Raw genomic sequence first — 55,184 nt, 5'->3', positions numbered from 1 at the left:
CCGATGATGCAGTACCGCGGGTAGTCGGTGTGCTCGATGGCCAGGCTGTACGGAATCGATCCGCGGCCGGGGACTAGGTACCGCTTCTGCAGCTGCAGCTCTGCGTTCGTTGGCTTCGTCATGCTGCCTGTCCTCTCAGCTGCCGCTCGATATGTCCGCTTGCCCAGTCGGCCGGCCGGAGTACTTCCACCTCGATGCCAATGGCGGCGAATGCTGCGATCCATGCGCGCTGCTCGATGGTTGTCTTGCCCTTCTCGCTCTTGAGTTCCCAGACCAGGAACCGCTTCTGCCTGACGTGAATCATGAACAGGTCCGGCCAACCCTTACGTGAACGCCGACTGTCATGGGTGTGGTAGCTCAGCCAGTGCAACTCGTCGGCCAGCTGGAGGATCTTGCCCTGCAGCTGGGACTCAGTCCACTGGTTGCACAACCACAGCCGGTACTCCTCGCTGGTCATGCTGGGGAAGCGGGTCATGAACTGTTGCCTCTCCTGCGGGGTCTCGATCTGTTTCGTTTGCGCTTCGGAGATTCGGAGGATGGGTCAGGTTTGGAGGGTGGCTGGTCTGGGAGACCAGACCTAACCTCACCTACCCGTCCCGTCCCGTCCCTACCCGACCCGGATATTCCAGATCCTGTAGACCTCCGACCTGCTGGATCTGCTGGAATCTGCGGATATTCAGCAGGTCGCGGCGGAGGGGTCTTCTCTTCGGCTTGTTCTCGGGGTCTTGCGTCGTCTTGTGGGCCGGTGTTTCCCTTGCCCTGCGAAGAGCCGGGGTGTCCGTTGCCCTTCGTCCGTGGTGCCTCTGATGCCTTCTGGCCGGTGGTTCCGTTGCCTGATGGCTGTCCTGGCGGGATGCTGCGAGCCGGAGGCCGTGGTGGCCTGTAACCGTTGCTCTGCGCCCACTCGTGACCCGCAAACCATTCGATGGTCTTCGGGGAGTAGTACGGCTTCGATGGTGCTGGGAGGAGGGGGCATATGCGGTCAGCGTCCGGGTTGTCGGACCTGATGCCGTTGCACTTGCCGCACGCGACGACGAGGTCGTCCACAGTGGTGTCGCGTGCCCTTGGCTTCCGATGGTCGTACGTGCCCGCTAGGCGTCCCTTGCGTGCGTTCCAGTTCACAACCATGCCGCAGTAACGGCAGGCGTCGCCGTCGCGGAACCGGACCGGGATGATCAGCGCGGGGTTCGAGTTGTCGTTCTTGCGCTGCCTCTCCCACTCAATCTCTTCCTTCGTCCGCATATGGATGAAGTCAGGGTCCTCAACCAACTTGTAGACCGTGCGCTCCGCCCCGTCGATCATCACGCGCTGCTCCACCCAATAGCCGGCGAACGTGGCCACGTCCGTCAGCATGCCCACCCTCGAGGCTCCAGCCATCTGGATGGCAGTGCCTCGGGACACGACATAGTCGGTCAGGTGAGCGGTCGACTGCAGTGCGCAGCGCATCACGAACCCGAAGACCTCGTTCAAGAGGCGGTCGTCGAAGTCGTCGTGCTCCAGCGCGGCGAGCGCGATGGGGTGGTTGGCGGCGGTGTCGCCGGAGCGGAGCCATGGCATTGGGTTAGCGGTTCAGCTTTCGGTCGTGGATGGCCTGCACAAGTGCTTGGCCTTCCGGATCTGCGAGCGCAGCGGTGAGCGTTTCATCGTCCAGGTCGTGGCGGCAAAGGCCTTGACCCTGGCGGGCGCCGGCATACCACCGGGCGCCGGGTATGCCGCACGCACCGCCGAGTCGGTGATAGTCCCAGAGCCGTTTCGGGTCAAGGATCGGCCAGTGAGCATCGCAGGCGTACACGTCGAAGGGCTCTCGGGTCTCGGGGGGCGTGCCAGGCCAGGCATGCCAAGTGGCGGGCTTGCCGCATATCGGACCTTCAGTAAACTTCGCGTCGTAGGTGCAGATTGCCGCAGCGTGGGACAGAGGCTTCGAGCCGTAAAACTCTTCGCGTCGCTTGCTCACGTCGTACTCGTATCCGAAGGGCCGGCGAGCGCGAAGTCGGCTTGTGTCTGATTACGGGCGTCGTCGACGATGCCGAGCGCTTCCCGCATCGCGAGGTACAACAGTGCGGCGATCACTGGGCATCCCCGCTGATGGCAGTCTGACCCGGAATCAGTCCGGGGTCCGCTGGTTTGTCGCAGTCCTCGCATCCGCCATCGTTATCGAGCGTCGCTTTGCACTCATCGCATTTCGGCGCGCAGGACCAGCAGTAGTGGTTGGTTTCGTCCGCGCTGATCCACCAGTCGTCATTCACTATTTGGTCGTGGGCGTGTCCGTGGTCGGACCAGGCGGAGTAGTCGCTGTCCTCACCCGAGGACACGCCGCACTTGTCGCACTCGAACCAGTAATAGGGAGCCTGCTTTAGCGCCATCATGCCTTCACGTCCTCTCGCATCATCGGGGGCATCGCGGCCGCCAGCTCGGGCAGACGGTGAGCCCAACCCATCCGCCACGCTTCGATCTGTCGATAGACTTCTGTCTCGTCGCTGGCCCGGACGGGCATGAGCAGGCCGAGGAAGCTCTCGCCGCACGAGATGAGGATGCTGCTGCCCTCTGTCGGTTCGATGACGAGTGGCTCGCCGTAGGCGGCCGCGGCCGAGGAAAAGAGGCGCAGGTACTTGCCCGACGTCGCGAGGCGCTCCGGCAGGACCTTGTTCGCCCGCAAGCTGTTGAGGAAGACGCTCGCCCACTTCACCGGGAAAGGCTCAGACTCCTCGCGCGGGATCTGCAGGAGCTTGCCAGGGAAGAGGCCAGCGACGTCGAGGAAGCGCAGATTCTCGTCGTCGACGGTGATCCGCATGGCCTCACCGACGCCGACCTCGTCGTCGCTCTTCTTACCCGACGACTTGAACAGCGCGAGGATCTCCTTCGCAGTCTCGATCGAGATGAAGAACGTGTCGTCCGCCGGGTTGCCGGTTAGCCGTCGGGCATCCCATACCGACGCGATCGCGTGCCCGATGGTGTACCGGTTCGTGGCTGTCAGGTACAGGTTGTCCACGGTGGCCGTGATGCTGACGCCGGCGATCGCCGGGACATCGTCGGCCGCGTGGGGCAGCACCGACTGCAGCGCCTTCCTCAGGTCGAGGGTGTTCACGTCGAGGATCATCAGAGGCCCTTCTGAGCTGCAGCCTGCTGAGCCGGCGTGCAATGGCCGTCGTCTTGGCAGTCGGAACCGCACCCGAAACCAATGACAGGGCAGGGGTCGTACGGGTCCAGAAGCCGGCAGTGGCTGCATTCGTTTTCGTCGCGATCTTCAGGACAGAAGCTGGTACAGGTGCACGTTCTCAGGCCCCTGATACGTGTTGACCAGCGGTCAAGCACGTCCGCGAGCGCCTCTGCCAGATAGACGAGACATATGCCGGGGTTGGACACCAGGTGCTCGACCAGTGCGTGCTCTCCATACTGCTGGGGCTCGTCCTGTGGGATGAGGCTTCTGACCCGCCGGCTTTGCGCGATCCACTCAGCGACCACCCGTGCGTCAGTGGTCTCAATCGGAGGAGCAGAGATTTCGACCTTCGCTCGGAAGGGGAACTCGTTTGGTAGGTCCTCGGTCTCGGCCAGGCTGTCGGCGACGGCGTTCCAATCAATCAGGCGGATGCCATCCTCGGTCAGCGAGTTCAGTGCCTGTATGCCCGTCTCGAAGTGCCGGAAGACGGGGATGAGCGTCTCTGCGACCAAGTCGGTCTGTCGCTCGTTCAACGCTTCTCCAGCTGCGAGCATGCGGAAGGCGCGACGCACGCCGTCCTTCCTCGATTCGAAGCCGGGGAACTCGTCCTTGGTCACGGCGTCGCGAAGGATGTCGGCTTCGCGCTGCGCTGCTTGCTCGAACAGCCCGGAGGCGGCCTGTGCCTGCTCCTGCGGGGTGAGGTTGTCGCTCATAGGTGCTCCTTGGTGATGTGGTCAGTGACGAGCGTGGTCACCGGGTGGACGAACGGGCAGTAGGGGCAGCGATTTGGCTCGGGGTTGATTAGCTCAGCCACGGCAGCTCCCATCAGTAGTTGAGGATGATGTCCGCAGGATGGTCGGTGCCGCCCCAGTCCATGTTCGAGTCGCACACCGGGCACTCAATGAAGAACGTCGAGTTTTCCCACTCGTCCTCGTCGGGTAAGTCGGTCTGCCGGTCGGCCTGCGGGTAGATGACCATGCTCGTAAGGCAGTCCTGGTTCGAGCAGGTCCCCCACGTCGCGGTGCGGTCCTCGCGCTCGTTTCGGATCTCGGCCTGACGCGCCCGCTCCGTTGATTGCCCTTTAGGAAGGGTGCGGAGCAGCCCCGCCTCGCTCAGTAGCCTCACTATGTGTGCTGCCTGCCCTCCGACAGCGGTGTCATCCTCGGCCCAGTCGTCGCGCTTACTCAAGCGCGAGAGCTGACCAGTGACGATCTTCTCTGCCTTTTCGTTCTGGGTCACCGGTTCCTCTTCTTGGTAGTAGCTTCTGGGTTGCTGGTTCATCGGCGCACCTGGCGTTCCCAGCCGACGATGCGAGTGGCCCACTCGACGGCGTCTGCCTGCAGGAGCATGGTGACAGCGCCGGCATGGACGTGGTCGCTCATGATCACGCCGGGTTCCTCCCAGAGGACCGCCCGCCACCTCCCGTCGCCCGTGGGTTTCACGGTTGCGCGCGGGTGTGGGAGGTCCCATGTCACGAAGTAGGGGGCGCGGGAGTACTGCTCAGCGTCGATCAGCCGGATGCTGTCCTCTCGGAGGTCCGTGTCATCCAGCTTCTGCGAGGGGCTCATGCCCTATTCCTTCCGGTGGGACGCCGCGGCGTCGACGAGCGGCCCAGTAGGCCTCGAGTGATTGCTGTGCCTGGCGCAGCGCCGGCGTCAAACCATCCGGGCCGGGCATCGGCCGATCGCCGCTCTGATTGCGGCGGAACGCCCGATAGTGCTTCGAGCAGAGGCCTCGCGTGAGCGCTTCTGTTGTGCAGCCGTGCTCGGAACAGTCCGGGCGCTTCCGCTCGACCAGTGCAGCCGCGGCTTCCTCGGCCTGGCGCAACGACTCCACTTCCTGTGCCTTCCGAGCTGCTTCCGCTGCCAGTCGCTCGCGCTCCTCCGCTTCAGCGAGCGCCTCTTCTTGCGCGGCGGCGAGCGCGAGCCGATCGGACTCGATTAGGGCTGTCTGGCGGGCCCGTTTGCAGGGTGCGCAGTGGCCGTCGCGGGTCGTCATGGCGACTGTGCCGGGCCACTCCCACGCTTTCTCGCTGACCTTGCGGACTCGACGCATGCAGTCCGGGCACCTGGTTGGCGATGGCTTCGGCAGGGCGGCGAGCGCAGCTGGATCAGGCCGCGTCGGCATCGTCCGCCTCCTCGTCGCCTTCGGCCTGCTTTGCGGCCTCTGCCGCCTTCTCACGCTCGATCCGTGCGCGCCGTTCCTCTGCCTTGAGGCGCAGCCTCTCCATGGCCTCCTTCTCAATGTCGCTCCACTGGTAGCCGAAGAGGTTCGCCAGCCGATCGCGCTGCCCCTTTGTGAAGTCGTTGCCGTATCGGCCCTCGCCCCAGTAGTCGGGGTTGAGGAGATCCGCGCTGTTATAGACCCCGGCCATGCCGTCGACTACGACGAGCTGCTCAAGCGATAGCTTGGCGAGCGTTGCTTCGATGTCGGCCGGTTTCGCCTCCTCGGACAGTCCGATGAGGCCGCGAGCGCTCTTGAGTTGGGTGAAGGTGCTGACTACGCGCGGCAAGAAGAGGCGTGCGGCGAGGCCAGCGGGTGGGGTGGCAAAGATGTCTTCGAGGTGTTGCCGGCGGACGTGGTCGGCGACGTCGAGGCCAGCCTTGATCCGCTCGTACTCCTCCGCTTCCGCGATTTCTTCTGGGGTGGGCTCGCGAGGGGCCTCGGCGTCGGGCAGTTCGCTGCGCAGGATGGCCCACTCGGCATGACCTGTGCCGTCAATCAAGGGCTTGTGGCCAGCTGCGACATGCTCGGCCGGGGTGAGCCCACCGGCGGGCACGGGGGCGTACTCGCTCCGCCAAGGCCATCCTTCCGGGCGAGCCATGGGTTCGACTCCGAGTGCGGCGAGCGCCTTCCTCGTGCGGACGGCCTCTGCGGCGGCCTTTTTCTCCTGGCGGAGGGAGCGCACCCGATAGTCCCAGTTATAGGAGCCGACGTCATCAAGTAGCTTCTTCGTCGCCTTCGAGTCGTCCGCAAATTCAGCGAAGACGAGAGCCTGCTCGAGCGTGATCTGTCCGCTGTCGAGCTTTGCGGCGATCGGGTCCGTCACCTTCGCGAGCTTGATGCGGTCCTGCACCAGGCGAGGCTTGCGGCCCGTGTTCTCCGAGATCTTCTTCGCGTTATAGCCGGGCAGCTCGAGTAGCTGCTGGTATGCCCGGGCTTCCTCCATGGGCGAGAGGTCGTTGCGCTGCGTGTTCTCGACGATCATGAACTCGGTTTGGGCTTCTGGGGTGGCGAGGTCCTCGCGGATCATGCACGGTGCGGTCTTGACCTTGGCGAGCTTCGCGGCCGCCAGTCGGCGATGACCACCGAGGACGACGTACTTTGTCTTCGCCGTCGGGTGTGGCACCACGGTGAGGGCCTGGACGATGCCTTTCGCCTTGATCGAGGCGGACAGGTCGTCGAGGTCCTGCAGCTGCCGGCGCACGTTGTGTGGGTGTGGTTCCAGCTTCGCCAGGGGAATGTCCTGCATGTCGGTGCTCATAGCAGCGCGATCCTTTCGAGGTGCTTTAGGTGGGTGAATCGGGAAAGAGCGGTGGTCAGCAGGTCGATTGCTTGATCGCGTTCCCCGGACTCGAGGGCAACGACGCCGACGATCGCTGCGTCCTGCGCGGAGACTTCGAGGTCGCGGCGCATGAGCTCCTCGAAGACGGGGGACTCGTCAGCGATCGACCCGAGTCGGCGTTCCGTTCCGCGGAGGAATCCCTGCTCGATGACGTCTATCGGATTGAGCGTCATGGCTTCCGCTCCGACTCGAACACCAGACCGAGTGCCGCGAATACGGCGAGGATGTGACGGCCGTCGGCGGACGGTGTCAGCCAGTCGCTGGAGAGGACGATGAGTGCGACGGCGAGCGCGAAGAGTGCGAGCCAGGCGAAGAATCGGCGGCGGTGCTTCACCTCGGGGGAAGTGCGGCTCATGAGGTGGCCGATGGTTTGAGTACCGCTCGGAAGCCGGTCTTGCTGGGGTACTCCGGATGCGGCACTTCCTCGTGCGTCACCAGGTAGTCGAGGGATCCGAGGCTGCGGCTCGACCCGAGCTCCCGCATGCGGAGTTGCGAGCGGCGCCGCTGCTCCCACTGCGAGCGCGTGAACCATTGGCCGTGCAGTGGCCCCTTGCCGCACACGACGAGGTCCTCGCGAGCCCAATCGGGGAGTTTGCTCTCGGCTTCGACTTGCAGTCCCGGCTGCCTCGTGTTCCGTGCGAGTCTGCGCGCCATCGTGGATCACCGCGCTCACTTGCCGTGCCTGATGCTCTGGAGGACCTCTGCCGGGGTCGGGTATGGGCGTGCGACTGGCAGATCCTCGCCGGCGCCCTGGTCGGCCGCGTCGTCGAGCTCAGCCATTGCCGCCTGCCCGTTGACAATCCAGCCAGCGGCGTCCGCCCGCATGTTGCCGATGACCTGCTTCGCCTCGTTGACGAGGTTCTGCAGGGCTACCTCGAGGTGGCCAGCGGCCGCCTCGGTGAAGCCAGTTGCGTCGAGTGCGACGAGTGAATCAGCAGCGTGCTTCGCTTGATGGACCTTCTCGTGTAGCCGGCGGACCTCGCGCATGCGGCGGTCCCTCTCGACGGAACGCACCGACGCCGCGTCGCGCCGAGCCTTCGGATCGTTGTCGTTGTAGCTGGACCAGTGCGGGCAGTTGAGCGCTCCGAAGTACAGGCCGAACGGCAGGGAGATCTCCTGCGACTCTGACTCGTGACCTGATTCGGGCAATGCTGTAGCTGACATCGGGTGTCCTCAGGGGAAGAAGTGATGGTGGGTGAAGGGCTGGGAGCGCGGGTCTCAGGCACGCTCCCAGCCCGTCGAACTCCGGCGGCGATGGGGGACGCCGCCGGAGGGTCTAGTGGTAGCTCAGGAAGTGGATCAGGGTATGCGGGCCTACCCGCTTCGAAGCCCCGCAGGTGATGCACCGCGCTTGATAGAGACCAGCCGCCAGTGGGTCGCCAGTCACCTGGACGTGGTGGTCCCGAACGGACGACTGATGGAGGGGCGGCGCGTCAGCGGTGGAGTCCGGCGCGCCGCCCTCTTCTGCTCCTACAGTTGGGGTTCCAACACCCGCACCAGACGGTGCACCAACCGAAGGAGAAGCGCTGTGTCTACCTCGCTGTACTACAACGGGCAGGTTTACGTCATGGATGACTCGTCTGCGGACCTGACTCGGTTGCTCATTCAGCGAGTCGTGGAAGGCGGTGGCAGCGAGTGGATAAGCGTCAATTCCACCCTCCCCGGCGGGGTCCAAGGGAGCGTCCAGATCTTGATCACCGCAGGAGTGCCCATGACCTTCATCGCGGACAGCGCCAAGACGTCGACGGAGGCACTCAACCTCGAGGCAGCCAAACGGTGGCTCAGCGATGAAGAGATCCTCAATTGGGCGACCCTCGCCAGCGGCAACAAATAGCATCAGCGGGCTCATGCCGACGCCGCCTGCGAACGCGAGCTGACGAGCTCTGAGTCCAGGTGGCGGAACCAAAGGCGGAGCGTTTCGCTCGATACCTCGATCTCCGTCTCGGCTTCGATCGCTTTCGTGATTCGGTGCCAGGACTTTCCCTCACTGCGGCCGGAGCGCACCAGCTCTTCCAGCGAACGTCCCTGGAGCTTGATTTCGATCAGCGATCGAGTTGCGGTAGCCATGAGGTACAAGTTAGTCACTGACAAACTTGTTTGCAAGAGGGTTGCGTAACTGTCTGTCAACAGACTTCGTGTCGAATGACAAAAGTATTGGCAAAAGGATGGTCAGGTGATTCAATGACTTCATGAGCATCGAGACATCATCCGAGCCCTGGAAGCCCGTCGACAGCTTGGCGAACCGCTTCCTTCTGGTTCGAAACACCACGGGTATGAGTCAGCGCGAGTTCGCTTTGCGAGCCGGCGTGACGTTCGGTGTCATCCAGGGCATCGAGAAAGGTCGATCGCCACGCGGCGAGACCGATGTGATCAAGCGGGTCGCCGCAGCCTTCAGCGTCGATCGCGAATGGCTGATGTGGGGCGGAGCTCTGAACGAGGAAAGCCCCTCGGGAGATGGCCCGGAGGGGCAAGGTATGCCTGGTGCTGGGGCCGGGCAGAAGTCTCCCTCTAACCTTTAGGAGAGGGACGCTCTATCCTACTGAGCTACAGAGGCTCGGATGCGGCTGATCCACCGATCCGGCGGTCCCAGCTTACCCGTTCTTCGCGACTGTTTCCGCGCGTGGCGTCGATACACGCAGGCGTCGGGGCAGGACGACGCACGCAGCTCCTGCCAGGAGGCTCGCGGCCAGCAGAAGCCAGCGCAGCACGGTCAGCGTCGATGCGAGCGCCACGCTGCCGGCATCGGGAGCGGCCTGTGCGAGTGCGGCATCGATGGCGATGTTCTCCCACAGGTCCACCACGACGAACAGGATGACGGGAGACCACAGCACCCAGCGCAGCCATCGCCGTCCCGCGCCCAGCTGGATCAGCAACAACCAGGCGAACGCGAAGATCAGGGGAAACAGCGTGCCTGCCGTCTTGTGCACATAGCTGAGCTGGCCGCGGGCGTCGTCGTCCATCGCTTCGCGGAGCCGTTCGATGTAGCTCTGGTCGTAGCCGCCGATCATCATGTCCGGCATGGTGAGGCCGCCGGAGAGCTGGGTCATCTGACCGAGGGTGAGCAGATGGAGGTACCAGAAGAGGAAGAGCGATGCGACGGTGGCGGCGATCAGGACCAGGCTGCCGTTGCTCTTCTGGTTCGTGCGGGTTCCGGTCACCGAGGGTTCCTCCGGCAGCGCTCCCGTCGTGTGCTTGCGTGCGATCTGCGCCCTTGTCTTTGCCACGCTCCCAGTATGCGGGGCCGGGGAGGTCGGCGGGCTCACCGCTTTAGGAGCCTCGATCGCGTTCCGTCGAAGCGCAGCCATCCCACCGAGACCGATCTGTGATTGCGTTCACAGGAGAAGCAGGGTTCATTAGTGAGATGAATCTTTCTTCCGCACTACCCAGAGCTGTCACCGAGGACGTCGGGTGGCTCGCCGCCATCGACGAAGCGATCAATAACGCGTTCGCCAAACCGACCGAGATCTTCTCGACCATCGTGTTCTTCCCGATCACCATCGGAGACGTCAGCTTTCCGGCTGTCGTCGCCTGGCTGATCCTGGCCGGCATCATCTGCACCATCTACTTCGGGTTCCCGCAGCTCCGGGGCCTGAAGGTCGGGTACGAAGTGGTCCGTGGGCGCTACTCCTCAAAGGATGACCCGGGCGAGGTCCCCCACTTCCAGGCACTCACCTCGGCGCTTTCCGGAACTGTCGGGCTCGGCAACATCGCCGGTGTCGGTGCAGCGATGGCCCTCGGGGGTCCCGGCGCCACCTTCTGGATGATCTGCGCCGGCCTCATCGGCATGGCCACGAAGTTCGCCGAGTGCACGCTCGGCGTGAAGTACCGCGAGGTGCATGCCGACGGCTCCGTCAGCGGCGGACCGTTCAAGTACCTGCCCATCGCGTTCCAGAAGCTCGGTCGCATCCCCGCCAAGATCCTGACCGGCATCTTCGCCGTCGCGATCCTCATCTTCGGCGTCGCCGGCGGCAATATGTTCCAGGCCAACCAGACTTTCGCGCAGGTGCAGAACGTCACGGGCGGTGAAGACGGTTTCCTCGGCAGCGCCGGAGCGGCCTTCATCTTCGGCATCATCCTCGCGTTCCTCGTGGCCGTCGTCATCCTGGGCGGCATCAAGTCCATCGGCGCCACTACCTCCCGCCTCGTCCCTGCAATGGGCGGGGTGTATGTCCTCGCCTGCCTCTTCGTCATCATCGTGAACATCGGCCAGGTCCCTGCTGCCTTCGGAGCGATCATCAGCGGCGCGTTCAACCCGCAGGGGATAGCCGGTGGCATCCTCGGTGTCCTGATCGTCGGCTTCCAGCGGGCATCCTTCTCGAACGAGGCCGGCGTCGGCTCGGCAGCCATTGCACACTCGGCCGTCAAGACGCGCCGACCGGTCAGCGAGGGTTTCGTGGCTCTCTACGAGCCCCTCGTCGACACGGTCTTGATCTGCACCATGACCGCGCTGGCCATTATCATCGCCGGCGCACCGAGCTTGCAGTCCGGCATCGACCAGGTGCAGGGCGGCGGCGACACTCCCGACGGCGTGATCCTGACCTCCGACGCCTTCGCAACGGTCCTTCCCTGGTTCCCGGTGGTGCTGGCGATCGCAGTGATCCTCTTCGCCTACTCGACGCTCATCACCTGGTCCTATTACGGCTTGAAGGCCTGGGAGTACCTCTTCGGGCGCGGTAAGACATCGGAGGTCATCTACAAGGTCATCTTCCTCTTCTTCACCGTGGCCGGCTGCGTGCTGACCTTCAGCCAGGTCATCAGCTTCGCCGATGCGGCCCTGTTCGTGTGCGCTTTCATCAACCTGCTCGGCGTCTACTTCCTGCTGCCCGTCATCAAGCGGGAGATGCGTGAGTACCTGGCCGACCGCAAGAGCGGCAAGCTGCTGATACTCGGTATCGAGAAGGACGAGCTCCGGACCGAGAAGTAGCCTCACCACGCTTCGACGGAACTGCCTCCACCCGTTCACGGGTGGAGGCAGTTCCGTTTCCCCCTGTCAGCGGGGTCACGCGTGCGGCGGAGCCGAGTGTCGGGGGCAACGCCTAGACTTGAGGAATCATGGACATGCTCTTCGATCCCTACGTCTCCGCCCCCACGGCCGCCGAGAAGAAGCGCGCCCGAGGGGCCGCGATGGCGGGGACGAAGGGGTCGGCGGACCCGGCGACCGAGCACGTACCGTCCCGTGTGGGCGTGGACGAGCACCGCGCGCAGGAACTCCTCGTGGGCCTCAACCCTCAGCAGGAAGAGGCGGTCAGGCACGGCGGATCGCCACTGCTCATCGTCGCCGGCGCCGGGTCGGGCAAGACGCGCGTGCTGAGCCACCGGATCGCGTACCTGCTGGCCACCGGGCGGTCGCATCCCGGGCAGATCCTCGCCATCACCTTCACCAACAAGGCCGCAGCGGAGATGCGCGAGCGCATCGAGGCGCTGATCGGCGATGTCGCCAAGCGCATGTGGATCTCGACCTTCCACTCGTCCTGCGTGCGGATCCTGCGCCGGGAGGCGGCCTCCGTCGGGCTCAACTCGAACTTCTCAATATACGACTCCGCGGACACGCTGCGCCTCATCACGCTGGTCGCCAAGGGACTCGACCTCGACCCGAAGAAGTTCGCGCCGAAGGCGATCCAGCACAAGATCTCCGCTCTCAAGAACGAACTGATCGACGAGGAGGCCTTCGCCTCGGACGCCAACCTCTCCGATCCGTTCGAGCAGGCCGTCGCGGAGGTGTACACGGGCTATGCCCAGAGGATGCGCCAGGCGAACGCCATGGACTTCGACGACCTCATCGCGCAGACGGTCTTCATGTTCCGGGCCTTCCCGGGCGTGGCCGACTACTACCGGCGGCGTTTCCGCCACGTCCTCGTCGATGAGTACCAGGACACCAACCACGCGCAGTACGCACTGGTCCGTGAGATCGTCGGAGTACCGGGGGAGTCGTCCGAGGACCCCGCCGAACTCACCGTCGTGGGTGACTCGGACCAGTCCATCTACGCATTCCGGGGTGCCGACGTCCGCAACATCGTCGAGTTCGAGAACGACTACCCCAGCGCGCGTACCATCCTGCTCGAGCAGAACTACCGGTCGACGCAGAACATCCTGAGTGCGGCGAACGCAGTGATCTCGCGCAACCCCAACCGGCCCGAGAAGCGCCTGTGGACAGCCGAAGGCAGCGGAGAGAAGATCGTCGGCTATGTGGGCGAGAACGAGCACGAGGAGGCCCGCTTCATAGCGGAGGAGATCGACCGCCTCCAGGACGAGGAGAACATCCGTCCCGGCGACGTCGCCATCTTCTACCGCACCAACGCCCAGTCACGGTCCATCGAGGAGATCCTGCTGCGTGTAGGCCTGCCCTACAAGGTGGTCGGCGGTACGCGGTTCTACGAGCGCAAGGAGATCAAGGACGCCCTGGCGTACCTGCGCGTGCTCGTGAACCAGGACGACGTCGTCAACCTGCGTCGCGTCCTCAACGAGCCCAAGCGAGGCATCGGTGACCGCGCCGAGTTCGCCATTGCGGCCCTGAGCGAGCGTGAGCGCATCAGCTTCATGGAGGCCCTCCGGCGTGCGGACCAGGCGCCGGGCATGGCGACGCGCTCGGTCAACTCCGTGGCCGGATTCGTCAAGCTGATCGACGACCTCGCGGAGGTGGCCAACGGATCAGGAGCGTCGGCGGCACTCGAGGCCGTCCTGGAGCAGACCGGCTACCTCGAGCAGCTGCGCACCAGCAACGATCCCCAGGACGAGTCCCGCGTCGAGAACCTCGCCGAGCTCGTCGCCGTGGTCCGAGAGTTCGAGCGCGACAATCCCGAGGGGACACTGGGCGATTTCCTCGAGCAGGTGTCGCTCGTGGCGGATGCGGACCAGATCCCGGACGCGCCCGATGGTTCCGCCGCCGATGTCCAGCGCGCGGTCGAGGAGGCGCGCCGTCAGGGCGTCGTCACCCTCATGACACTCCACACCGCCAAGGGGCTCGAGTTCCCCGTCGTCTTCCTGACCGGCATGGAGCAGGGGATCTTCCCGCACCAGCGCTCGGCCACCGATCCCAAGGAGCTCGCGGAGGAACGGCGCCTTGCCTACGTGGGCCTGACCCGCGCGCGGCAGCGCCTCTACATCACGCGCTCCGAGGTGCGCAGCATGTGGGGCCAGAGCCAGTACAACCCGGCGAGCCAGTTCGTCAGCGAGATCCCCGAGGAGCTGATCCACTGGAAGCGCGAGGGGGCTGCGAAGCTGGCCTGGAGCTCCAGCGGAAGCATCAGCGGGCCGCGGTTCAGTGGGTCCTACTGGGGTGCGAGCGGTGGTGGCTTCAACGGCAGCGGCGCAGCGCCATCGAAGGCCATCGGGCGGGTGCAGCCCCAGAAGGAGGTCGTCTCCGTGGCCGTCGGTGATTCGGTCAACCACGCCAGCTTCGGCAACGGCACGGTAGTGTCCGTCGAGGGCGCGGGAGACAAGACCGTCGCCAAGGTCCGGTTCGACGTCGGCGAGAAGCGCCTGCTGCTGCGCTACGCACCGCTGACCAAGGTGGCCTGACGGAGCGCCAACCGCACGGGGGAGGGCGCTGATGAGGACCGGAGGAAGCGGAAGGCCCGAGGGGCGCATGGTGCGACGACGCGCAGGCGCAGCAAGCTTCATGATCGCGCTGGCGGTCTACCCCGCACCGGTGGAAGCCACGGATGACTGCAACGGCACGAACCTCGGCTTCAAGGGTGGAACCGTCATGCTCACGGCCCATTCCTTCTCCTATGGAAGCTGCCGGATCGGTATGACGGTGATGGAATCGGAGTTCGCGCCCGGCGCCGATACCCGAGGGGGCCCTGTCCCGGAGCTTCCTCTCCTCCAACGGGGGGAAGCTGTCGAACTGCGGGGGTTCCGGTGCGGCTTCGGCGAGGACGGCATGATCTGCGGCAGTCCGGAGAGCGCGACGGGGTTCGTCACCGGCCGCGATTCTGGGGCTTCGTTCGGCTGAAAACCCTCAACGAACGGGGCCCGGTTTCTACGATTGATAGAACTGTGGCCTTACTCACTAAAGGGCTAGTCTGGGAAAGGCCTCAGGCCCGAGGGGCTAAAGTTCCCTCTTGTAAACCTACTTCGACGTAGAAGGACTCTAGCCCGTGGACCTGTTTGAATATCAGGCGCGCGATCTCTTTGAGGCACACGGAGTTCCCGTGCTCGCCGGCATCGTGGCGCACACCCCAGAAGAAGCAAAGGCAGCAGCCGAGAAGATCGGCGGCGTCGTCGTCGTCAAGGCTCAGGTCAAGGTGGGTGGCCGCGGCAAGGCCGGTGGCGTGAAGGTCGCGAAGACCCCGGACGAGGCCTACTCCTACGCTTCGGACATCCTCGGGATGGACATCAAGGGGCACACGGTCCACAAGGTCATGATCGCGCAGGGCGCGGACATCGCCGAGGAATACTACTTCTCCGTCCTGCTCGACCGGTCCAACCGCAACTACCTGGCTATGTGCTCGGTGGAGGGCGGCATGGAGATCGAGCAGCTCGCCGTCGAACGCCCCGAAGCCCTCGCACGCATCTCCGTCGATCCCGCAACCGGGATCGACCAGGCCAAGGCCGAGGAGATCGTCGACGCAGCAGGTTTCGCCCCAGAACTCCGCGAGGGCGTCGTGACGACGATCCTCAGGCTCTGGGACGTCTTCGTGAAGGAAGACGCCACCCTCGTCGAGGTCAATCCCCTCGTCAAGACCGGCAGCGGCGACATCCTCGCGCTGGACGGCAAGGTCACCATCGACGAGAACGCGGAATTCCGCCACGCGGACCACGCTGCGCTCGAGGACAAGGACGCGGCTGACCCGCTCGAGGCGAAGGCCAAGGAGAACGACCTCAACTACGTCAAGCTCGACGGCGAGGTCGGCATCATCGGCAACGGCGCAGGGCTCGTCATGTCCACCCTCGACGTCGTCGCCTACGCCGGCGAGGCGCACGGCAACGTGAAGCCCGCCAACTTCCTGGACATCGGAGGTGGAGCGTCCGCCGAGGTCATGGCCGCGGGCCTCGACGTCATCCTCAACGACAGCCAGGTCAAGAGCGTCTTCGTCAACGTCTTCGGCGGCATCACCGCGTGCGACGCCGTCGCGAACGGCATCGTCAAGGCCCTCGAGATCCTCGGCGACGAGGCCAACAAGCCCCTCGTGGTACGCCTGGACGGCAACAACGTCGAAGAGGGCCGCCGCATCCTCGCCGAGGCCAACCACCCGCTGGTAACCCTCGCCGACACCATGGACGAAGGCGCCGACAAGGCCGCCGCGCTGGCCTACGGAAAGTAAAGGGTTCCCACATGTCTATCTACCTCAACAAGGACTCGAAGGTCATCGTCCAGGGCATCACGGGCGGTGAGGGCACCAAGCACACCGCCCTCATGCTGAAGGCCGGAACCCAGGTCGTCGGCGGCGTGAACGCCCGTAAGGCCGGTACCACCGTGACCCATGGCGACGTCACGCTCCCCGTGTACGGCACCGTGGAGGAAGCAATCAGGGAGACCGGCGCCGACGTGTCGATCGTCTTCGTCCCGCCGGCATTCACCAAGGACGCCGTCGTCGAGGCCATCGAGGCCGGCATCGGCCTCGTCGTCGTGATCACCGAGGGTGTTCCCGTGCAGGACTCGGCCGCGTTCTGGGCCCTCGCCCAGTCCAAGGTCGACGCCGACGGCAAGCAGATCACCCGGATCATCGGCCCCAACTGCCCGGGCATCATCACGCCGGGCGAATCCCTCGTCGGCATCACGCCGGCGAACATCACCGGCAAGGGCGGGGTGGGACTGGTCTCGAAGTCCGGCACGCTGACCTACCAGATGATGTTCGAGCTGCGTGACCTCGGCTTCTCCACGGCCATCGGCATCGGCGGTGACCCGGTCATCGGCACCACGCACATCGACGCGCTGGCAGCGTTCGAGGCCGACCCCGAGACCAAGGCGATCGTCATGATCGGTGAGATCGGCGGAGACGCCGAAGAGCGGGCCGCGGAGTTCATCAAGGCGAACGTCACGAAGCCTGTCGTCGGTTACGTGGCGGGCTTCACGGCCCCCGAGGGGAAGACCATGGGCCACGCCGGCGCCATCGTCTCCGGCTCGGCGGGAACCGCGCAGGCCAAGAAGGAAGCGCTGGAGGCTGCCGGAGTCAAGGTCGGCAAGACGCCGTCCGAGACCGCGAAGCTCCTTCGCGAGGTCTACGCGACCCTCTGATCCCAGACGTCTCGACAGCCTCCCCCGCATCCGTGCGAGGGAGGCTGTTCTGTAGGCAGGGCGCGTCCGGTTGCGTCCGTGTCAACCCGCGATCGGCGTCCGGAGGGACTGCGGTGGCTGCAGCGGAGCACGTAGCGTGACGTGGAGGAGCAGGGCCTTCAGGGGACTGCCGTGCGCCACTGGACGACTCGAATCAGCAGGGGGTGGACGATGAGCAGCGCGACGGGGAACGGCGCGGCGCAGGAGACAGGAACCGACGGGAGCGAGCAGCGGAGATACCTGAGGCGCGTCACGTGGGTGGCGACCCTGGGCGGCCTGCTGTTCGGCTTCGATACCGGTGTCATCAACGGAGCGCTGCCCTTCATGGTCGGCGATCTCCGCCTCACCGCGTTCACCGAGGGACTCGTGGCGAGCTCGCTGGTCTTCGGTGCTGCCTTCGGTGCGCTTGCCGGCGGCCGTCTGGCCGACGCCTACGGCCGCAGGAAGATGATCATCGTGCTCGCCGTCGTCTTCCTGCTCGGGACGCTCGGCACGGCCCTGGCGCCCGATGTCGCAGTGATGGTGGCCTCCCGCCTCGTCCTCGGCCTGGCCGTGGGTGGTGCCTCCGTGATGGTGCCCCTTCTCCTCGCCGAGCTCTCACCGGCAGCACGCCGCGGGCAGATGGTGACGCGTAACGAACTGATGATCGTGACGGGCCAGCTGATCGCCTTCAGCACCAGCGCGTTCCTCGGGAACATGTTCGGGGACAGCCAGGGGATCTGGCGGTGGATGCTGGTCCTGGCGACGCTCCCGGCCGTCGGGCTGTGGATCGGGATGCACTTCGTGCCGGAGAGCCCCCGATGGCTCGCAGCGCAGGGCTCCTTCGGGTTCGCTCTGCGCGTGCTGCAGCGGCTGCGTCCACCGGCCGTGGCACGGAAGGAGTACGAGGAGGTCAGGTCACTGGCCATCGAGGACCGTGAACGGGAGCAGGGGAGCCTCCGTGACCTGCGTGAGCCCTGGCTCCGCCGCATCTTCGTTGTCGGCCTCGGCCTCGCCGTCATCCAGCAGATCACCGGCGTCAATTCGATCATGTACTACGGCACCCAGATCCTGGTGGTCGCGGGCTTCGGGACGCAGGCAGCGCTGACGGCGAACATCGCCAACGGCGTCATCTCGGTCGCTGCCACGTTCGTCGGGATCTGGCTGCTGGGCCGGGTCGGTCGCCGCCCCATGCTCCTGGTGGGCCAGATCGGCACGACGTCGGCCCTGCTCGCGATCGGACTCGTCTCGCTGCTGGTGCCGGAGGGGACAGCGCGGGGTTTCCTGGTCCTGGCGCTCACCGTGACGTTCCTCGCCTTCCAGCAGGGTGCCATCTCGCCCGTGACCTGGCTGATGCTCTCCGAGATCTTCCCGATGCGCCTGCGCGGGCTCGGCATGGGCGCCGCGGTCTTCGTGCTCTGGATGGTCAACTTCGCCGTCAGCCTCAGCTTCCCGATCCTCATGGAAGCGATCACCATCTCGAACACGTTCTTCGTGTTCGTGGTCCTGGGAGTCGCGGCGATCATCTTCGCGCGCCGCTACATCCCGGAGACCCGCGACAGGACCCTCGAGGAACTCGAGCACCACTTCAGGGACGTGGCGGGCGGGACACCAGCGGTACGGTTGGGCGCTCGCGGCTTGTAGGGTGATGGAGGGGGATAGACGATTGCGTTAGGCAAGCTTCCAGGAGGAAATATGCGCGCCACGATCATCCACGGACCCGGCGACATCCGCGTCGAGGACCGTGAGTACCCGAGCATCATCCGTCCGACGGACGCCGTCGTCCGGGTGACGGCATCCTGCGTCTGCGGATCGGACCTCTGGCCCTACCGCGGCATCCGCCCCACCAAGGAACCCAAGGCGATCGGGCACGAGTTCGTCGGCGTCGTCGAGTCGGTGGGCGACGGCGTGCGCGACCTCGCGGTCGGCGACTTCGTGATAGCCCCGTTCGTGGACAGCTGCGGACAGTGCCCGCAGTGCCTGAACGGTGTCACCTCCGCATGCGACCACCTCGCCGGCTGGGGCAGCACGGATGAGCACGGCGACTACCTGCAGGGCGGCCAGGGTGAGGCCGTCCGCGTCCCGCGGGCGGATGGCACGCTGCGCAAGGTCGAGGGGGTGTCCGAGCCCGACGCCGCGCTGACGGCCAGTCTCCTGACCCTCTCCGACGTCATGTCCACGGGCCACCACGCAGCCGTGTCGGCGAACGTCGGCCCGGGCAGCACCGTCGTCGTCGTCGGGGACGGCGCCGTCGGGCTCTGCGGCGTACTCGCAGCCAAGCGCCTCGGCGCGGAGCGCATCATCGCCATGTCCCGCCACGAGGATCGCCAGGCCATCGCCCGGGAGTTCGGAGCCACGGACATCGTGGCCGAGCGGGGGGACCAGGCTGTGGCGAAGGTGCGTGAACTGCTCGGGGGAGTCCTCGCCGACTCGGTCCTCGAATGCGTGGGCACCAAGGAGAGCATGGACCAGGCGTTGCGCAGCACGCGTCCGGGTGGCCACCTGGGATTCGTCGGAGTGCCGGCGGGCGGACCGGAACTGCCCATCGGGTACCTCTTCTCGACCAACATCACCGTAGGTGGTGGCATGGCGCCGGCCCACACCTACATTCCCGAACTGCTCAAGGACGTCCTCGACGGAACGATCAACCCCGGCCGGGTGTTCGATGTCGAGATGCCCCTCGAGGAGGTCGCCGAGGCCTACAGGGCGATGGACGAGCGCCGCGCGATCAAGGTGCTGCTGAAGCCCTGAGCCGTGGGACGGCAGAACCGGGAAGGACGGCGGCATGACCGGTAGGTCCGGCACGGCCTCGGCATATCTCATCTCGCGGGAACGGCTCATCCGGGCGCCCGCCGAGCGCATCTTCGAGGTGCTGGCGACACCCGCCCTGCACAGCGTGATCGACGGCTCCGGCACCGTGCGCGGAGAGCAGCCGAAGGGTCCTGCCCGACTGTCGGCAGGGGCGACGTTCGGCATGGAGATGAGGATCGGCGCCCCCTACAGGATCCTCAACCGCGTGGTGGAGTTCGAGGAGGGCCGCCGGATCGCCTGGCGTCACTTCTCGGCGCATGTCTGGCGCTACACCCTCGAGCCCCGCGGGAACGGGACACTGGTCCGCGAGGAATGGGACGGCCGCGCCGTGCCGTGGAGGATCGTCTTCCGGCTCATGGGCTTCACGCGCCGGCACCCGGAAAGTATCGAGGAGACCCTCGCGAAGCTCGAGGCCTACGTCCTGCAGCAGGGCGGCGCCGGCTAGGCCACCGAGGTGCCGAACAGCAGGCCGAGGAGATAGGTCGCGGCGGCCGCGCCGAGACCGATGGCCAGCTGCCGCAGCGCGAGCCGCAGCGGGGACGCGCCGGACAGCAGCCCGACGACGGCGCCGGTGGCCAGCAGTGCCAGGCCCACGAGGACACAGGCGACGACGACGGCCGCCGTGCCGCTGAGTCCGAGGAGGTAGGGGAGCACCGGGATGATGGCGCCCGAGGCGAAGAAGCAGAAGCTCGAAGCAGCTGCGCCCAGCCCGGTGCCCACGGCCTCGTGCTCGTCGACGGCGTCGTCCTCCTCCGGCTGGAGGGAGAAGCTCGGGTCGCAGTCGCAGCTGTACAGGCCGAGCCGCTCGGCGGCCCGGTGCTCGGCAGCCGCCGGCGTCATGCCCCTGGCGCGATACACGAGCACCAGCTCGTTGGCGGCGATGTCCAGTTCCTTCGCGGCGGTCAGGGTGATCTGGGTGGGGCGCGTCGCAGACAGCAGCTCCCGTTGCGAGCGGACGGACACGTACTCACCCGCTCCCATCGAGAGGGCTCCGGCGAGCAGCCCGGCGAGCCCACTGAAGAGGATGAACGAGGTGGAGACCCCCGTGGCACCGATGCCCATGATCAGCGCGAGGTTGCTGACCAGTCCGTCGTTGGCGCCGAAGACGGCAGCCCGGAAATTGCCGGACAGCCGGTTGCGGCCGCGGGTCGCAAGACCGCGCACCACTTCCTCGTGGATCTGCTCGTCGGCCACCATCGCGCTGGTCGCCGAGGGATCCGTCGCGTAGGGGGAGCGGCTCTCCGCTCGCTGTGCGAGGGCCAGCACGAAGACCGACCCGAAGCGCCGGGCGAGCAATCCGAGCATCCTGTTGCGGAGGGAGGGCCTAAGGGGTCTGCCTTCGTCCTCCCCGAGGAGTGCGAGCCAGTGCGCTTCGTGGCGTCCCTCGGCGTCCGCGAGACCGAGGAGGATCTCACGCTCCTCCCCCTTCCTGCGCCGCGCAAGGTCACGATAGGTGGACGCTTCCGCCCGCTCGTCGGCGAGGTACTGGCGCCAGCGTCTGATGTCGTCGCGGGAGGGGGACTGCTCGGGGGGTGTCACGGGGCTGCTCCGGGTGGTCGGTGCCACTGCACGCCGTGGTCCGAAGCGGAGGGCCTCGGCCGCGACGCAGAGGCGTTCAGTCGGCCGAAGGTCTCGCTCGCCGGTGGAACCGGTGGATTGCCGGGCGCCGGTGGCGCCAGTATGTCGACAGGCCGCACGTCCTGTGGACGCGGAGCTACTCCCCTTCGACGTACTATCCTACCGGATCGCGTCGATGGCCCTGGTTCAGCGACCACTCGTCCCTGTGCGTCGAGTACCGCGACCAGGCGACCCGCGATACAGTCGAACGGATAACAGAAAGCAGGCTTATGGATTTGCAAGCCCGACCGTGGGTCGAGAGCTACGCGCCCGGTGTGTCCCCTACCTTCGACGTGCCCGAGGGCACGCTGTCGGACCTGTTCGATGCATCGGTCGCGTCGTACGGCAGGGGAGGGGCCCTGGAGTTCTTCGGGGCGTCGACGACCTACCGGGAGCTCGGCGACGCCGTGGCGCGGGCGGCGGCGGGCCTGCGCGCGCTCGGCGTGGTGGCGGGCGACCGCGTGGCGCTCGTGCTTCCGAACTGCCCGCAGCACATCGTCGCGTTCCATGCCGTGCTCCGCCTCGGCGCCATCGTCGTCGAGCACAACCCGCTGTACACGGACCGTGAGCTCAGGCACCAGTTCGAGGACCACGGGGCGAAGGTCGCCATCGTGTGGGACCGCGTCGTGCCGCGCGTCCAGCAATTGCCCGCCGATATCCCGGTGACGGCGATCGTGGCGGTGGACCTCGTCAGCGCGATGCCGCGCTCCCGCCGGCTGGCGCTGAAGCTCCCGGTGCGCGCGGCCCGGGAGGCCCGGGCGGCGCTGACGACGACCGAGAAGCTGACCGGTCCGCGGAACGTCGTGGGTTGGCGCGCGCTGGTCCACCACAGGCCGCTGCCACGACGTCACCCACGGCCCGCTCCGGAGGACACCGCGGTCCTGCAGTACACCAGCGGTACCACGGGCGTTCCGAAGGGCGCCATCCTCACGCACCGGAACCTGCTCGCGAACGCGGCCCAGGGGCGCGCCTGGGTGCCGGGCCTCGAAGCCGGACGCGAGACGATCTACGCCGTCCTGCCGATGTTCCACGCCTACGGACTCACGCTGTGCCTGACCTTCGCGCTGAGCATCGGCGCGAGGCTCGTCCTGTTCCCGCGGTTCGACGTCGGACTGGTCCTCGATGCCGCGAGGAAGAGTCCGCCGACCTTCCTGCCCGCGGTGCCGCCCATCTACGAGCGGCTTGCGGCAGGCGCTGCGGAGCGAGGTGCAGACCTCAGCAGCATCCGCTTCGCCATCTCCGGTGCGATGAACCTGCCGCAATCGACGGTGCGGACCTGGGAGGCGGCGACGGGCGGCTATCTGATCGAAGGCTACGGGCTGACCGAGACGTCGCCCGTCGCAGCCGGCAACCCCATCGGACCGACGCGGCGCCCCGGCACCGTCGGGGTCCCGTTCCCCGGCACAGACGTCCGCATCGTCGATCCCGAGGACACGGACCGGGACCGGGAACCTGGTGAGGCGGGGGAGTTGCTCATCCGCGGACCGCAGGTGTTCCAGGGGTACTGGCGGAAACCGGACGAGACGCACGCGGCACTGCTCGACGGCGGGTGGTTCCGCACGGGCGACATCGTCCGCATGGACGAGGACTGCTTCATCACGATCGTCGACCGGATCAAGGAACTCATCATCACAGGTGGCTTCAACGTCGCGCCCTCGGAGGTGGAGGACACCCTGCGGACGTACCCCGGCGTCGCGGACGCGGCCGTCGTCGGGTTGCCCCGCGAGGGCGGAGGCGAGGACGTCGCCGCCGTCGTCGTCCTCGCTCCCGGCACGACCCTCGACGTCGAGGGCCTGCGCTCCCACTGTCGCGAAGCGCTCGCCGCCTACAAGGTTCCCCGCGTCATCGTGCAGGCGGAGGACCTTCCCCGCTCCCTGATCGGCAAGGTCCTGCGGCGCGAGGTGCGCACGCAATTGCTCAACGACGGCCTCGGTGCCAAAGGAAAAGGTGACAGTCGATGACCCATCTCCCGCAGACGAACATCCGGGCGGAGGCCTCCGCCGCCCACGAGGGCCCGTGGCGTGACAGCCTCGGGACCGCCAGCATCCGCGCCGCCCAGGTGCTCCTGCTCCTGGTGCTGGCGGTCGTGGCCGTCTATGCGCTCATCCAGGTGCGGCTCGTGGTGATCCCGATGCTTCTGGCGCTCATCCTCGCGGCCGCGATCGGGCCTTTCGTGAACTGGTTGCGGCGCAAGGGCTGGGGACCGACCACGGCCACCACCGTCTCCTTCCTGCTGCTCCTCCTGGTCTTCGGTGGGCTGATCACCGGTATCGTCTTCGCCGTCGTCGGGCAGGCGGATGAGCTCGCATCGAGTGCCACGGAGGGATTCGACAAGCTCTACGCCTTCGCTCAGAATGGCCCGATCCCGATCGACGACGCCCAGATCCAGCAGGCGCGGGACTGGGTGATCGACTTCGCCACCAGCAGTACCGCCGGTGCGGGTGCTATCTCGGGCCTCAGCGCGGCGGGCAACTTCTTCGCCGGTGCGCTGCTCATGGTGGTCATCCTGTTCTTCTTCCTCAAGGACGGCGAGAAGATCTGGGCCTTCATGCTCCGCGCGTTCAAGGGCAGGCGACTCGTCAAGGCCCGCCGCGTGGGCTACAACAGCATGGCGGTCCTCGGCGGCTACGTGCGGGGCACAGCCATCGTGGCACTCGTCGATTCGGTCTTCATCGGGCTCGCCCTGTTCTTCCTGGGGGTGCCGCTCGCGCTCCCGCTGGCCGCGATCGTGTTCATCGGCGCGTTCATCCCGCTCGTCGGCGCGACGCTGGCGGGCGTCCTCGCGGCCCTGATCGCCCTCGTGGCGAACGGCCCGTTCGTGGCGCTCATGGTGATCATCGCCGTCGTCGTGGTCAACCAGCTCGAGGGGAACTTCCTGCAGCCCGTGGTCATGGGCCGCACGCTGCAGGTCCACGCCCTCGTGATCCTGGTCGCCCTGACGGCCGGCACCATCCTGGCGGGCATCATCGGCGCGATCCTCTCCGTGCCGGTCGCCGCCGTGACCTGGGCCGCCATCAAGGCCTGGAACCAGGAGAGCGACGAGAGCATCACCGACGAGGAGGTGGCCGCGGCGGAGAGGCAGACTGCGCTCGACGAGACCGGCCACGGGCTCAGCTCGACGCCGAAGGAGGAGCAGGACGCCGCGTTGGCTGCAGCTGCCGTGGCCGTCGAGGAAGCAGTGGACCGGCCCGGCACCCAGGAGCGCCGGGTCGAAGGTGACAGCGCCCGTGAGGACGACCACGACCCCCGCACGGGAGGCTCGTCCGTCACCGAGCGCTGACGGCGCTCGCCGGGACGGCGGTCGGGGTCAGTGCCCCGCCTGGACGGGGACGTCGTCCGGTACCTCGCCGGCGACGCGCCGGTCCCAGGCGGCCATGACGGCGCCGTCCGTGGGGCGCGTCGCGACGGACACGACGACGTACACCATCGCGGACACGATCAGGCCGAAGTAGATCGGCTCGTTCGCGTAGATGCCGTCGTACCGGTTCTCGGCCGTCGCCTCGAGGTACGCCATGGTGCCGAGCGTGACCAGCGTGCCCGCGGCCATGGACGCCCCCGCTCCGATGCCGTTGCCGCGGCGCCAGACGAGGCCGCCGAGGATCGCGACGAGAAGGCCGCCCACGAGGATGTCGTAGGCGATCGTCAGGGCTGCGACGACGTCCTGGACGACGACGGCGAGGGCGATGGTGACGACTCCGAGGCCGAGGACCCACCAGCGGCTCGACGCCACGCCGTCGTCGGACGCCTCACGCTCCTCGGTGCCGCGGCCGAACCAGCCGGCGACGAAGGGGACGACGTCGGTCCGGGCGACAGTGGCCGCGGCGATCAGGGCACCGGAAGCCGTCGACATCATGGCAGCGACGGCCGCCGCGAGGACGAGGCCGCCGACGCCGATCGGGAGCACGTTGAGGGCGACGTCCGCGTAGACGTCGTCGCGTGACTCGATCGCGGGGAGGATCACGCTTGCACTCATGCCGATGACGGCACCGGCGACGCCGTAGAGGATGCAGTAGATCCCGGCCGCCGAACCGCCCCAGCGGGCGATCTCGGGCGTCCGCGAGGTGAACACGCGCTGCCAGATGTCCTGGCCGATCAGCAGTCCGAGCGTGTAGACGACGAAGTACGTGATGATGCTCTGGGCGCCGATGCCCGTGATGCTGAAGAACTCGTCGCCCGCTCGCTCGGCGATCCCATCGAAGCCACCGGCTGCTGCGAGCGAGAAGGGGAGCATGAGGGCGAAGACGCCGATGGTCTTGATGACGAACTGCGCCATGTCGGCCAGCGTGATGGACCACATTCCGCCGATCGTGGAGTAGATCAGGACGATCACGCCACCGACCGCGATGGACAGCGCGCGGTCCCAGCCGAAGAGCACGACGAAGATGGTCGCGTAGGCGCCGGTGGACGTCGCGCACAGCATGAGCGTGTAGGCCAGCATGACGATGCCCGAGACCCGGGTGGCCCGGTGGCCGTACCGCAGGGTCAGCATCTGGGACACCGTGTAGATCTTCAGTCTCTGGATCGTGGGCGCGAACAGCAGGCTGAGCAGCAGCACGCCGGTACCGATGGCGACGACGAGCCACATCCCGGAGATGCCGTACTGGTAGCCGAGGCCCACTCCGCCGACCGTCGAAGCACCGCCGAGGACGACGGCGGCCATGGTCCCGGTGTACAGGAACGGGCCGAGGCGCCGGCCGGCGACGAGGTAGTCGCTGGCGTTCCGGGTGCGGGACTTGCCCCACCACCCGAAGCCGAGCATGGCGACGAGATACGCCACCACGATGGCGATGTTGAGTGCTTGCATGAAGAATCCTCTGGTCCGCGCCCGGGCTTCGATGTCTCCGAGGCAACTATTGTTGCTCCGTAAGCTACTGGTGACCGTCGTCACGGGTCAATCATGGCAAGCTCATGTGACGACCCGATGTTCGCCCTGTGACGGATAGGCTTTCGCGGGACGCCGTGAGAGAGGACAACCATGAAGGCCCTGCCCGTCGAGCCGACCAATGCGCCGGTCGCCATCGGATCCCGCATCCGCGCGGCGCGACAGTCGCAGCGCATGACCATCGAACAGGTCGCGGAGTCGACAGGCCTCACCAAGGGCTTCCTCAGTCGAGTGGAGAGGGACCTCACGTCCCCGTCCGTCGCATCGCTCGTGACGCTGTGCCAGGTGCTCTCGATCTCCATCGGGGACCTCTTCCTGGTGCCGGAGACGCATCTGACGCGCCTGGCCGAGGCGCCGCGCATCAGCCTCGGTGGGCAGGGCATCAACGAGCGGCTCGTCACGGCCCGGTCCGAGCGGCGCCTGCAGATGATCCGCGCCGTCGTCGAACCATACGGCCGTGGCGAGGACGAGCTCTACTCGGTGGATTGCGAGGTGGAGACCCTGCACGTCGTCGAGGGCCGCTTCGTGCTCGTCTTCTCCAATGACCGCTACGAGCTCGAGGCGGGGGACACGGTGACCTTCCCGGGCCGCGAGCCGCACACGTGGCTCAACCCGGACGGGCGCGAGGCCGTCGTCCTGTGGACCCTCGTGCCCGCCGCCTCCGGCAAGTAGGGGCGCTCAGCCGACGTGCACCCAGGGTCGCTTGGTGACGTCCGGTTCCGCGGCACGCAGGACCTCGCGCGTCACCGGGGCGATCTCACCCTCGCCCGTGAACAGGAACTTGAAGAGGTTCGCGACCGGATCGCCTTCGGTCCAGCGGAAGTACACGTGCGGCATGAGCCCGGTGATGTCGCGGATGTGCAGCATGACCGCTGCGATGGTGTTCGGCACGTTGGAACTGTGCACCTCGAGGACACGGTAGCCATGGCGCACGACACCGCGGACCAGCAACTCGGTCTCGAAGTCGGACGAGTCGTCGACGGTCACCTCGATGAACAGGGGTCTGGCCGGGGCCGGGAAGTGGGAGACCGCGCACGCGTGCTGGAGCTTGTGGCGGTAGGCCGAGCTTGAGAGCCGCTTCGGTTCGTGGGCGATCAGCAGGATGTCGCCGTCGTCCTGTGAGCTGACGAAGGACAGCGCCAGCTCGTCCATCCGGATGCTCGTCGCCCGCAGCTCGAACGCCCTCCGGGAGCGGGAGATGAACGAGATGACGATGATGCCGAGGATGAAGCACGTGGCGATCTTGAGGCCATCCGGCCTTTCGATCATGTTGACCGCCGTCGTCAGGACGAAGACGGCGGTCGCGACGCCGAACCCGAGGGTCCTGCCGCGCTGGTGCTTGCGGTGGGCCGACAGTGTGACAGCCACCGACGCGGAGGTGATGAGGGCGAGGACCCCGGTGGCGTAGGCGCCGCCCTGCGCCTCGACGTCGGCGCGGAAGAAGAACGTGACGAGGATGGCGATCAGCGTGATCACCAGCACGAGGGGGCGGACGGCCTTCGCCCAGGCCGGTGCCATGCCGTACCGCGGCAGGTACCGCGGCACCAGGTTCAGCAGGCCCGTCATGGCGGATGCCCCGGCGAACCAGAGGATACCGACGGTGGAGAGGTCGTACACCGTTCCGAACGCGTCACCCAGGTACAGGTGCGCGAGGTATGCCAGCGCGCGGCCGTTGGCGGGGCCGCCCTCCTCGAACGCCTCCGCGGGGATGAGCAGCGTTGTCACGAAACTGGAGGTGATGAGGAAGCCGCTCATGACGAGGGCGGCCGTCGTGAGGAGCTTGTGTGCGCCCGCGATCCGGCCCGCGGGGTTCTGCTCGGTATCTCCCGGCCTGCCGTCGATCTGCGGCATGACGACGACGCCGGTCTCGAAGCCCGAGAGGCCGAGGGCGAGGCGCGGGAAGATCAGCACGGCCAGTCCCACCATGACGAGCGGGTTGCCGTGCTGCGTGGTGAGGGCCGTCCACCAGTCCTCCACGAGTCCGCCCTGTCCGGCGATCTGCACCGCGGACACGACGACGACGATCAGGTTGAGCAGGAGGAATACCGCGACGAGGGCCACTGCGATGCCGATGGCCTCGCGGAAACCCCGCAGGAAGACGGCGGACAGAAGGCCGAGGAACACCACTGTGATGAGGACTTCCTGGCCATGGAGCCAGGCCGGGGCGAAGGGGTTCTCCACCAGGTGCGCACTCGCGTCGGCCGCGGACAGGGTCATCGTGATCAGGAAGCTCGTTGCGGCGAACCCCAGGAGCACCAACACGAAGATCTTGCCGCGCCACTTCGGCAGCAGCTTCTCGAGCATCGCGATGGAGCCCTCACCCCGGGGGCTCTCCGAAGCGACACGCTTGTAGACCGGGAGCGCTCCGAAGAGTGTCACGGCGACCAGGATGAGGGTCGCGAGGGGCGAGAGGACCTCGGCCGCGGCGGCAGCGATGGCAGGCTGGTAGCCGAGGGTCGAGAAGTAGTCGACGCCGGTCAGGCACATGACCTTCCACCACGGCTGCGTCCGATCCTGCTCGGGCTGGTGGGCGGTGGGCCGGCTGGACTCGTTGAGCAGCCAGCGCTCGAGGCGCTTGCTGCCCCGCTGCCGCGTCGGCACACGTGGCTGGATGCGTACAGAGGAGGTCACAGCACCACGCTAGGACTCACCGGTGGGCCTACTGCCCGTCTTTACGCTTCCTTGATGCCTCGTTCTTCGCGGGTGAAAACCCTTCGGGTGACCCTGATCCTTGACCGGCTCCACGCCCGCGAATAGCCTTGTGCAAAACCTTTGATGCATATTGGGCAACTTCGCTCTGGCGGGCCCGGACGGGAAAGAAGCTGTGGAAGAACTGCGCGTCATGGGAGGCGGCCACCTGGGGCCAATCGACTCCTCCCGCATCCCCCGCTACGCGGGAGCGGCCACCTTCGCCCGTCTGCCGCGCCTCGACCAGGTGGGCCGAGCCGACATCGCCGTCGTGGGCGTGCCCTTCGACTCGGGAGTGTCCTACCGGCCCGGAGCCCGCTTCGGCGGCAACCACATCCGGGAGGCCTCGCGCCTCCTGAGGCCCTACAATCCGGCGCTCGACGTCTCGCCGTTCGAGCGCGTGCAGGTGGCCGACGCCGGGGACATGGCCGTCAATCCCTTCAACATCAACGAGGCGATCGAGACGGTGCAGCAGAATGCGCTGGACCTCACAGCGGACGGTGCGCGCCTCGTGACCCTCGGCGGTGACCACACCATCGCCCTGCCCCTCCTGCGCGCGGCATCGGAACGCGCAGGATCTCCCGTTGCGATGCTGCATTTCGACGCCCACCTCGACACCTGGGACACGTACTTCGGCGCGGAATACACCCACGGCACTCCGTTCCGCCGCGCCGTCGAAGAGGGCATCCTCGACACCGAGGCCATCTCCCACGTCGGCACGCGCGGGCCCCTGTACGGTGTGCGGGACCTCGAGGACGACCGCCGTTTCGGGTTCGGCATCGTGACCTCCTCCGACGTCTACCGCCAGGGCGTCGACGAGGTCGTCGACAAGCTGCGCACCCGTATCGGGAACCGTCCCCTCTACGTCTCGGTGGACATCGACGTCCTCGATCCGGCACACGCTCCGGGTACCGGCACGCCGGAGGCGGGTGGCATCACGAGCCGCGAACTGCTCGAGATCCTGCGCGGACTGCGCGGCCTGAACCTCGTGGGCGCCGATGTCGTCGAGGTGGCCCCCGCCTACGATCATGCCGAGCTCACGGGCGTCGCGGCATCGCATGTCGCCTACGATCTCGTGACGCTGATGGCAGACACCCTCACGCCCGACCACCCCTCCACCAGCGCCACGACCCCCGAGGACAAGTAGATGGACATCACCGCAGGCGCCGCGTCCGCGCCACCCATCCCCGTGAGCGGCCAGCGGAACGGCGGGGACCTGGTGGTGGAGACGTTGTCCGCCCTGGGCGCGACGACGGTGTTCGGCATCCCGGGGCAGCACGCCCTGGGCCTCTTCGATGCCCTGTCCCGTTCCAACCTGCGCTTCGTCTCGTCACGGGTGGAGAACAACTCCGCGTTCGCGGCCGACGGTTTCTCGAGGGCGACCGGCGACGTCGGCGTCCTGTTCCTCTCGACGGGGCCCGGGGCCCTGACCTCGCTCGCGGGGTTGCAGGAGGCCTACGCGACCGGCGTGCCGATGGTGGTCGTCGCGAGCCAGATCCCCCTCGAGGGGCTCGGTGCCCGGCGCAAGGGCATGCTGCACCAGCTCGACGACCAGAAGGCGTCCGCGGCGAACGTCACGAAGAGCCAGCGCCTCATCCAGCACGCCTCCGGCATTCCCTCCGCCATCCAGGACGCATGGACCGAGGCGGTGTCCTCCCCACAGGGTCCCGTGTGGGTCGAGGTGCCGCAGAACGTGCTCCTCGATCCCGTGATGGTCCCGAAGGTGGAGGATGCGCTCGCCGAGCCCTTCGACAACCCGCCGCGGATCGAACTCGTTCGCGAGGCCGTCAGCTGGTTGAAGGACTCGAAGCGGCCCGCGATCGTGGCCGGCGGCGGCACCCGGCGGGGCAGGGCGGAGAAATGGCTGCTCTCGATCGCCGAGAAGCTCGGAGCCCCGGTCGTGTGCTCGCCAGGCGGAAACGGTGCGTTCCCCTGGACCCACGAACTGTCCCTGCAGTCCTGGGTCGAGGATCGGCATGTCACCGAGGTGCTCGAGGACGCCGATGTCCTCCTGGTCGTCGGATCGTCCCTCGGGGAGGTGACCTCGAATTACTTCACGATGGAGCCACGCGGGCGGATCATCCAGATCGACGCGGAACCACGCGTCCTCGAATCCAACCGTCCCGCCCTGGGTATCCGGGCCGACGCCGGTCAGGCGCTCGCCGCGCTCGACGAAGCGCTCGAGCCGCTCGATCGGAGCCGGGAACCCGGCTACGACGCCGCTGCACTGGTGGCAGAGACGCTTGCAAAGGTCAGCGCGAGGCTCGATGCCCAGGATCTCGGCAAGGAACGCGCATTCCTGCAGGCCATCCGCGATGCCGTGCCGGACGACATGCAGACGTTCTGGGACATGACCATCTCGGCCTACTGGGCCTGGAGCTGCTGGGACGCGCGTGCAGGCCAGTTCCACTCCGCCCAGGGCGCCGGTGGGTTGGGCTTCGGTTTCCCCGGCGCGATCGGCGGGTCCGGCGGACTCGAGTCACAGGGCCTGCCCGCCAGGGTCCTCGCCGTATCCGGTGATGGTTCCGCGATGTATTCCATCGCCGAACTGGCGACTGCGCGGCAGCACGACATCCCCGTCACCTGGCTGATCGTCGACGACGGCGGCTACGGGATCCTGCGCGAGTACATGGAGGGAGCCTTCGGCAAGGCGACGGCGACGGAACTCGCCCGGCCGGACTTCGTGGCGCTGGCGCAATCCTTCGGCGTGCCGGCCCGGCGCGTGGCGCCGGAGGACATCGGGACAGCCCTGAGGGAGAGCCTGGCGGCGGAGGGTCCCAACGTCGTCGTGGTGGAGACGCTCATCCGGCTGTTCGCGCCGACCCATCTTGATCAGTAGGCTTCCTTTTTCTGCGGCGGGATGACAGTGTCGACAGCACTATCGCCTCGAGGAAGGAACGCAATGTCATTCAGCAAGGGCGACAAAGTCACCTGGAACACGTCGCAGGGTAAGACCGAGGGAAAAATCGTCGAGAAGCACGAGAAGGAGTTCACCTTCGACGACCAGAAGTTCAAGGCGTCGAAGGACGAGCCCTACTACACCGTCGAGAGTTCGAAGTCGGGCAAGCAGGCCGCTCACAAGGAAAGCGCACTGGACAAGGCCTGAACCGCCGGCGCCGTGCGGCAGGCGCCCGCCGTCAGTCCTTGAGTGGGTCGTGGCCCCAGTTCATCAGCGAGTAGCGCCACTTCGAGGACTCGATGTCCTCCTTCGTGGGTCGCTGGGCAAGGTGCCGGTGCACGTAGCCGACCACCGTGTGCATGTGTTTGACGTCGTCATCATCGAGATCCTGTCGTCTGGTGCCGAGGATCTCGATGATGCGCTTGCCCGACTTGTGGCCGACCGACTCGCCGCCGTCGGATTCCTTCTGCCCGACGGACAGGGACTCCTCCGTGCCGAGCCACTTCTTCAGCTCGGAAGCGGTCATGTTGACCGCTTCCCTCCACCGGGGCCACACCTCGTCGAGTTCACCGGTCGATTGCGCCATGAGCGTCCGCCCTTCGTAGCAGTTTCACGTCGAGTATCACAGCCGGTCAGGAATTCCAGCTTGCGATAGCTTAATCCTAAGCAGGCTGATAAACGTAGAGGGTAGGTCGAACCAACGTCTAAGGAGCTCTACATCATGGCAGGAAACCTTTTGGCACGATCAGCCCACGATCTCGGTGCGGCAGCCTGGTTCGGCGGCACCTTGATGGGCGCTGTCGGACTCAACGGTGCAACCGGCAAGGCGAAGGACCCCAAGGAACGCACGCGTCTCTCCGCACTCGGCTGGGCGAAGTGGACCCCCGTGCAGATCACGGCCTTCGCCGTCCACGCCATCGGCGGCATCGGGCTGATCCTCGGTAACAAGGGCCGCGTCGCGGCGCAGGACACCGTCGGGTCGAACACTGTCTGGAAGTCCGTCGTCACCGTTGCGGGCATGGCTCTCTCGCTGTACTCCGGCATGCTCGGCAAGAAGGTCGGCGAGCTCGCTGAGCAGGGCGGCGAGGGTGCAACCGAGCCCCGTCCCGGTGCCAGCGACGAACTGGCCAAGGCGCAGTCCCAGCTCAAGGCCACCCAGTGGCTCCTTCCCCTCATCAGCGGCATCGTCGTTGTCATGGGCGCCAAGCAGGGCGAGATGCAGCGCCCGGAGAACGTCAAGAAGGGCCTGCTCAAGAAGTAGGTCCTGCGGCCCCCGGGCCGGTCGACCCCCGCAGTGCCGGACTGCCGCTCCTCCACCCCCGGGTGGCGGACCGGCTGCCGGCCGCGGGGGTTTCCTGCGTCCTCGGTCCCTACTGCATCGTGAAGGCGCGCGCCACGCGACCGTGGACGGCACGGTTCCGGATGAGCGCCCCCAGGAGCGCATTGCGCGAACGCAGGAGCTGTCCCGGCAGCGGACGTCCCAGCGCCATGTTGAGATGGGCCTTCCGGCGGGCGACGGCGGCCTGGGCGCGCCGTTCCTTCTCGTATCGTCGCAGCCGCTGCGCCACGTCGTGCCCGTCCCGGAGCGAGGCCGCGATGATCGGCACCAGCCCGACGGCGTCCAACCACCCGAGGTTCATGCCCTGACCGCCGATCGGCGACACCTCGTGGGCCGCGTCGCCGACCAGCACCGTGCGGCCCGAGACGAGACGCTCCGCCAGCCTCGACTGCACCTCGAAGGCGCTCAGCATCGAGTTGGTCTCGGGATCCACAGCGACACCGGTCCGTTCCCTGATGAGCAGCGTCAGCGATTCCGCCGTCGGCCCTTCGACCGGGCAGCCCACACGCACCACCCAGCGCCGGATGCCGCCCGGAAGGGGAAAGGATTCGACGATGCCCCCGGTCTCGAGATAGAGCACGGCGTCGTCCCCGTCGCCCGTGCTGTCCTCGAAATCGCCCATCACGTAGCAGTCCGGGTACCGGCGGGCGGACGCCCGGATCCCGACGTCGTCCCGGAGGGAACTGCGGGCGCCGTCCGCTGCCACCACCAGTTTCGCCTCGAGGGCGGCATCCCCGCCCTGGTCCCGTGTGACGATACGGACGTGAGTGCCGTCGTCGCGCGTCGTGAGGACGGTGACCCCCCGCCGCAGCGTACCGGGGAACTCATCCTGGAGGCGGCGCTCGAGGATCTCCTCGGTGACGGCCTGCGGCACCGCGAGGACGTACTTCTCCTCCCCGGGCAGGCACGAGAAGGAGACCGTACCGACATGCTGCCCCGCGCTGCGGGCGACGCCGTCCCGGATCAGGACGCCCCGGCTGCGCAGTTCGTCGGCTATGCCGCCGGCGGCGAGTGCACGCAGTGCCGGCGGGTGGATGCCGATCGCGCGGGAGTGGCTGCTGCGTTCGGTCCGCCGTTCGAGGACTACGGCGTCGAGACCTGCCTGGCGCAGGAGCAGGGCCGTGAAGAGTCCGACCGGGCCACCGCCGACGACGACGACGTCATGCATGACCGGGCGCCGCTGAGACCCCGCGATCGAGGACGAGCAGGTTGATGAAGGGAGCGGCCGTCCTGACCTGCCATCCACTGCGTCCGCCGACGAGGGCGCGCAGCTCGTCGGTCGTGTAGCTCCGCCGGATGGAGGTCAGACCGTCCTGGCGGATATAGGACCCGGGGAGCGGCAGTGTGCCCACCGAGAACAGTGCGTAGCCGAGCGGGTGCCGGGCGATGTCGCTGTGCACGGCGACTGTCCGTACCAGCTGCTCCGTGTCGTCCAGGAGGCCGTCGAACTCGGCCGGCCCGAGGTGGTGCAGCACGTGGTTGGAGACGAGGGCATCGAAGCGGGCGCCTTCGGCGACGAGCTGCGAGCTGAGGGCGCGGCGGAAGGACAGTCCGGGAAGCGCCGGACGGGAGGTGGCGAAGGCGTGGGCGCGCTCGTCGGGATCGATGGCGGTCACCTCGAGCCGCAGGCCGTCGAGCCGTGCCCAGCGCACCAGGGCGCGGGGGACGTCCCCGCCACCGGAGCCCACGTCGAGGAGCGTGTTCGTGCGGTCGGGCGAGAAGGCGGGTCGGAGCAGGGAGGTGTAGGTTCGGCGCCAGCCGGACACGACCGCATTCACCAGTCCGAACTGGGCGTACGTGCGGTCCAGTTTCCGGGGATCGCAGTCGGTCCGGTCCATCTCCTCGACGGCGTCCGGGTCCCGCTGTGCGAGGAACCCTCGTCGGCTCATGCTCCGGCTTTGGCGAGGATCGGCTGAAGATCCGCAGGCACGTCGACGCCGCCCGCCGCTGCTGCGGCATCGTCCGCTACGGCCGCGTCGGGACCGGCCGTGGCGCCGATCCTGGTGAGCAGCGCGGTCTCCACCGTGAGCCCAGGCCCGAAGGCCATGGAGCACACGCGGTTGTTCCCGTCGGTGGCCGGCTGCTCGAGGATGTTCTTGAGCACGAACATCACCGTTGCGCTGCTCATGTTCCCGAAGTCGCGGAGGGTTTCGCGCGCCGGAGCGAGCTGTTCCTGCGTGAGGCCCAGCTTGGCCTCGACCTTGTCGAGGATGCTGCGTCCGCCAGGATGGATGGCCCAGTGCTCGATCTCGGAGTAGGCGATTCCCTCGAGCGACGCGTCGCGCGCCAGCAGCGGTTCGAGGGCGCCGATGATGTGCTCGTCGATGATGTGCGGAACATACGTGCCGAGGACCATCTCGAAGCCCTCGTCACCGATGTTCCAGGCCATGGCTTCCTCGCCGACCGGCGTGAGGACCGTCTCGAAGTGGTCGAGACTGAGGGCCGGGCCGTCGAGGGGGAGGTCCCGCGCCGTGATGACGGCCGCTGCGGCACCGTCCGCGAACAGCGAGGAGCCCACGATGGTATCGGGATTGTTCGAGGAACGCACGTGCAGCGAGCACAGTTCGGCAGAGACGACCAGCACGACGGCGTCGGGGTCGGCGTCGCAGAAGGCCTTGGCGGAGCGGAGCGCAGGGAAGGCGCCGTAGCAGCCCATGAAACCGATGTGGTAGCGCTGTACCGACGGCGCCAGATCCAGGGCGCGCACGATCTTGTAGTCCGGTCCAGGTGCGAAGAAGCCCGTGCAGGAGACGGTGACGACGTGCGTGATGTCGGATGCCTCGATGCCCGTCGCAGCATCGAGCGCCTTCCGCGCGGCCTCGACGAAGAGCTTGGTGCCCTCTTCCGCGTACAGCTCGTTGCGGGTCTTGGTGCTCGGCGACAGGATACGCAGCTCCTTCTGGTCGAAGAAGACGGGGTTCTCGGCGGCCGCCTCGAGCGTCAGTTCCTTGACGACCGTGTATCTGGTGTCGATGCCCGAGGAGTCGAAGGCCGCTCCGACCAGGCGCCGGCCGAGACGTGTCAGGTCCGGTTGGGCCGCGAAGACATCGCGTACCTGGGGCTGGATCATGACCGTTTCAGGTACAGCCGTCTGGAGGGACCTCAGGATCACTGTCATACCTCCATTACTAGAGGACTAACGCGACAAACACAACGACAGTAGGCTTAGTACCTTCGGCCACCAAAGTCAGGAGCACCATGGGTAACGATCCGTCCGGCACGCTCGACCGCGAGGACCCGCGTGGTCCTGACGTCGACGTCTCCACCGAGTTGCAGGAGTACCCGGGGTTCACGGAGCGGATGGATCCGCGTCCCGACCACGGCGAGGACAGCTACACCGGGCACGGCCGGCTGACCGGCCGGCGCGCCTTCATCACCGGCGGTGACTCCGGTATCGGCCGCGCAGTGGCTCTCGCCTTCGCCCGCGAGGGCGCGGACGTGGCGATCGGCTACCTTCCGGAGGAGGAGGAGGACGGCGCGAGCTGCCTGGAGATGATCCGCGCCGAGGGGCGCACGGCACTCGCGGTACCCGGCGACCTGCGCGACGAGGAGTACGCACCCTCGGCGATCCGGCAGGTGCTGGATGGTCTCGGCGGACTGGACATCCTGGTCAACAACGCGGGCTTCCACATCGCGCAGCCCAACGGCCTGCCCGACGTCGACGCCGCCCAGCTCCGCCGCACCTTCGAGACGAATGTCTACGGCACCATCTGGCTGACACAGGCAGCCCTGCCCCACCTGTCCGAGGGATCGTCGATCATCAACACGACCTCCATCCAGGGGTACCATCCGTCGACGAGCCTCATGGACTACGCTGCGACGAAGGCTGCCCTGAACAACCTGACGTTCAGCCTCGCCGAACTGCTCGGCGAGCGCGGGATCCGGGTGAACGCCGTCGCCCCCGGGCCCATCTGGACGCCACTCCAGCCCGCGACCACGACGAGCGAGAAGCTCGAGTCGTTCGGCGAGGGAACGCCGCTGCGTCGCATGGGTCAGCCGGCGGAACTCGCGGGCGCGTACGTCTTCCTCGCGTCCAACGATGCACGGTACGTCTCCGGGGAGATCCTGGGAGTCACGGGAGGCAAGCCCCTCGCCTGAGGTGCGTCCACCGGCCGATGGGGCCCGCGCCCCGCGGGAGGAACCAAGCCAAGGCCGTCTGTGCGACGAGTCACAGCCATGAGGCGTCGGAGATTCGTTCCGTCTGCCGGCTGACATGGATGGGCTGAACGTGAAACTCCTGACTGCAACGCCTTCTCGGCGCCACCCCGGACTCCTCGTCGTCTCACTGGTCGCCGGGCTCGCGCTCGCGGGCTGTGGCGCGGTGGAGGAGGACCCGCTCGGGATCAACACCTCCAGCGACGGCGCCACGCAGGCCGCGCCCAGCGATCCCCGGGACGGCAGTCAGGCCGCGCCCGTCGGGAACGACCTCGGCGACGATCCGCTCAACGTGGGCATCGACGGCGCGGAGCTGTGCGGCGTGCAGCCCGACGACAGCCGCCTGCGCTACACGGTCATGCTCCACAACCCGACCCTCGAGACGTTCACCTTCGGGGAGATGGAACTCGGCGACCCCCAGGGCCTCATCATCCTGTCGTCCATGGTGCAGACGGCCAACCGGGAAGGACATCACCACCCGGGGGCGGAGACAGGCGCGCACGGGGGCCACTCGGCGGCACCGACGCCGACCACGCCTCCTGAGCCCATCGGGCCGCCTGTGCCCGCCGACGGTTATCAGCTGGTGCCGGACGCACACGTCAACATCATCGTCACCGTCGAACTCGCGGAGGGTGCCACCCACGGCAGCGCCGACAACATCCTCGTAGCATTCTCCACACCCGAGCGGGATTATTCCGTAGCGCACAACCTCAAGATCGACGTCGATGCGACGTCCTGTGCTTAGCCACCGGTCGGGCCGGTCAGACGACTGAACCCCCGCCTCGAGGAGGCGGGGGTTCAGTGGTGGAGCAGTGCCGGACCGATCACGCGGGAGGCGTGATATCAGTCCCGACGTCGATCGTCCAGGCTAGGCCGGGAGTTGCAGGACGTGACCGGTGAAGATCAGGTCCGCGTGGATGACGGTATCGGCGTTGGCTGCGAACAGGGCCTGCCAACCGCCGTTGACGCCGAGCTTGTCGGCGATGGAGCTGAGGGTGTCACCGGACTGGATGGTGTAGGTCTCGCCGCTCAGTGTCACGGGGGCTACGACAGGAGCCTGGACCTGGACGGGAGCCTGGACCTGGACGGGAGCCTGGACCTGGACGGGAGCCTGGACCTGGACCGGAGCCGCGGCGGCAGGTGCCTGCTGCGTGGAGGTGAAGCCCGTCGAGGACGACCCGTTCAGGCCGAGCTTCGCCGAGCAGGCGGGCCAGGCGCCCCAGCCCTGCATCTGCTGGAGGTTGGCGGCTACGCGCTTCTGCTCGGCAACGCTGGCCTGGGCGGGGGAGCCGGTGCCGCCGGCAGCGTTCCAGCTGGACTGGGAGAACTGCAGGCCGCCGAGGTAGCCGTTGCCGGTGTTGATGCTCCAGTTGCCGCCACTCTCGCACTGTGCCAGGTCATCCCAGGTGTCGGCGTTGGCTGCACCGGCTGCTGCGCCGAGCCCGAGGCCGGTGAGTGCTACTGCTGCGAGTCCGCGACGGGCGCTGGTGCTGAAGGTGTGTGTATTCATGGGGGTACGATGCTCCGAAAGGCCACCCGCACTAGGTCCGTCCCCGGACTTCTTCGCGCCGCTGCTCACCTTGACGATATAGAGGTCATGGTTCGGCAGCCGCCTGTTGAGCAACGAGCGGTGGAGGGCGGTGCCGGGCATAGATCGCTGCCCGAATGTCGGCAGCTTTTTCGCTTCCCCGGGACGGGGAACTACCTCCACCCTAGGGCAATTTCCATTCGTTGCCAAACCGGTACTGAGCGGTGCTTGACATTGATCAAGATTGAGGGAAGAAAAACTGGACCAGCGTGAAATCCTCTGCCACACTACCGCTCCCGAGCGCAGCATGCGCAGGAAGGGCCCGAACCGAAGCGGTCCGGGCCCTTCCCGTGCAGGGTCGAGACGGAGCGACGCGCCCGTCAGGCGGCTACGTAGCCGTGCGGGTCCAGGACGTACTTCGTCGCGGCGCCGGCGTCGAATTCCTCGTACCCGCGGGGGGCCTCCTCGAGCCCGATCGCTGTGGCGTTGACGGCCTTCGCGATCGAGACGCGGTCGTGCAGGATGGCCATCATGAGACCCCGGTTGTACTTCATCACGGGACACTGGCCGGTGGTGAAGGACAGTGACTTCGCCCACCCCGTTCCGAGGCTGATCGAGAGCGAACCCACCTTCGCGGCGTCGTCTCCCGCTCCTGGATCGCTCGTGACGTAGAGCCCGGGGATGCCGAGGGCGCCACCCGCAGCCGTGATCTCCATCAGCGAGTTGAGGACCGTGGCCGGTGCCTCCGTGGCGGCTCCCTCGCCATGGCCACGGGCTTCGAACCCGACGGCGTCCACGCCGCAGTCGACTTCCGGGACGCCCAGCAGCTGCTCGATCTGGTCACGGGGATCGCCCTTGGACACGTCGACCGTCTCGCAGCCGAAGCTCCGCGCCTGCGCCAGCCGGCCCTCGTTGAGGTCGCCCACGATCACGACGGCGGCACCCAGGAGCTGCGCCGAGACGGCGGCGGCGAGGCCGACCGGTCCGGCGCCTGCGATGTAGACCGTCGAGCCGACACCCACGCCTGCCGTGACGGCGCCGTGGAAGCCGGTGGGGAAGATGTCCGAGAGCATCGTCAGGTCCAGGATCTTCTCCAGGGCCTGGTCACGGTCCGGGAACTTCAGCAGGTTCCAGTCCGCGTAGGGCACCAGGACGTACTCGGCCTGGCCGCCGACCCAGCCGCCCATGTCGACGTAGCCGTACGCGCTGCCCGGTCGGTCCGGATTGACGTTGAGGCAGATACCGGTCTTGCGCTCCTTGCAGTTCCGGCACCGGCCGCAGGCGATGTTGAAGGGGACCGAACAGATGTCCCCCTTCTTGATGAATTCGACGTCCCGTCCGACCTCCACGACCTCGCCGGTGATCTCGTGGCCCAGGACGAGGTCGGCCGGAGCCGAGGTGCGCCCGCGGACCATGTGCTGGTCCGAGCCGCAGATGTTGGTGGTGACGGTCTTGAGGATCACGCCATGGTGTACCGGCCGGCCGACGTTGGCCGGATTCACCCCCGGCCCGTCCTTGAGTTCGAAGGTGGGGTAGTCGATGTCGATGACCTCCACCTTCCCTGGTCCCTTGTACGCAACAGCTCTGTTACCGCTCATGGAACTTCCTCTCGTATGCGTTCGGTGCGCCTGGTGCCCCCGCGCTGGAACCGGCCCGCTGCAAGCGTCGTCGCCCGCTGCCGGCCGTACCCCCGAACCTACAGTCCCGGGGGTTGCGCGAACGTTGCATCGCCGGAGGTCCTTGCCCGCGCCTGCGTCCCGACGTCGTCGCGCAGGCGCCACCTTGTGCGAGCTGCCTCGGTGGGGGAAGGTGTCTGCATGTCAGAGACCGTGCTCATCACCGGTGCCACCTCCGGTATCGGAGCGGAGTTCGCCCGGCAGTTCGCGGCGCGCGGGTGCAATCTCGTGCTGGTGGCGAGGGCTCAGGGTCCCCTGCAGGAGACGGCCGCCGCGCTGCGCGGTCGGTGGCGCGTCGACGTCGAGACGATCGCGGCGGACCTGCTCGACGACGACGGCCTGGGATCCGTGCTCGCACGACTTCGACCCGGCGGGGACCCGGAGGCGAGCGGGGAGTCGGAGGCAGGCGGGGAGTCGGAGGCGACCGGGAGTGCGCGGCAGCCCGGACGTGGGTCGGCTCCGGTGACCGTGCTGGTCAACAACGCCGGGTACGGGCTGGTGCGGCCCTTCGCGGACAATCCGCTCGCCGAGGAGGTGCGGCACCTCCGGATCCACGTCGAGGTTCCTGTGTCTCTTGCGCACGCCGCCCTGGCGTCGATGCGACCGCGCGGGGCGGGAACTATCATCAACGTCGCCAGCGTCGCAGGCTTCATCCCGAGGGGAACCTACGGGGCGGCAAAAGCGGCCATGATCAGCTTCAGTCGCTGGGCGAACCTGACCTATGGGCCGGAGGGCATCCGGGTGACCGCCGTGTGCCCCGGATTCGTGCACACCGAGTTCCACCAGCGGATGGGCGCCGATAAGGCGAGCGTCCCGGGATTCCTGTGGCTCGACGCCGGGTCGGTGGTTCGTGCGGCACTCAGGGATACGGCTGCGGGTAGGGCAGTCTCCGTCCCCAGTGCGCGGTACAAGGCGCTCACCTCACTGGCCCGCGTCGCGCCGCCGTCCGTCGTGGCCCGGCTTGCGCGGCGAGGCCGCTGACGACGTCATCAGGCGCTCGCTCCACCGCTGTCCCACGAATCGGGCTCGGCCGCAGCGTCCTCCGGGTGGCGGTCCTCCGCCGGATCCTCCGGAGCACCCTCGCCGTTGTACGCAGCCGGCACGGCGCCTGCACTGTGCGTCCCCTGCTCGTCCCGGATGCTCCCGGCCCGGGGGCTGGTCGATCCGGCCGATGGGTCGAGCACGCTCTCCCGACGATCGGCGTGGGGCCCGCCGTCCCGGTCGGACTCCGACCCGTCGGACTGCCCGGCGGTGGGCTCCCCGTCGGACCCGCTGCCGGGGGTACCCGCACCGTCGCGCACTGATTCCTCAGCCCGCCCGGCTTCCTTCTCCAGGGGTGGGATCGGTACCGCGGGCCCGAGGGGATGGTCCGGAGGAAGGGCTGCTCCGCCGGGATTGCCTGCGCTGCTTGACTCGGTCATCGTGCTCCTTCTGGTGCCGACACTGGGGCCGGAGTCGCTCGTCGAAACGGGGGTGGCACCCGGAAGACTACGCGAGCAGGGCCGCGCCTGCCGCACTGTGTCGTTGCTTGTCCACCTCCACCCGCCGAACGTGAACGTGAGGTGAAGAACAGGTCAATAAGTATGCTTATGATAAGGGACCGCACGCTCTGGAGATGCCCCTTACAAGGAGGTAGGACAATGGCTGGATACTTCAAGCTGGTGGACGCACACGACGACGGTTTCCGCGTGAAACTGACCGCTCCCGACGGCACGCTCGTCGCAGTGTCCACTTTCTACGCATCCAAGGAAGAGGCGATCGCCGGTATCGAACTGATCCGGGAGATCGCCGGCACGGGCCCGATCGTGGACCACAGCCGCCAGGAGGCTCCAGACCAGGGTGAACTGGTCTTCGGTGTCCAGGCATCGCACAGGCGCGGTGAGGGCGTGCGCGAGGAGGCGTAGAGCTACCCGGAGGGGGTCTCGCCACTCGGTGTACGACTGTATACAGTGACGGCGGACGTGGATTAGAATGGAACCATTCCACAATCTCTCTGAAGGGAGCCAACGTCATGTCGACCGCGGACTCATTCGGCGCAAAGGGCGTACTCGATGTCGCCGGTGCTGAATACGAAATTTTCAGGCTAGGTGCGGTCGAGGGCGCCGAGAACCTTCCATTCAGCCTCAAGGTCCTGCTGGAGAACCTGCTCCGCACCGAAGACGGTGCAAACATCACCGCGGACCACGTCCGGGCACTCGCTGCGTGGGACGCCGACGCCGAGCCCGACACCGAGATCCAGTTCACGCCGGCACGCGTCATCATGCAGGACTTCACGGGTGTTCCCTGCGTCGTCGACCTCGCAACGATGCGTGAGGCCGTCGCCGACCTCGATGGGGACCCCAAGCGCGTCAACCCGCTCGCGCCGGCCGAGATGGTCATCGACCACTCGGTGCAGATCGACGCCTTCGGCAACGCCGGCGCCCTCGAGCGGAACATGGAGATCGAGTACCAGCGCAATGGCGAGCGGTACCAGTTCCTCCGGTGGGGCCAGACAGCGTTCGACGACTTCAAGGTCGTTCCGCCGGGCATGGGCATCGTGCACCAGGTCAACCTCGAGTACTTGGCCAGGACGGTCATGACCCGCGAGGTCGACGGCGTCCTCCGCGCGTACCCCGACACCTGCGTCGGTACCGACTCGCACACCACGATGGTCAACGGTCTGGGCGTCCTCGGCTGGGGCGTCGGCGGGATCGAAGCCGAGGCAGCCATGCTCGGCCAGCCCGTGTCGATGCTCATCCCGCGCGTCGTCGGCTTCAAGCTGACCGGCGACATCCCCGCGGGCGCCACGGCGACCGACGTCGTGCTCACCATCACGCAGATGCTGCGCAAGCACGGCGTCGTCGGCAAGTTCGTCGAGTTCTACGGTGATGGCGTCGCCTCGGTGCCCCTGGCCAACCGGGCCACCATCGGCAACATGAGCCCGGAGTTCGGCTCCACCGCCGCGATGTTCCCCATCGACGACGTCACGCTCGACTACCTGCGCCTCACGGGCCGCCCGGCCGAGAACGTAGCCCTCGTCGAGGCCTACGCAAAGGAGCAGGGACTCTGGCACGACCCGTCGCGCGAGATCCGTTTCTCGGAGTACCTCGAGCTGGACCTGTCCACGGTCGTTCCCTCGATCGCCGGACCGAAGCGCCCGCAGGACCGCGTCGAGCTCAGCAAGTCCAAGACGCAGTTCCGCGAGGACCTGCGCAACTACTCGGACGACCCGGACCTCGACTTCGCCCCCGGAGGCACCGTTGACGAGTCGTCGCAGGAGAGCTTCCCGGCATCGGACTCCCCGAGCTTCACCCCCGGCACTACCTCGTCGGTCACGGACGAGAACGCCGAGCCGCGCGAGACTGTCCCGGCCGACGCGAGCGTATCCACGCGTCCGTCCAAGAAGGTCAGCGTCACCATGAAGGACGGCCGCGAGTTCGAACTCGACCACGGGGCTGTCAGCATCGCGTCGATCACCTCGTGCACGAACACCTCGAACCCCTCGGTGATGCTCGCGGCCGCCGTCCTGGCACGGAACGCCGTCGAGAAGGGCCTCGTGTCCAAGCCGTGGGTCAAGACCTCGGTCGCACCGGGCTCCAAGGTCGTCACGGACTACTACGAGAAGTCCGGCCTGATCCCGTACCTGGAAAAGCTCGGATTCTTCACCGTCGGCTACGGCTGTGCCACCTGCATCGGCAACTCCGGCCCGCTGGAGGAGGAGATCTCGCAGGCCATCCAGGACAACGACCTCGCTGTCACCGCCGTCCTGTCCGGTAACCGCAACTTCGAGGGTCGCATCAACCCCGACGTGAAGATGAACTACCTGGCGTCGCCGCCGCTGGTGGTCGCCTACGCACTGGCCGGCACGATGGACTTCGACTTCGATTCCGAGCCCCTCGGCCAGGACGAAGCCGGGAACGACGTCTTCCTCAAGGACATCTGGCCGAACCCCGTCGAGGTCCAGAAGGTCATCGACGAGTCGATCGACGAGGACATGTTCACGTCGAGCTACCGGACGATTTTTGAGGGCGACGAGCGCTGGCAGTCCCTGCCGACGCCCGCCGGCGACACCTTCGCCTGGGATCCCGAGTCCACCTACGTGCGGAAGCCACCGTACTTCGAGGGCATGCAGCGCGAGGCGAGCCCGGTCGAGGACATCGACGGCGCGCGCGTCCTGCTCAAGCTCGGCGATTCGGTCACCACCGACCACATCTCGCCGGCGGGCTCCTTCAAGTCGGACACCCCGGCAGGCCGCTACCTGACCGAGAAGGGCGTGCAGCGCAAGGACTTCAACTCGTACGGCTCGCGCCGTGGCAACCACGAGGTCATGATCCGCGGCACGTTCGCGAACATCCGCATCAAGAACCAGCTGCTCGACGGCGTCGAGGGCGGGTTCACGAGGGACTTCTCGCAGCCGGACGCGCCCCAGGCAGCCGTGTACGACGCCGCCGAGAACTACCGCGCAGAGGGTACCCCGCTCGTGGTCCTCGCGGGCAAGGAATACGGTTCCGGTTCGTCGCGTGACTGGGCAGCCAAGGGCACCGCGCTCCTGGGCGTCAAGGCCGTCATCGCCGAGAGCTACGAGCGGATCCACCGCTCCAACCTCATCGGCATGGGCGTCCTGCCGCTGCAGTACCCCGCGGGCCAGAACGCCGAGACCCTCGGACTCACGGGCACGGAGACCTTCGCGGTCAGCGGAGTCACCGAGCTGAACGAGGGCCGCACGCCCCGCACGGTCAGGGTCACCGCGACCCCGGCCGACGGTGGTTCCCCGGTCGGGTTCGACGCCGTCCTGCGCATCGACACGCCGGGCGAGGCGGACTACTACCGCAACGGCGGCATCCTGCAGTACGTGCTGCGCCAGCTCGCCAGCTAGCGTTCGCGAGGTTCCGGGCCGGGAGTACCAGCTCCCGGCCCGGGCCGTACTCGGGGCACCCGCCCTGGGGCCCGACCGCAATCCGAACAAGGACACCACTGAAGGGGGCGCCATGGGCGAGTCGACCGACCTGTCGGCGCGCGTGGACGGCGACGCCATCTTCCGTGTCCTGCGCAGCGAGATCCTCGCCGGTGTCCACCCTCCCGGTACAGCCCTGCGGGAGGTCGTCATCTCGGAGCGTTTCGGGGTGTCGCGGACTCCCGTGCGCGAGGCCCTCAGCAGGCTCCAGCACGAACGCCTGCTCGAGCGGGCGGCCCGTGGCCTGCAGGTTCCCCAGATCGATCCGCAGGAGGTCATCCAGATCTACGACCTGCGCGTCATGCTCGAGGAGGAAGCCGCCGGCCAGGCCGCACTGAACCGGGGTACGGCGGACATCATGCGCCTCGAGGCGTTGCTGGAACGCGACCGCGCCGTCGTCGACCCCGATGACACCACGAAGGTCACCAACAACCTGGAGTTCCACACCTCGCTCTGGGCATCCGCGCGCAATCCCATCCTCATGGACCTCCTGCAGCGGCTCTCGACCCACCTCATCCACACGCCGCGCTCCACGCTGTCCGTGGGTGACCGCTGGCAGGAGGTGCTCAGGGAGCACGAGGCGCTGATCAGCGCGATCTCCGACCGGCGCAGCGATGACGCCCGGGCCATCGCCCGTAAGCACATGGAGACGGCCCGGACACTCCGCCTGCAACTGCTCCGCACCACCGCGGCGGACTGATCGTGGCAGAGTCCCGCCGTCGCCTGCTGCTCGACGTCGACACCGGGATCGACGACGCCGTCGCCCTGCTGTACCTGCTCGCGACGCCTGGAGCGGGCATCGAGGCCATCACCTGCACGGCCGGCAATGTGGGCGCGCGGCAGGTCGCCGTCAACAACCTCGCCCTCCTGGAGCTCTGCGGGCACGCCGGTATCGAGGTCGCCTTGGGCAGCGAGGTACCGCTGGAGATCCCGCTTGTCACAACGGAGGAGACCCACGGTGACCAGGGCATCGGGTACGCCGTGCTGCCGCCTCCGCGCGGCCGCATCTCGGGGCGTCACGCCGTCGACGTCTGGCTGGAGGCGGTCCGCTGCCACCCCGGGCAGGTCACCGGGCTCGTCACGGGTCCGCTGACCAACCTCGCCCTGGCCCTGCGAGCCGAGCCCAGGCTCCCGATGCTCCTCAAGGGCCTCGTCATCATGGGCGGAGCGTTCAACTACCCGGGCAACACCACTCCGGTCGCCGAGTGGAACACGCACGTGGACCCGCACGCCGCCAAGGAGGTGTTCGCCGCCTACGAGGGGATGCCGTTCGAGAAGCTGCCCATCATCTGCGCGCTCGAGACCACGGAGCGGATCGAGTGCACCCCGGCCCATGTCGACGCCGTCGCGCGCGCGGCCGGTGCGGAGCCGGAGCTGCTGGACCCTGACGGACCGGAGGGGGCGCGCAGCACCAGCGACAACGCGGTCGTCGCCTGCCTGTCGGACGCGCTCCGGTTCTACATGGAGTTCCACCGCCTGTACGACCAGGGCTACGTGGCCCACCTGCACGACCTGTTCGCGGCGATGGTCGCAACCGGGGAAGCGCAGTTCGAGGAGCGGCTGGCGACGGTCGACGTCGAGACCCAGTCCCCGCTGACCATCGGGCAGACGGTGGCGGACTTCGCCGGCATGTGGAAGAGGGCGCCGAACGCCAGGATCGTCACGGGCAACGACCCCGAGGCCGTGTTCGAGCTGATGGTGCACCGGTTGTCGCACCTCGCGCGCATGCACGGCTGAGCCTTCCCGCAACCGATCCGCAGGGGTGCGCCGCCCGTGGTCCCGCAGCGCCGAATCCGCCCGGCGGCCCGCGCCCTGGGGGACACTGCCCGGCCGCCTACGCCCGGCGCGGCGGGCCCATCACCGGTACACTGGACCTGCCCGCACTGCTGCGCGGCCGGCGCCGAGGTGACATGAGGTGCGTCCTCCTCCCTCCGTGCCCAAGGAAAATCGTGAGTTCATCCCTGACCCTGTCCACCGAGCCCACAGCCCAGCGCCCGCGACGCCTGCTGGTCGCACTCGGCGGAGCGCTCATCGTCGCCACGTACCTGTTCCTCGTCATCGTCCAGCCGGCCGAGATCGCCGGCGGCATGGGCAGCGTCGCGTCGCTCGTCTCGCTCTTCGGTTTCCTCGGCGGGGGAGCACTCCTGGTGGGCGGGATCCTGCCCACGCTGACCACGAGTTCCCTCGTCGTCATGCCCCTGGGGATCGCCCTGAACATCGCGATCGGCCAGATCGCCGGGTCGCTGGGGATGCAGATCTACCTCGACGCCATCGGTACGGTGCTCGTCGCAGTCCTGGCCGGCCCCGCCGCCGGAGCAGCGACCGGTGCCCTCAGCAACGCGATCTGGGGTCTCTTCAACCCGTTCGCCCTGCCCTTCGCCGCCGGTGCTGCGCTGATCGGCCTGCTCGCCGGCCTGGCCGCGAAGCACGGCGCATTCCGCCGCGTGTACCTCGCGCCGCTGGCGGGACTCGTCGTCGGGGCCATCGGCGGTCTCGTCGCAGCCCCTGTCGCGGTCTTCATGTTCGGGGCGGCAGGGACTTTCGGCACGAACGCGATCATCGCCGTCTTCCGCTCGATGGGTGACAAGCTCCTGGTCGCCGCGACGAAGCAGGGCCTGCTGTCGGACTCCGTCGACAAGATCGTCGTCTTCGTCGTCGTCGCGCTGATCGTGTACGCACTGCCCCAGCGGGCCGTGCGCCAGTTCCCCTTCGCGAGGACCTACCGGGTCCTCGGGGCGCGAAGCGGCGAGCGTACGGCGCAGCCGGCGGCCGGGAACGACCGCGTCGCCTGAGCCGTGCGGCGCCGCAGGATCTACAACCCCCTCACGGAACTGCTGGCAGCGGTCCTGCTGGTGGTGCTCGTCCTGGTGGTCAATCGCTGGGAGTTTTCCCTCGCGGTCCTGGTTCTCGTGGTGGTTCCCGCCGTGGTGTCCTCCGGCCGGCCGCGGCAGATCGGACTGGCGGTGGCAGTCGTCGCCGGGCCGCTGCTTCTGTCGTCCCTTCTGCTGCACGGACTGTTCTACCCGGAGGGCAGCACCGTCCTGGCGGACCTCGGGCCGGCCCGGGTGACGGCGGAGGGGCTGTCCTTCGCCGCCCTGATGGGCCTGCGCATGAGCGTCTTCACCGGGGTGCTCCTCACGGCGGCCATGACGCTGGAGGTCCCTGAGCTCCTGGCGACCATGACGCACCGGGGCTGGAACCGGAAGCTCGTGTTCGTCGTGGGGTCCGCCGTCGGGCTCATCCCCCACGTCGCACTGCGCGCCCGGCAGATCACACGCGCCCAGCAGGCCCGGGGGCTCGTCGTCGGGCGTGGACCGCTCGCGCGCCTCCGCGCCCTGCTGACCGTCACCACACCCCTGGTCATCGGCCTGCTGGTCGATGCGTCCGAGCGGAACCACATGCTCGGCGCCCGCGGTTTCTCGTCCACGGTGGCGCGTACGAGCTACCTGCCGGACACGGACACTCCCGGGCAGCGGATCGCGCGCCGCGTCATGCTCGCGGTCACGGCCGTGTTCTCGACGGCCTGGCTGATCCTCCCGGTGGTCACCGGGTGATCAGCATCGAGAGTACGTCCTTCGCGTACGACGACGGCGCGCCATTGCTCGTCGGCGTCACCCTGGCGGTGCAGCCGGGGGAGTACGTGGTGGTCGCGGGGGCCTCGGCGTCGGGCAAGACGACCCTGGCTCGCCTCCTGGCGGGCCAGACCGGCGCGGATGCCGGTGCGGTCTTCCGGGGCGCGGTGACGCTCGACGGTGAGACGATCCGCTTCGACGGCGCCCCCACCGATCCGCGTATCGACCCCGCGGCCTGGAGCGCGCGGGTCGGGTTCGTCGCGCAGGGCGCCTGGGGTCAGCTGTCGATGATGTCGGCCAGCGTCGGCGAGGAGATCGCCTTCGGTCCCTCCAATCTCGGCGTGCCGACGGACCAGTTGCGGAGCCTCGTCGCCGACGTCGCTGCCGCGCTTACGTTGACGCCGCTCCTGAACCACGACCCTCGCCGGCTCTCCGGCGGCCAGCTGCAGCGCACCGTCATCGCGGCCGCCATGGCTCAGCGGCCCGCGGTCCTCGTGCTCGACGAGCCCTTCCAGGGGCTCGACGACGACTCGGCGCAGGATGTCGCGGATGCCCTGGAGGTCCTTCGTGGTGCCGGCACCGCCATCGTGGTGTGCGAGCCCATGCTTCCCCGAGCAGCACCCGAGGGCGCCCGCGTCCTCGCGTTGGCCGACGGCCGTCCGGTGTTCGACGGGCTGCTGACCGACGCACGCGGAGCGGGACTGCGGAGGTACGGCATCGGGACAGCCGGCGACCCGCCGCGCCTCGATCCCGCGAGCGACCCCACCGGCCCGCACGGCAGGGAACTCGTGACGCTGCGTGGAGTCGGCTTCTCGTACCCCTCCGGCCGCCGGGGGGACGACCGCAGCGCGTGCCTGGCGGGGGTCGACCTCTCCCTGCACGCGGGCGAGATCGTCGCCCTGCGGGGCTCCAACGGCTCGGGCAAGTCCACATTGCTGCAGCACCTCAACGGGTTGTGCCGGGCGGACGCGGGATCGGTCTCGCTGGCCGGCGTGCCGATCCTGCGCCAGCCGACCGGGGCCCTCGCCGCGTGCGTGGGGTTCCTGTTCCAGGACACCGACCAGCAACTCTTCGAGCGGACCGTCCTCCGCGAGGTGTCCTACGGTCCTTTCGCTGCCGGACACCGCAGGGACGACGCCGTCCGCCGCGCGTCGGAGGCCCTCGAGCGCGTGGGGCTCGGAGCCTTGGAGGAAGCCCACCCGTACGAGCTGGGATTCGTCCAGCGGAGACTGGTCGCCCTGGCATCCATCATCGCCACCGGTCCCGCTGTCTGGGCGCTGGACGAACCGACCGCAGGCCTCGACGATCCGGCCCGTACCCTTCTCGCCGCCCTCGTGACCGCCCACGCCCGGGGCGGGGGCGCGGTCGTGCTGGCCACCCACGACGAGGCCTTCGCGCGCGCCGTGGCCCACCGGAGCGTCAGGCTCGAGGGCGGCAGGATCATGCCCGAGGATCACCCATCGGTCTGATGATCCCCCGCAGTCACGGTCAAGACCCTAGGGTGGGGAGCATGGACGTGTTGCGCGAGAGGCACCGGATCATCCGCACGGCGGGCACCGATCTTGCTGTCTTCGAATTCGGGCGGGATCCCGCACCCGGCGTTCCGACCATGCTCCTGCTGCACGGCTATCCAGATGACCACCGCGTGTTCCACCCGGTCCTGAGGGAGCTCGCCGGGACGTACCATCTCGTCACCTTCGACTCCCGGAACGCGGGGCGCTCGCGCACGCGGGAGGGGGCGGGCTTCACCCTCGCGGAGCTCGTCGACGACGTCTTCGCCGTCCTCGCCGGCGTGGACGCGCCGGGTGGCGTACGGTTGGTCGGGCACGACTGGGGCTCCATCCAGGCCTGGGCCGTGATCCAGGACCCGCGCGCGGACGGGCGCATCGTCGACTTCACGAGCATCTCGGGGCCGGACCTGCGTCACTTCTCCCGCTGGCTCCGCGGCCGTCTCCGATCGCCGCGGCTGATGTACCAGGGCATCGGGCAGATGCTGCGCAGCTCGTACATCGCCGCCTTCCAGCTCCCGGTCCTTCCCGAGCTGCTCTGGACGCTCGGCCTGACGCGGCGCTACGAGTTCGCAGCGCGCCGCAACATCGGATCGGACGGCGTGCGGGGTCTCGCCCTGTACAGGACCATCATGTTCAGCGCGGTCGAGCCGGCACCGCGTCGTCCCATCTCGATCCCGGTCCACGTGATCGTGCCCCTCAGGGATCCCTTCCTCTCACCGCACCTCGTCGACGGGCTGGAGGACTGGGTGGAGAACCTGACCGTGACGACCGTCCCGGGGGGCCACTGGTGGATCGCCTCCCGCCCGCGTGCCTTCGCGGAACTCCTCGATCCGGCGCTCCGCGTGGCGGACGGCGGCGCCTGACCCGCCGTCGTGCTGTCCCTCGAGGACCCGTCCAGGGGTCTACGCCTCGAGGAGTCCCCTGATGTCGTCCGCGGTGAGCGCGGAACTGAAGACGGCGTCGTCGTCCATCACCGAGGTGAACAGCTTGGCCTTCTGCTCCTTGAGCTTCATGACCTTCTCTTCGATCGTGCCCTTGGAGACCATGCGGTAGACCATCACGTTCTTTGTCTGCCCGATGCGGTGCGTGCGGTCCACGGCCTGCGCCTCGGAGGCGGGATTCCACCAGGGGTCGAGCAGGAAGCAGTAGTCCGCCTCCGTGAGGTTCAGCCCGAAGCCGCCAGCCTTGAGGCTGATCAGGAACACGGGCGCCTTGCCGTCCTTGAACGAGTCGATGACCTCACCGCGGCTGCGCGTGGAACCGTCGAGGTACGCGTAGTCGATGCCGCGGGCATCGAGCTGCTCGGCCGCCTTCTTGAGGTAGGAGGTGAACTGGCTGAACACGAGCGCCCGGTGGCCTTCCGCGAGGATGCCCTCGAGGTTCTCGAACAGGACCTCGAGCTTGGCCGACGGAACGCCCTCGTGGGCCGGGTCGACGAGGGAGGCATCGAGGCTCAGCATGCGCAACAGGGTCAGTGACCGGAAGACGATCATCCGGTTCCGGTTCATGTCCTCGATCAGGCCGAGGAGCTTCTGCCGTTCGCGCTGCAGGTACGTCTCGTAGATGTGGCGGTGCTCCGGGTGTAGTTCCACCTCGAGCACCTGCTCCTGCTTCGGCGGAAGATCAGAGGCCACGGCTTCCTTGGTACGGCGCATCATCAGGGGTCGGATGCGCTTGCGCAGCCGGACGAGGGGCCTGTTGTCGCCGATCTTCTCGATGGGCGTCCGGTAGTCCTCGGTGAACTTCCGCGCCGAGGGGAACAGGCCGGGTGCCACGATGTTGAACAGGGACCACAGTTCCATGAGGTTGTTCTCCATGGGCGTTCCCGTGATGGCGAGCTTGAAGGGCGCGCTGAAGTCCTTCGCGGCCTGGTGCACCTTTGAGGCCCGGTTCTTCACGAACTGCGCCTCGTCGAGCACGAGCCCCGACCAGGCGAGGTCCTGGTAGGCGGAGAAGTCGAGCCGGAAGAGGGTGTACGAGGTGATGACGATGTCGGCGTCGCCCACCTGTTCGCGGATCGGGACACCCGACGCCCCCTGCGTGTCGGTGATGGCGACGACCTTGAGGCCCGGGGTGAAGCGGTGCGCCTCCTTGGACCAGTTCGGTACCACGGACGTGGGCGCGACGACGAGGAACGGAGCGTCGAGCCCCGCGCTCTCCTTCGCGTAGGCCATCAGCGCGAGGGCCTGCAGGGTCTTGCCGAGGCCCATGTCGTCGGCCAGCACACCCCCCAGCCGGTGCCGCCACAGGAAGGCGAGCCAGCTGAAGCCTTCCGCCTGGTACGGGCGCATCTGGGCGACGAGCCCGGTCGGCGGCGGGGTGGCCCCGACGTCCTTCAGTTCGAGCAGGCCGCTCACGGCGTCGCGCCAGGACTGGGCCTGCTCGGTCTCCTCCGCGAGGTCCTCGAGATCCGCCCACAGCCCCGCCTGGTAGCGGCTGATCTGCAGCCCGGTCTCCGGGTCCCACTCGCTCAGCGCCCGCGCCTCCTCGATCAGCTCCCGGAGCTGGTCGAAGACGGGCTGTTCGAGGGACAGGTACGTGTTGTCGACGAGTTTCAGCTTCTTCCGGCCCTGCGCGAGCGCACGGAAGATCGAGTCGAAGGGGATGGTGCGGCCGCTGACCGTGACCATGACGCCCAGATCGAACCAGTCACGGTTGTCCGTCTCGACGGTGCTGATGCGGAGCGTCGGTGTCTCCGTCAGTTCCCGGTAGTCGGGCTTCTCCCCGACGACGTCGACCGTCACGCCGTCGAGTTCCAGAAGCCTCGGCAGGACCTGCTCCGCGAACTCCACGGCCTGCATGTCCTCGAGCGTGAGGGACTTGAGGGGCAGGGATCCGAGCACCTGGCGGGCGGCACTCGCGAGCGCGTCCTCCGCGTCGGGGTCGCGGTAGCCGTCGTCGCTGCCCGGGCCACCCCTGCGGAAGGGCCTGCGCTGGACGGCGTCGCCCAGCGGGTAGTCGAAGTGCCAGTCGAGCGCTACCGAGCCGTCTGCACCGTACGCGGTGGTGAGCACGAGCACGGGCGGCTGGATCTCGGGAAGATCCACGCTGCCATCGCTGCTGTCCACGTGGATGGACTGCCGCAGCTTGGGGTAGTACTCCTGCAGGAAGAGGGACTTCTCCTCCTCGGGGACGACGACGGCTCGGCCGCGCTGCAGGAGTTCGATGTCCTTCGGCGTCAGCCTCCGGGACGTCGGAGCCAGGGTGATGGTGTCATCGGGAGCGACTGTGTAGATGCCGTGGGTGCTGATGACGTGGGCGGTCTCCGCGGGGTGCGGCTGCCCGTCGACGTCGAGCGCCGGGCACAACCGGAGCGCGCCGTCCTCGGTCTCCGTGGCGTCGAGCTTCAGGGTCGCACGGCCGGCGAGCTCGATGGAGACGGACTTCTTCGATCCGACGAAGGCGATGCCGAGGCGTTGCGCCTCGTCCAGCAGTTGCCAGAGCAGCGGGTTGCTGAAGTCGTCGAGATACAGCCAGGAATCGTTGTTGCCGAAGTAGTTCACGCCCGTTCCGCGGTGCAGTGCCGGGAACTGGGAGAACCAGCGGTGCTGGTCCGGGTCCAGGGTGAGCCCGTACGTCTGGTAGCTGATGCTGCCCCAGGACAGGTTGTTCTTGATCCATTTGCCCTTGCCGTTCTGGCTGACGGGCCGCACGCCGAGGCGCGTGTTGAGGGTGCGCTGGCCCTGTCGCTCGGCTGCCGACCCCCACCGCTGTACTGCGACCTCGGGGGTCCGGAGCTCGAACTGCAGTCCGAGGGGCGTGGGAGCGGCGGGTGTGCCGTCGGCTGCTCCGTCGGCCTCGAGAAGCTCGGTGAGCGAGGTCTGCCACCCTTCCGGTGCGGGCTGTCGCGGCGCGGGGCGGGCTCCGAATTCGCGTTCGTGCTGGGCGAGCAGGTTCTCGGTGTTGCTCTGCAGAGCCGTTGCCGCGACGTGCTTGCAGTCGGCACCGATGGGGCAGCTGCAGAAATTCTCGAGGGGCCTGAACCGGCCGTCACCCTTGACTCCGAGCCGGAGTTTGGTGCGGTAGTCCGACGGAGCGGAGCCGCGTACCTTGCCGGTCAGGATCTTGGACTCCGCGTCCCACGCCAGCGAACTGACGGCGCCGTCCTTGGCGTAGGTCTGGCCGCGCTGGAAGGCTACCCCGCCCACGATGCGGACGATGTCCGTGACATCGACCATGGGGTGGCTGGAATTGGGCATAATTCCATGCTCTCACGTGACGGTGACGCTTCCCTGCCGGGGAGTGCCGTTCCGCTGACAGCGGCTGGTCGATTGCGCAAGCCCGCAGGCCCCGGACCCGGCAGCCCGGCGCGGTCCCGACCCTGCCCTACTGTTGACGAGGGGGTTGACACTGGGCAGTACAACGGAAGAGGTCGTGCGTGTTCGAGCCACCAAGCATCATTTTCGCGGCAGCGGGACTGGCGGTGTTCGCGGCGGCACTCCTTCCCCGGCTCTTGATGCGGGCACCGGTATCCATGCCTATGGTCTTCTTCGCCGCGGGAATCCTCATCTTCGCCTTCGCGAAGGATCTTCCGGACCCGGACCCGGTCAAGTACAGCGACGTCACGATCCACCTCAGTGAGGTGTGCGTCATCATCTCGCTGATGGGTGCAGGGCTCGCGCTCGACCGCAGGCTGGGGTGGCACCGGTGGTC

At 67.5% G+C, this 55,184-nt stretch carries 57 protein-coding genes (2 of these 57 running past the window's edge); 29 read left to right on the top strand and 28 right to left on the bottom strand.

Annotated features, from left to right (window positions below; all coding sequences use genetic code 11):
- From CXQ96_RS05145 to CXQ96_RS05085, 15 genes are all read right to left on the bottom strand, one after another.
- Nucleotides 1-122 carry the 5' end (the start) of a hypothetical protein gene (locus CXQ96_RS05145; protein ID WP_104116958.1) on the bottom strand. The gene continues 688 nt to the left of window position 1, outside the view, so only the first 122 of its 810 coding nucleotides appear in the window; the start codon lies at nucleotides 120-122; its stop codon lies beyond the left edge, outside the window.
- Nucleotides 119-475: a VRR-NUC domain-containing protein gene (locus CXQ96_RS05140; RefSeq protein ID WP_104116957.1), complete on the bottom strand. Its 357-nt coding sequence runs from the start codon at nucleotides 473-475 to the stop codon at nucleotides 119-121. Before CXQ96_RS05140 ends, CXQ96_RS05145 begins: the two co-directional genes overlap by 4 nt.
- On the bottom strand, nucleotides 472-1,557 hold the full coding sequence (locus tag CXQ96_RS18030; protein ID WP_146070814.1) for an HNH endonuclease: 1,086 nt from the start codon (nucleotides 1,555-1,557) through the stop codon (nucleotides 472-474). Before CXQ96_RS18030 ends, CXQ96_RS05140 begins: the two co-directional genes overlap by 4 nt.
- Nucleotides 1,558-1,561: 4 nt before the next feature.
- Nucleotides 1,562-1,954: a hypothetical protein gene (locus CXQ96_RS05135; protein WP_104116956.1), complete on the bottom strand. Its 393-nt coding sequence runs from the start codon at nucleotides 1,952-1,954 to the stop codon at nucleotides 1,562-1,564.
- Nucleotides 1,955-2,066: 112 nt separating this feature from the next.
- Nucleotides 2,067-2,366, bottom strand: a complete 300-nt coding sequence (locus CXQ96_RS05130) for a hypothetical protein (protein WP_104116955.1) — start codon at nucleotides 2,364-2,366, stop codon at nucleotides 2,067-2,069.
- Nucleotides 2,363-3,097: a hypothetical protein gene (locus CXQ96_RS05125; RefSeq protein WP_104116954.1), complete on the bottom strand. Its 735-nt coding sequence runs from the start codon at nucleotides 3,095-3,097 to the stop codon at nucleotides 2,363-2,365. Before CXQ96_RS05125 ends, CXQ96_RS05130 begins: the two co-directional genes overlap by 4 nt.
- Complete coding sequence (locus tag CXQ96_RS05120; RefSeq protein WP_104116953.1) at nucleotides 3,097-3,870, bottom strand: hypothetical protein; 774 nt, start codon at nucleotides 3,868-3,870, stop codon at nucleotides 3,097-3,099. The genes CXQ96_RS05125 and CXQ96_RS05120 overlap by 1 nt, the downstream gene beginning before the upstream one ends.
- A 112-nt stretch (nucleotides 3,871-3,982) precedes the next feature.
- Nucleotides 3,983-4,438: a hypothetical protein gene (locus tag CXQ96_RS05115; RefSeq protein WP_146070813.1), complete on the bottom strand. Its 456-nt coding sequence runs from the start codon at nucleotides 4,436-4,438 to the stop codon at nucleotides 3,983-3,985.
- On the bottom strand, nucleotides 4,435-4,725 hold the full coding sequence (locus CXQ96_RS05110) for a hypothetical protein (protein ID WP_104116951.1): 291 nt from the start codon (nucleotides 4,723-4,725) through the stop codon (nucleotides 4,435-4,437). The genes CXQ96_RS05115 and CXQ96_RS05110 overlap by 4 nt, the downstream gene beginning before the upstream one ends.
- Nucleotides 4,700-5,155 (bottom strand): hypothetical protein, encoded by a 456-nt coding sequence (locus CXQ96_RS18025; RefSeq protein ID WP_146070812.1) that lies wholly within the window; start codon nucleotides 5,153-5,155, stop codon nucleotides 4,700-4,702. Before CXQ96_RS18025 ends, CXQ96_RS05110 begins: the two co-directional genes overlap by 26 nt.
- A 112-nt stretch (nucleotides 5,156-5,267) precedes the next feature.
- Entirely contained in the window at nucleotides 5,268-6,641 is a 1,374-nt protein-coding gene (locus CXQ96_RS05100) for a ParB/RepB/Spo0J family partition protein (protein WP_104116949.1), read from the bottom strand.
- Nucleotides 6,638-6,895, bottom strand: coding sequence for a hypothetical protein (locus tag CXQ96_RS05095; RefSeq protein ID WP_104116948.1), 258 nt, complete (start codon nucleotides 6,893-6,895; stop codon nucleotides 6,638-6,640). Before CXQ96_RS05095 ends, CXQ96_RS05100 begins: the two co-directional genes overlap by 4 nt.
- Nucleotides 6,892-7,077, bottom strand: a complete 186-nt coding sequence (locus CXQ96_RS18020; RefSeq protein WP_146070811.1) for a hypothetical protein — start codon at nucleotides 7,075-7,077, stop codon at nucleotides 6,892-6,894. The genes CXQ96_RS05095 and CXQ96_RS18020 overlap by 4 nt, the downstream gene beginning before the upstream one ends.
- The gene (locus tag CXQ96_RS05090) at nucleotides 7,074-7,376 is read right to left on the bottom strand and encodes a hypothetical protein (protein ID WP_104116947.1); all 303 of its coding nucleotides are present in this window, start codon (nucleotides 7,374-7,376) and stop codon (nucleotides 7,074-7,076) included. The genes CXQ96_RS18020 and CXQ96_RS05090 overlap by 4 nt, the downstream gene beginning before the upstream one ends.
- Nucleotides 7,377-7,391: 15 nt before the next feature.
- Nucleotides 7,392-7,886, bottom strand: a complete 495-nt coding sequence (locus CXQ96_RS05085) for a hypothetical protein (RefSeq protein WP_104116946.1) — start codon at nucleotides 7,884-7,886, stop codon at nucleotides 7,392-7,394.
- A gap of 364 nt (nucleotides 7,887-8,250) precedes the next feature.
- On the opposite strand from CXQ96_RS05085, the gene CXQ96_RS05080 reads away from it, so the two are divergent.
- Complete coding sequence (locus CXQ96_RS05080) at nucleotides 8,251-8,556, top strand: hypothetical protein (RefSeq protein ID WP_104116945.1); 306 nt, start codon at nucleotides 8,251-8,253, stop codon at nucleotides 8,554-8,556.
- A gap of 11 nt (nucleotides 8,557-8,567) precedes the next feature.
- On the opposite strand, the gene CXQ96_RS05075 is transcribed toward CXQ96_RS05080, so the two are convergent.
- Entirely contained in the window at nucleotides 8,568-8,789 is a 222-nt protein-coding gene (locus CXQ96_RS05075) for a hypothetical protein (RefSeq protein WP_104116944.1), read from the bottom strand.
- 122 nt (nucleotides 8,790-8,911) lie between these two features.
- Between CXQ96_RS05075 and CXQ96_RS05070 the strand changes: the two genes are divergently transcribed.
- Nucleotides 8,912-9,241, top strand: a complete 330-nt coding sequence (locus CXQ96_RS05070; RefSeq protein ID WP_104116943.1) for a helix-turn-helix domain-containing protein — start codon at nucleotides 8,912-8,914, stop codon at nucleotides 9,239-9,241.
- Nucleotides 9,242-9,313: 72 nt separating this feature from the next.
- Here the strand turns inward: CXQ96_RS05070 and CXQ96_RS05065 are convergent, their stop codons facing one another.
- Nucleotides 9,314-9,946, bottom strand: coding sequence for a hypothetical protein (locus CXQ96_RS05065; protein WP_104116942.1), 633 nt, complete (start codon nucleotides 9,944-9,946; stop codon nucleotides 9,314-9,316).
- Between the two features lie 137 nt (nucleotides 9,947-10,083).
- Here CXQ96_RS05065 and CXQ96_RS05060 point away from each other — a divergent pair, with 137 nt between their 5' ends.
- From CXQ96_RS05060 to CXQ96_RS05025, 8 genes are all read left to right on the top strand, one after another.
- Nucleotides 10,084-11,646, top strand: coding sequence for a sodium:alanine symporter family protein (locus tag CXQ96_RS05060; RefSeq protein ID WP_181036359.1), 1,563 nt, complete (start codon nucleotides 10,084-10,086; stop codon nucleotides 11,644-11,646).
- Between the two features lie 128 nt (nucleotides 11,647-11,774).
- Nucleotides 11,775-14,240 (top strand): DNA helicase PcrA, encoded by a 2,466-nt coding sequence (gene pcrA, locus CXQ96_RS05055; protein WP_104116941.1) that lies wholly within the window; start codon nucleotides 11,775-11,777, stop codon nucleotides 14,238-14,240.
- Nucleotides 14,241-14,271: 31 nt separating this feature from the next.
- Nucleotides 14,272-14,676 carry a hypothetical protein gene (locus CXQ96_RS05050; RefSeq protein ID WP_146070810.1) on the top strand — a complete coding sequence of 135 codons (405 nt, stop codon included), beginning with the start codon at nucleotides 14,272-14,274 and terminating at the stop codon, nucleotides 14,674-14,676.
- Nucleotides 14,677-14,821: 145 nt separating this feature from the next.
- A complete protein-coding gene (gene sucC, locus CXQ96_RS05045; RefSeq protein WP_104116939.1) occupies nucleotides 14,822-15,988 on the top strand; it encodes an ADP-forming succinate--CoA ligase subunit beta in 1,167 nt (388 codons plus the stop codon).
- 11 nt (nucleotides 15,989-15,999) lie between these two features.
- A complete protein-coding gene (gene sucD / locus CXQ96_RS05040; protein ID WP_104116938.1) occupies nucleotides 16,000-16,902 on the top strand; it encodes a succinate--CoA ligase subunit alpha in 903 nt (300 codons plus the stop codon).
- Nucleotides 16,903-17,112: 210 nt separating this feature from the next.
- Nucleotides 17,113-18,564: a sugar porter family MFS transporter gene (locus CXQ96_RS05035; RefSeq protein WP_104116937.1), complete on the top strand. Its 1,452-nt coding sequence runs from the start codon at nucleotides 17,113-17,115 to the stop codon at nucleotides 18,562-18,564.
- A 51-nt stretch (nucleotides 18,565-18,615) separates the two neighbouring features.
- The gene (locus CXQ96_RS05030; protein ID WP_104116936.1) at nucleotides 18,616-19,671 is read left to right on the top strand and encodes a zinc-dependent alcohol dehydrogenase family protein; all 1,056 of its coding nucleotides are present in this window, start codon (nucleotides 18,616-18,618) and stop codon (nucleotides 19,669-19,671) included.
- A 34-nt stretch (nucleotides 19,672-19,705) separates the two neighbouring features.
- Nucleotides 19,706-20,176, top strand: a complete 471-nt coding sequence (locus CXQ96_RS05025; RefSeq protein ID WP_104116935.1) for an SRPBCC family protein — start codon at nucleotides 19,706-19,708, stop codon at nucleotides 20,174-20,176.
- Here the strand turns inward: CXQ96_RS05025 and CXQ96_RS05020 are convergent.
- A complete protein-coding gene (locus CXQ96_RS05020; RefSeq protein ID WP_258058879.1) occupies nucleotides 20,173-21,270 on the bottom strand; it encodes a VIT1/CCC1 family protein in 1,098 nt (365 codons plus the stop codon). The genes CXQ96_RS05025 and CXQ96_RS05020 overlap by 4 nt on opposite strands.
- A 308-nt stretch (nucleotides 21,271-21,578) precedes the next feature.
- On the opposite strand from CXQ96_RS05020, the gene CXQ96_RS05015 reads away from it, so the two are divergent.
- Both CXQ96_RS05015 and CXQ96_RS05010 read left to right on the top strand, forming a co-directional pair.
- Nucleotides 21,579-23,309, top strand: coding sequence for a long-chain-fatty-acid--CoA ligase (locus tag CXQ96_RS05015; RefSeq protein ID WP_104116933.1), 1,731 nt, complete (start codon nucleotides 21,579-21,581; stop codon nucleotides 23,307-23,309).
- Nucleotides 23,306-24,628 (top strand): AI-2E family transporter, encoded by a 1,323-nt coding sequence (locus CXQ96_RS05010; protein WP_104116932.1) that lies wholly within the window; start codon nucleotides 23,306-23,308, stop codon nucleotides 24,626-24,628. Before CXQ96_RS05015 ends, CXQ96_RS05010 begins: the two co-directional genes overlap by 4 nt.
- A 27-nt stretch (nucleotides 24,629-24,655) precedes the next feature.
- On the opposite strand, the gene CXQ96_RS05005 is transcribed toward CXQ96_RS05010, so the two are convergent.
- On the bottom strand, nucleotides 24,656-26,152 hold the full coding sequence (locus tag CXQ96_RS05005) for a sodium:solute symporter (RefSeq protein ID WP_104116931.1): 1,497 nt from the start codon (nucleotides 26,150-26,152) through the stop codon (nucleotides 24,656-24,658).
- Nucleotides 26,153-26,323: 171 nt separating this feature from the next.
- Between CXQ96_RS05005 and CXQ96_RS05000 the strand changes: the two genes are divergently transcribed.
- Entirely contained in the window at nucleotides 26,324-26,902 is a 579-nt protein-coding gene (locus CXQ96_RS05000; protein WP_104116930.1) for a helix-turn-helix domain-containing protein, read from the top strand.
- 6 nt (nucleotides 26,903-26,908) lie between these two features.
- Here the strand turns inward: CXQ96_RS05000 and CXQ96_RS04995 are convergent, their stop codons facing one another.
- Nucleotides 26,909-28,717 (bottom strand): amino acid transporter, encoded by a 1,809-nt coding sequence (locus CXQ96_RS04995; protein WP_104117048.1) that lies wholly within the window; start codon nucleotides 28,715-28,717, stop codon nucleotides 26,909-26,911.
- A gap of 337 nt (nucleotides 28,718-29,054) precedes the next feature.
- Here CXQ96_RS04995 and speB point away from each other — a divergent pair, with 337 nt between their 5' ends.
- The 3 genes from speB (at nucleotide 29,055) to CXQ96_RS04980 (ending at nucleotide 32,024) form a co-directional block, all read left to right on the top strand.
- A complete protein-coding gene (gene speB / locus CXQ96_RS04990; RefSeq protein WP_104116929.1) occupies nucleotides 29,055-30,065 on the top strand; it encodes an agmatinase in 1,011 nt (336 codons plus the stop codon).
- The gene (locus CXQ96_RS04985; RefSeq protein ID WP_104116928.1) at nucleotides 30,066-31,757 is read left to right on the top strand and encodes a thiamine pyrophosphate-binding protein; all 1,692 of its coding nucleotides are present in this window, start codon (nucleotides 30,066-30,068) and stop codon (nucleotides 31,755-31,757) included. It begins immediately after the preceding gene.
- Between the two features lie 63 nt (nucleotides 31,758-31,820).
- Nucleotides 31,821-32,024, top strand: a complete 204-nt coding sequence (locus CXQ96_RS04980) for a DUF2945 domain-containing protein (RefSeq protein ID WP_104116927.1) — start codon at nucleotides 31,821-31,823, stop codon at nucleotides 32,022-32,024.
- A gap of 31 nt (nucleotides 32,025-32,055) precedes the next feature.
- On the opposite strand, the gene CXQ96_RS04975 is transcribed toward CXQ96_RS04980, so the two are convergent.
- The gene (locus CXQ96_RS04975; protein ID WP_104116926.1) at nucleotides 32,056-32,403 is read right to left on the bottom strand and encodes a DUF3140 domain-containing protein; all 348 of its coding nucleotides are present in this window, start codon (nucleotides 32,401-32,403) and stop codon (nucleotides 32,056-32,058) included.
- A gap of 135 nt (nucleotides 32,404-32,538) precedes the next feature.
- Here CXQ96_RS04975 and CXQ96_RS04970 point away from each other — a divergent pair, with 135 nt between their 5' ends.
- On the top strand, nucleotides 32,539-33,078 hold the full coding sequence (locus CXQ96_RS04970) for a hypothetical protein (protein WP_104116925.1): 540 nt from the start codon (nucleotides 32,539-32,541) through the stop codon (nucleotides 33,076-33,078).
- Between the two features lie 109 nt (nucleotides 33,079-33,187).
- Here the strand turns inward: CXQ96_RS04970 and CXQ96_RS04965 are convergent, their stop codons facing one another.
- Genes CXQ96_RS04965 through CXQ96_RS04955 form a run of 3 tightly spaced genes read right to left on the bottom strand, consistent with a single transcriptional unit; the run spans nucleotide 33,188 to nucleotide 36,274 of the window.
- Entirely contained in the window at nucleotides 33,188-34,324 is a 1,137-nt protein-coding gene (locus tag CXQ96_RS04965) for an NAD(P)/FAD-dependent oxidoreductase (RefSeq protein WP_104116924.1), read from the bottom strand.
- Entirely contained in the window at nucleotides 34,317-35,045 is a 729-nt protein-coding gene (locus tag CXQ96_RS04960) for a class I SAM-dependent methyltransferase (protein WP_104116923.1), read from the bottom strand. The genes CXQ96_RS04965 and CXQ96_RS04960 overlap by 8 nt, the downstream gene beginning before the upstream one ends.
- Nucleotides 35,042-36,274: a type III polyketide synthase gene (locus CXQ96_RS04955; protein WP_104116922.1), complete on the bottom strand. Its 1,233-nt coding sequence runs from the start codon at nucleotides 36,272-36,274 to the stop codon at nucleotides 35,042-35,044. The genes CXQ96_RS04960 and CXQ96_RS04955 overlap by 4 nt, the downstream gene beginning before the upstream one ends.
- Nucleotides 36,275-36,456: 182 nt before the next feature.
- On the opposite strand from CXQ96_RS04955, the gene CXQ96_RS04950 reads away from it, so the two are divergent.
- Entirely contained in the window at nucleotides 36,457-37,254 is a 798-nt protein-coding gene (locus CXQ96_RS04950) for an SDR family oxidoreductase (RefSeq protein WP_258058889.1), read from the top strand.
- A gap of 130 nt (nucleotides 37,255-37,384) precedes the next feature.
- Entirely contained in the window at nucleotides 37,385-38,056 is a 672-nt protein-coding gene (locus CXQ96_RS04945; RefSeq protein ID WP_146070809.1) for a hypothetical protein, read from the top strand.
- 123 nt (nucleotides 38,057-38,179) lie between these two features.
- On the opposite strand, the gene CXQ96_RS04940 is transcribed toward CXQ96_RS04945, so the two are convergent.
- Complete coding sequence (locus tag CXQ96_RS04940; protein ID WP_104117047.1) at nucleotides 38,180-38,821, bottom strand: transglycosylase family protein; 642 nt, start codon at nucleotides 38,819-38,821, stop codon at nucleotides 38,180-38,182.
- Nucleotides 38,822-39,219: 398 nt separating this feature from the next.
- Nucleotides 39,220-40,437 carry a formaldehyde dehydrogenase, glutathione-independent gene (fdhA, locus tag CXQ96_RS04935; RefSeq protein WP_104116919.1) on the bottom strand — a complete coding sequence of 406 codons (1,218 nt, stop codon included), beginning with the start codon at nucleotides 40,435-40,437 and terminating at the stop codon, nucleotides 39,220-39,222.
- Between the two features lie 219 nt (nucleotides 40,438-40,656).
- On the opposite strand from fdhA, the gene CXQ96_RS04930 reads away from it, so the two are divergent.
- The gene (locus tag CXQ96_RS04930) at nucleotides 40,657-41,496 is read left to right on the top strand and encodes an SDR family oxidoreductase (RefSeq protein WP_104116918.1); all 840 of its coding nucleotides are present in this window, start codon (nucleotides 40,657-40,659) and stop codon (nucleotides 41,494-41,496) included.
- Between the two features lie 8 nt (nucleotides 41,497-41,504).
- On the opposite strand, the gene CXQ96_RS04925 is transcribed toward CXQ96_RS04930, so the two are convergent.
- A complete protein-coding gene (locus CXQ96_RS04925) occupies nucleotides 41,505-41,936 on the bottom strand; it encodes a hypothetical protein (RefSeq protein ID WP_104116917.1) in 432 nt (143 codons plus the stop codon).
- Between the two features lie 219 nt (nucleotides 41,937-42,155).
- Between CXQ96_RS04925 and CXQ96_RS04920 the strand changes: the two genes are divergently transcribed.
- The 8 genes from CXQ96_RS04920 to CXQ96_RS04885 all read left to right on the top strand — a co-directional run bounded on the left by CXQ96_RS04920 (nucleotide 42,156) and on the right by CXQ96_RS04885 (nucleotide 51,394).
- Entirely contained in the window at nucleotides 42,156-42,419 is a 264-nt protein-coding gene (locus CXQ96_RS04920) for a DUF1508 domain-containing protein (protein WP_181036358.1), read from the top strand.
- 107 nt (nucleotides 42,420-42,526) lie between these two features.
- Nucleotides 42,527-45,370: an aconitate hydratase gene (locus CXQ96_RS04915; protein ID WP_104116915.1), complete on the top strand. Its 2,844-nt coding sequence runs from the start codon at nucleotides 42,527-42,529 to the stop codon at nucleotides 45,368-45,370.
- A gap of 112 nt (nucleotides 45,371-45,482) precedes the next feature.
- Nucleotides 45,483-46,148 (top strand): GntR family transcriptional regulator, encoded by a 666-nt coding sequence (locus CXQ96_RS04910; protein WP_104116914.1) that lies wholly within the window; start codon nucleotides 45,483-45,485, stop codon nucleotides 46,146-46,148.
- 2 nt (nucleotides 46,149-46,150) lie between these two features.
- Nucleotides 46,151-47,185, top strand: coding sequence for a nucleoside hydrolase (locus CXQ96_RS04905; RefSeq protein ID WP_104116913.1), 1,035 nt, complete (start codon nucleotides 46,151-46,153; stop codon nucleotides 47,183-47,185).
- 212 nt (nucleotides 47,186-47,397) lie between these two features.
- Nucleotides 47,398-48,240, top strand: coding sequence for an ECF transporter S component (locus CXQ96_RS04900; protein ID WP_308662511.1), 843 nt, complete (start codon nucleotides 47,398-47,400; stop codon nucleotides 48,238-48,240).
- Between the two features lie 3 nt (nucleotides 48,241-48,243).
- Nucleotides 48,244-49,002: an energy-coupling factor transporter transmembrane component T gene (locus tag CXQ96_RS04895; protein WP_104116912.1), complete on the top strand. Its 759-nt coding sequence runs from the start codon at nucleotides 48,244-48,246 to the stop codon at nucleotides 49,000-49,002.
- Nucleotides 48,999-50,489, top strand: a complete 1,491-nt coding sequence (locus CXQ96_RS04890; RefSeq protein ID WP_104116911.1) for an ABC transporter ATP-binding protein — start codon at nucleotides 48,999-49,001, stop codon at nucleotides 50,487-50,489. The genes CXQ96_RS04895 and CXQ96_RS04890 overlap by 4 nt, the downstream gene beginning before the upstream one ends.
- 41 nt (nucleotides 50,490-50,530) lie before the next feature.
- On the top strand, nucleotides 50,531-51,394 hold the full coding sequence (locus tag CXQ96_RS04885; RefSeq protein ID WP_258058874.1) for an alpha/beta fold hydrolase: 864 nt from the start codon (nucleotides 50,531-50,533) through the stop codon (nucleotides 51,392-51,394).
- Between the two features lie 39 nt (nucleotides 51,395-51,433).
- Here the strand turns inward: CXQ96_RS04885 and CXQ96_RS04880 are convergent, their stop codons facing one another.
- Entirely contained in the window at nucleotides 51,434-54,730 is a 3,297-nt protein-coding gene (locus tag CXQ96_RS04880; RefSeq protein ID WP_104116910.1) for an SNF2-related protein, read from the bottom strand.
- A 179-nt stretch (nucleotides 54,731-54,909) separates the two neighbouring features.
- On the opposite strand from CXQ96_RS04880, the gene CXQ96_RS04875 reads away from it, so the two are divergent.
- Nucleotides 54,910-55,184 carry the 5' end (the start) of a sodium:proton antiporter gene (locus CXQ96_RS04875; RefSeq protein ID WP_104116909.1) on the top strand. Its footprint extends 1,027 nt past the window's final position, so 275 of the gene's 1,302 nt are visible here — the first part of the coding sequence; it begins with the start codon at nucleotides 54,910-54,912; its stop codon lies beyond the right edge, outside the window.

This window comes from Arthrobacter sp. B1805 (genome assembly GCF_002929745.1).
GTDB lineage: Bacteria > Actinomycetota > Actinomycetes > Actinomycetales > Micrococcaceae > Arthrobacter_D.
The sequence above is the reverse complement of the archived record's forward strand: the minus strand, read 5'-3'. Positions and strand labels throughout refer to the sequence as shown.

Bases quoted from the DNA above. Each gene is read 5' to 3' on its own strand.
- CXQ96_RS05140 (WP_104116957.1), bottom strand. From the start codon at position 475: ATGACCCGCTTCCCCAGCATGACCAGCGAGGAGTACCGGCTGTGGTTG.
- CXQ96_RS18030 (WP_146070814.1), bottom strand. From the start codon at position 1,557: ATGCCATGGCTCCGCTCCGGCGACACCGCCGCCAACCACCCCATCGCG.
- CXQ96_RS05130 (WP_104116955.1), bottom strand. From the start codon at position 2,366: ATGATGGCGCTAAAGCAGGCTCCCTATTACTGGTTCGAGTGCGACAAG.
- CXQ96_RS05125 (WP_104116954.1), bottom strand. From the start codon at position 3,097: ATGATCCTCGACGTGAACACCCTCGACCTGAGGAAGGCGCTGCAGTCG.
- CXQ96_RS05120 (WP_104116953.1), bottom strand. From the start codon at position 3,870: ATGAGCGACAACCTCACCCCGCAGGAGCAGGCACAGGCCGCCTCCGGG.
- CXQ96_RS05115 (WP_146070813.1), bottom strand. From the start codon at position 4,438: ATGAACCAGCAACCCAGAAGCTACTACCAAGAAGAGGAACCGGTGACC.
- CXQ96_RS05110 (WP_104116951.1), bottom strand. From the start codon at position 4,725: ATGAGCCCCTCGCAGAAGCTGGATGACACGGACCTCCGAGAGGACAGC.
- CXQ96_RS18025 (WP_146070812.1), bottom strand. From the start codon at position 5,155: ATGACGACCCGCGACGGCCACTGCGCACCCTGCAAACGGGCCCGCCAG.
- CXQ96_RS05100 (WP_104116949.1), bottom strand. From the start codon at position 6,641: ATGAGCACCGACATGCAGGACATTCCCCTGGCGAAGCTGGAACCACAC.
- CXQ96_RS05095 (WP_104116948.1), bottom strand. From the start codon at position 6,895: ATGACGCTCAATCCGATAGACGTCATCGAGCAGGGATTCCTCCGCGGA.
- CXQ96_RS18020 (WP_146070811.1), bottom strand. From the start codon at position 7,077: ATGAGCCGCACTTCCCCCGAGGTGAAGCACCGCCGCCGATTCTTCGCC.
- CXQ96_RS05090 (WP_104116947.1), bottom strand. From the start codon at position 7,376: ATGGCGCGCAGACTCGCACGGAACACGAGGCAGCCGGGACTGCAAGTC.
- CXQ96_RS05085 (WP_104116946.1), bottom strand. From the start codon at position 7,886: ATGTCAGCTACAGCATTGCCCGAATCAGGTCACGAGTCAGAGTCGCAG.
- CXQ96_RS05075 (WP_104116944.1), bottom strand. From the start codon at position 8,789: ATGGCTACCGCAACTCGATCGCTGATCGAAATCAAGCTCCAGGGACGT.
- CXQ96_RS05070 (WP_104116943.1), top strand. From the start codon at position 8,912: ATGAGCATCGAGACATCATCCGAGCCCTGGAAGCCCGTCGACAGCTTG.
- CXQ96_RS05060 (WP_181036359.1), top strand. From the start codon at position 10,084: ATGAATCTTTCTTCCGCACTACCCAGAGCTGTCACCGAGGACGTCGGG.
- pcrA (WP_104116941.1), top strand. From the start codon at position 11,775: ATGGACATGCTCTTCGATCCCTACGTCTCCGCCCCCACGGCCGCCGAG.
- CXQ96_RS05050 (WP_146070810.1), top strand. From the start codon at position 14,272: ATGAGGACCGGAGGAAGCGGAAGGCCCGAGGGGCGCATGGTGCGACGA.
- sucD (WP_104116938.1), top strand. From the start codon at position 16,000: ATGTCTATCTACCTCAACAAGGACTCGAAGGTCATCGTCCAGGGCATC.
- CXQ96_RS05035 (WP_104116937.1), top strand. From the start codon at position 17,113: ATGAGCAGCGCGACGGGGAACGGCGCGGCGCAGGAGACAGGAACCGAC.
- CXQ96_RS05030 (WP_104116936.1), top strand. From the start codon at position 18,616: ATGCGCGCCACGATCATCCACGGACCCGGCGACATCCGCGTCGAGGAC.
- CXQ96_RS05025 (WP_104116935.1), top strand. From the start codon at position 19,706: ATGACCGGTAGGTCCGGCACGGCCTCGGCATATCTCATCTCGCGGGAA.
- CXQ96_RS05015 (WP_104116933.1), top strand. From the start codon at position 21,579: ATGGATTTGCAAGCCCGACCGTGGGTCGAGAGCTACGCGCCCGGTGTG.
- CXQ96_RS05010 (WP_104116932.1), top strand. From the start codon at position 23,306: ATGACCCATCTCCCGCAGACGAACATCCGGGCGGAGGCCTCCGCCGCC.
- CXQ96_RS05005 (WP_104116931.1), bottom strand. From the start codon at position 26,152: ATGCAAGCACTCAACATCGCCATCGTGGTGGCGTATCTCGTCGCCATG.
- CXQ96_RS05000 (WP_104116930.1), top strand. From the start codon at position 26,324: ATGAAGGCCCTGCCCGTCGAGCCGACCAATGCGCCGGTCGCCATCGGA.
- CXQ96_RS04995 (WP_104117048.1), bottom strand. From the start codon at position 28,717: ATGTGCCTGACCGGCGTCGACTACTTCTCGACCCTCGGCTACCAGCCT.
- CXQ96_RS04985 (WP_104116928.1), top strand. From the start codon at position 30,066: ATGGACATCACCGCAGGCGCCGCGTCCGCGCCACCCATCCCCGTGAGC.
- CXQ96_RS04980 (WP_104116927.1), top strand. From the start codon at position 31,821: ATGTCATTCAGCAAGGGCGACAAAGTCACCTGGAACACGTCGCAGGGT.
- CXQ96_RS04975 (WP_104116926.1), bottom strand. From the start codon at position 32,403: ATGGCGCAATCGACCGGTGAACTCGACGAGGTGTGGCCCCGGTGGAGG.
- CXQ96_RS04970 (WP_104116925.1), top strand. From the start codon at position 32,539: ATGGCAGGAAACCTTTTGGCACGATCAGCCCACGATCTCGGTGCGGCA.
- CXQ96_RS04965 (WP_104116924.1), bottom strand. From the start codon at position 34,324: ATGCATGACGTCGTCGTCGTCGGCGGTGGCCCGGTCGGACTCTTCACG.
- CXQ96_RS04960 (WP_104116923.1), bottom strand. From the start codon at position 35,045: ATGAGCCGACGAGGGTTCCTCGCACAGCGGGACCCGGACGCCGTCGAG.
- CXQ96_RS04955 (WP_104116922.1), bottom strand. From the start codon at position 36,274: ATGACAGTGATCCTGAGGTCCCTCCAGACGGCTGTACCTGAAACGGTC.
- CXQ96_RS04950 (WP_258058889.1), top strand. From the start codon at position 36,457: ATGGATCCGCGTCCCGACCACGGCGAGGACAGCTACACCGGGCACGGC.
- CXQ96_RS04940 (WP_104117047.1), bottom strand. From the start codon at position 38,821: ATGAATACACACACCTTCAGCACCAGCGCCCGTCGCGGACTCGCAGCA.
- fdhA (WP_104116919.1), bottom strand. From the start codon at position 40,437: ATGAGCGGTAACAGAGCTGTTGCGTACAAGGGACCAGGGAAGGTGGAG.
- CXQ96_RS04930 (WP_104116918.1), top strand. From the start codon at position 40,657: ATGTCAGAGACCGTGCTCATCACCGGTGCCACCTCCGGTATCGGAGCG.
- CXQ96_RS04925 (WP_104116917.1), bottom strand. From the start codon at position 41,936: ATGACCGAGTCAAGCAGCGCAGGCAATCCCGGCGGAGCAGCCCTTCCT.
- CXQ96_RS04920 (WP_181036358.1), top strand. From the start codon at position 42,156: ATGGCTGGATACTTCAAGCTGGTGGACGCACACGACGACGGTTTCCGC.
- CXQ96_RS04915 (WP_104116915.1), top strand. From the start codon at position 42,527: ATGTCGACCGCGGACTCATTCGGCGCAAAGGGCGTACTCGATGTCGCC.
- CXQ96_RS04910 (WP_104116914.1), top strand. From the start codon at position 45,483: ATGGGCGAGTCGACCGACCTGTCGGCGCGCGTGGACGGCGACGCCATC.
- CXQ96_RS04885 (WP_258058874.1), top strand. From the start codon at position 50,531: ATGGACGTGTTGCGCGAGAGGCACCGGATCATCCGCACGGCGGGCACC.
- CXQ96_RS04880 (WP_104116910.1), bottom strand. From the start codon at position 54,730: ATGCCCAATTCCAGCCACCCCATGGTCGATGTCACGGACATCGTCCGC.